Origin of the sequence: Paenibacillus sp. IHB B 3415 (assembly GCF_000802655.2) — a bacterium.
In the GTDB taxonomy this organism is placed as follows: Bacteria; Bacillota; Bacilli; order Paenibacillales; family Paenibacillaceae; genus Paenibacillus_AQ; species Paenibacillus_AQ phytohabitans.
Window position 1 is genome coordinate 1 of record NZ_JUEI01000011.1, and the last position, 56753, is coordinate 56753.

59 protein-coding genes (1 of these 59 running past the window's edge) are annotated in these 56753 nt (G+C 52.7%); 20 read left to right on the forward strand and 39 right to left on the reverse strand.

What is annotated here, in order from left to right; all coding sequences use genetic code 11:
- Window positions 1–89 precede the first annotated feature (89 nt).
- Window positions 90–1016: an AEC family transporter gene (locus QW71_RS06160; RefSeq protein WP_039294905.1), complete on the reverse strand. Its 927-nt coding sequence runs from the start codon at window positions 1014–1016 to the stop codon at window positions 90–92.
- A 207-nt stretch (window positions 1017–1223) separates the two neighbouring features.
- Between QW71_RS06160 and QW71_RS06165 the strand changes: the two genes are divergently transcribed.
- Complete coding sequence (locus tag QW71_RS06165) at window positions 1224–1562, forward strand: helix-turn-helix domain-containing protein (protein WP_039294909.1); 339 nt, start codon at window positions 1224–1226, stop codon at window positions 1560–1562.
- A gap of 149 nt (window positions 1563–1711) precedes the next feature.
- On the forward strand, window positions 1712–2431 hold the full coding sequence (locus QW71_RS06170) for an SDR family oxidoreductase (protein ID WP_039294911.1): 720 nt from the start codon (window positions 1712–1714) through the stop codon (window positions 2429–2431).
- 116 nt (window positions 2432–2547) lie between these two features.
- On the opposite strand, the gene greA is transcribed toward QW71_RS06170, so the two are convergent.
- The gene (gene greA, locus QW71_RS06175) at window positions 2548–3030 is read right to left on the reverse strand and encodes a transcription elongation factor GreA (RefSeq protein WP_039294914.1); all 483 of its coding nucleotides are present in this window, start codon (window positions 3028–3030) and stop codon (window positions 2548–2550) included.
- Window positions 3031–3209: 179 nt separating this feature from the next.
- Here greA and QW71_RS06180 point away from each other — a divergent pair, with 179 nt between their 5' ends.
- Entirely contained in the window at window positions 3210–4649 is a 1440-nt protein-coding gene (locus QW71_RS06180; RefSeq protein ID WP_047013655.1) for an FAD-dependent oxidoreductase, read from the forward strand.
- A 96-nt stretch (window positions 4650–4745) separates the two neighbouring features.
- Here the strand turns inward: QW71_RS06180 and QW71_RS06185 are convergent, their stop codons facing one another.
- Window positions 4746–6230: a DHA2 family efflux MFS transporter permease subunit gene (locus tag QW71_RS06185; protein WP_047013656.1), complete on the reverse strand. Its 1485-nt coding sequence runs from the start codon at window positions 6228–6230 to the stop codon at window positions 4746–4748.
- Window positions 6231–6488: 258 nt separating this feature from the next.
- Here QW71_RS06185 and QW71_RS06190 point away from each other — a divergent pair, with 258 nt between their 5' ends.
- The 3 genes from QW71_RS06190 (at window position 6489) to QW71_RS06200 (ending at window position 8948) form a co-directional block, all read left to right on the forward strand.
- Window positions 6489–6926: a MarR family winged helix-turn-helix transcriptional regulator gene (locus QW71_RS06190; protein ID WP_039294917.1), complete on the forward strand. Its 438-nt coding sequence runs from the start codon at window positions 6489–6491 to the stop codon at window positions 6924–6926.
- A gap of 89 nt (window positions 6927–7015) precedes the next feature.
- Entirely contained in the window at window positions 7016–8185 is a 1170-nt protein-coding gene (locus QW71_RS06195) for an acetyl-CoA carboxylase biotin carboxylase subunit family protein (protein ID WP_039294920.1), read from the forward strand.
- A gap of 13 nt (window positions 8186–8198) precedes the next feature.
- A complete protein-coding gene (locus QW71_RS06200; protein WP_039294924.1) occupies window positions 8199–8948 on the forward strand; it encodes an esterase family protein in 750 nt (249 codons plus the stop codon).
- A gap of 149 nt (window positions 8949–9097) precedes the next feature.
- Here QW71_RS06200 and QW71_RS06205 read toward each other — a convergent pair whose 3' ends face one another.
- From QW71_RS06205 to QW71_RS06240, 8 genes are all read right to left on the reverse strand, one after another.
- Complete coding sequence (locus tag QW71_RS06205; protein WP_039294928.1) at window positions 9098–9385, reverse strand: DUF6509 family protein; 288 nt, start codon at window positions 9383–9385, stop codon at window positions 9098–9100.
- Between the two features lie 111 nt (window positions 9386–9496).
- Window positions 9497–10594, reverse strand: coding sequence for a 23S rRNA (adenine(2503)-C(2))-methyltransferase RlmN (rlmN, locus tag QW71_RS06210; RefSeq protein ID WP_039294932.1), 1098 nt, complete (start codon window positions 10592–10594; stop codon window positions 9497–9499).
- A 192-nt stretch (window positions 10595–10786) separates the two neighbouring features.
- Window positions 10787–12070 (reverse strand): polysaccharide deacetylase family protein, encoded by a 1284-nt coding sequence (locus QW71_RS37805; RefSeq protein ID WP_052769914.1) that lies wholly within the window; start codon window positions 12068–12070, stop codon window positions 10787–10789.
- A 5-nt stretch (window positions 12071–12075) separates the two neighbouring features.
- A complete protein-coding gene (locus tag QW71_RS06220) occupies window positions 12076–12798 on the reverse strand; it encodes a hypothetical protein (protein WP_039294935.1) in 723 nt (240 codons plus the stop codon).
- 474 nt (window positions 12799–13272) lie between these two features.
- On the reverse strand, window positions 13273–13629 hold the full coding sequence (locus QW71_RS06225; protein WP_197073008.1) for a nucleotide excision repair endonuclease: 357 nt from the start codon (window positions 13627–13629) through the stop codon (window positions 13273–13275).
- Between the two features lie 89 nt (window positions 13630–13718).
- Window positions 13719–14705 carry an NAD-dependent epimerase/dehydratase family protein gene (locus QW71_RS06230; RefSeq protein ID WP_039294942.1) on the reverse strand — a complete coding sequence of 329 codons (987 nt, stop codon included), beginning with the start codon at window positions 14703–14705 and terminating at the stop codon, window positions 13719–13721.
- Window positions 14706–15299: 594 nt separating this feature from the next.
- On the reverse strand, window positions 15300–15848 hold the full coding sequence (locus QW71_RS06235) for a TetR/AcrR family transcriptional regulator (RefSeq protein WP_039294944.1): 549 nt from the start codon (window positions 15846–15848) through the stop codon (window positions 15300–15302).
- Window positions 15849–16272: 424 nt separating this feature from the next.
- On the reverse strand, window positions 16273–17532 hold the full coding sequence (locus QW71_RS06240; RefSeq protein WP_039294947.1) for a nitric oxide synthase oxygenase: 1260 nt from the start codon (window positions 17530–17532) through the stop codon (window positions 16273–16275).
- Window positions 17533–17613: 81 nt separating this feature from the next.
- On the opposite strand from QW71_RS06240, the gene QW71_RS06245 reads away from it, so the two are divergent.
- Complete coding sequence (locus QW71_RS06245; protein ID WP_039294950.1) at window positions 17614–17937, forward strand: putative quinol monooxygenase; 324 nt, start codon at window positions 17614–17616, stop codon at window positions 17935–17937.
- Window positions 17938–18077: 140 nt separating this feature from the next.
- On the opposite strand, the gene QW71_RS06250 is transcribed toward QW71_RS06245, so the two are convergent.
- The 7 genes from QW71_RS06250 to QW71_RS06280 form a co-directional block, all read right to left on the reverse strand.
- Window positions 18078–18920, reverse strand: a complete 843-nt coding sequence (locus QW71_RS06250; protein WP_039294952.1) for an EcsC family protein — start codon at window positions 18918–18920, stop codon at window positions 18078–18080.
- Window positions 18921–19262: 342 nt separating this feature from the next.
- Window positions 19263–19544, reverse strand: coding sequence for a hypothetical protein (locus QW71_RS06255; protein WP_039294955.1), 282 nt, complete (start codon window positions 19542–19544; stop codon window positions 19263–19265).
- A gap of 509 nt (window positions 19545–20053) precedes the next feature.
- Complete coding sequence (locus QW71_RS06260) at window positions 20054–21475, reverse strand: hypothetical protein (protein WP_039294957.1); 1422 nt, start codon at window positions 21473–21475, stop codon at window positions 20054–20056.
- Window positions 21476–21647: 172 nt separating this feature from the next.
- On the reverse strand, window positions 21648–22196 hold the full coding sequence (locus QW71_RS06265) for a hypothetical protein (protein WP_039294961.1): 549 nt from the start codon (window positions 22194–22196) through the stop codon (window positions 21648–21650).
- A 74-nt stretch (window positions 22197–22270) separates the two neighbouring features.
- Entirely contained in the window at window positions 22271–24262 is a 1992-nt protein-coding gene (locus tag QW71_RS06270; RefSeq protein WP_039294963.1) for an FAD-binding protein, read from the reverse strand.
- A 121-nt stretch (window positions 24263–24383) separates the two neighbouring features.
- Complete coding sequence (locus tag QW71_RS06275) at window positions 24384–25226, reverse strand: MerR family transcriptional regulator (RefSeq protein ID WP_039294966.1); 843 nt, start codon at window positions 25224–25226, stop codon at window positions 24384–24386.
- A gap of 93 nt (window positions 25227–25319) precedes the next feature.
- Complete coding sequence (locus QW71_RS06280; protein WP_039294968.1) at window positions 25320–25769, reverse strand: YdeI/OmpD-associated family protein; 450 nt, start codon at window positions 25767–25769, stop codon at window positions 25320–25322.
- Between the two features lie 140 nt (window positions 25770–25909).
- Here QW71_RS06280 and QW71_RS06285 point away from each other — a divergent pair, with 140 nt between their 5' ends.
- Window positions 25910–27001: a GIY-YIG nuclease family protein gene (locus tag QW71_RS06285; RefSeq protein WP_039294971.1), complete on the forward strand. Its 1092-nt coding sequence runs from the start codon at window positions 25910–25912 to the stop codon at window positions 26999–27001.
- Between the two features lie 188 nt (window positions 27002–27189).
- Here QW71_RS06285 and QW71_RS06290 read toward each other — a convergent pair whose 3' ends face one another.
- On the reverse strand, window positions 27190–27924 hold the full coding sequence (locus QW71_RS06290; RefSeq protein ID WP_039294974.1) for an SDR family oxidoreductase: 735 nt from the start codon (window positions 27922–27924) through the stop codon (window positions 27190–27192).
- Between the two features lie 156 nt (window positions 27925–28080).
- Between QW71_RS06290 and QW71_RS06295 the strand changes: the two genes are divergently transcribed.
- Entirely contained in the window at window positions 28081–29007 is a 927-nt protein-coding gene (locus QW71_RS06295; protein ID WP_039294978.1) for an AraC family transcriptional regulator, read from the forward strand.
- A gap of 301 nt (window positions 29008–29308) precedes the next feature.
- Here the strand turns inward: QW71_RS06295 and QW71_RS06300 are convergent, their stop codons facing one another.
- Entirely contained in the window at window positions 29309–30178 is an 870-nt protein-coding gene (locus QW71_RS06300) for an AraC family transcriptional regulator (RefSeq protein WP_039294980.1), read from the reverse strand.
- Between the two features lie 224 nt (window positions 30179–30402).
- Here QW71_RS06300 and QW71_RS06305 point away from each other — a divergent pair, with 224 nt between their 5' ends.
- Both QW71_RS06305 and QW71_RS06310 read left to right on the forward strand, forming a co-directional pair.
- Window positions 30403–31005: an RNA polymerase sigma factor gene (locus tag QW71_RS06305; RefSeq protein ID WP_235441406.1), complete on the forward strand. Its 603-nt coding sequence runs from the start codon at window positions 30403–30405 to the stop codon at window positions 31003–31005.
- Complete coding sequence (locus QW71_RS06310; protein WP_039294987.1) at window positions 30962–31900, forward strand: hypothetical protein; 939 nt, start codon at window positions 30962–30964, stop codon at window positions 31898–31900. The genes QW71_RS06305 and QW71_RS06310 overlap by 44 nt, the downstream gene beginning before the upstream one ends.
- Window positions 31901–32109: 209 nt before the next feature.
- On the opposite strand, the gene QW71_RS06315 is transcribed toward QW71_RS06310, so the two are convergent.
- The 3 genes from QW71_RS06315 to QW71_RS41220 all read right to left on the reverse strand — a co-directional run bounded on the left by QW71_RS06315 (window position 32110) and on the right by QW71_RS41220 (window position 34189).
- Complete coding sequence (locus QW71_RS06315) at window positions 32110–33345, reverse strand: dienelactone hydrolase family protein (RefSeq protein WP_052769915.1); 1236 nt, start codon at window positions 33343–33345, stop codon at window positions 32110–32112.
- Between the two features lie 141 nt (window positions 33346–33486).
- A complete protein-coding gene (locus QW71_RS06320) occupies window positions 33487–33921 on the reverse strand; it encodes a DUF3021 family protein (protein WP_039294990.1) in 435 nt (144 codons plus the stop codon).
- Between the two features lie 16 nt (window positions 33922–33937).
- Window positions 33938–34189 (reverse strand): LytTR family DNA-binding domain-containing protein, encoded by a 252-nt coding sequence (locus QW71_RS41220; RefSeq protein WP_231575254.1) that lies wholly within the window; start codon window positions 34187–34189, stop codon window positions 33938–33940.
- Here QW71_RS41220 and QW71_RS41225 point away from each other — a divergent pair.
- A complete protein-coding gene (locus QW71_RS41225) occupies window positions 34148–34513 on the forward strand; it encodes a hypothetical protein (protein ID WP_235441407.1) in 366 nt (121 codons plus the stop codon). The two genes, QW71_RS41220 and QW71_RS41225, sit on opposite strands and share 42 nt — an antisense overlap.
- Before the next feature lie 36 nt (window positions 34514–34549).
- Here QW71_RS41225 and QW71_RS06330 read toward each other — a convergent pair whose 3' ends face one another.
- The 5 genes from QW71_RS06330 to QW71_RS06350 all read right to left on the reverse strand — a co-directional run bounded on the left by QW71_RS06330 (window position 34550) and on the right by QW71_RS06350 (window position 39893).
- Entirely contained in the window at window positions 34550–35368 is an 819-nt protein-coding gene (locus QW71_RS06330; protein ID WP_039294995.1) for an ABC transporter ATP-binding protein, read from the reverse strand.
- Window positions 35368–36399: an iron chelate uptake ABC transporter family permease subunit gene (locus QW71_RS06335; protein WP_039294998.1), complete on the reverse strand. Its 1032-nt coding sequence runs from the start codon at window positions 36397–36399 to the stop codon at window positions 35368–35370. The genes QW71_RS06330 and QW71_RS06335 overlap by 1 nt, the downstream gene beginning before the upstream one ends.
- Window positions 36396–37436 (reverse strand): iron ABC transporter permease, encoded by a 1041-nt coding sequence (locus tag QW71_RS06340; RefSeq protein ID WP_039295001.1) that lies wholly within the window; start codon window positions 37434–37436, stop codon window positions 36396–36398. The genes QW71_RS06335 and QW71_RS06340 overlap by 4 nt, the downstream gene beginning before the upstream one ends.
- Complete coding sequence (locus QW71_RS06345; protein WP_039295004.1) at window positions 37429–38523, reverse strand: iron-siderophore ABC transporter substrate-binding protein; 1095 nt, start codon at window positions 38521–38523, stop codon at window positions 37429–37431. The genes QW71_RS06340 and QW71_RS06345 overlap by 8 nt, the downstream gene beginning before the upstream one ends.
- 515 nt (window positions 38524–39038) lie before the next feature.
- On the reverse strand, window positions 39039–39893 hold the full coding sequence (locus QW71_RS06350) for an SDR family oxidoreductase (protein WP_039295007.1): 855 nt from the start codon (window positions 39891–39893) through the stop codon (window positions 39039–39041).
- 229 nt (window positions 39894–40122) lie between these two features.
- Here QW71_RS06350 and nudC point away from each other — a divergent pair, with 229 nt between their 5' ends.
- Entirely contained in the window at window positions 40123–40995 is an 873-nt protein-coding gene (gene nudC, locus QW71_RS06355) for an NAD(+) diphosphatase (RefSeq protein ID WP_039295009.1), read from the forward strand.
- Between the two features lie 12 nt (window positions 40996–41007).
- Here the strand turns inward: nudC and QW71_RS06360 are convergent, their stop codons facing one another.
- Complete coding sequence (locus QW71_RS06360; RefSeq protein WP_039295012.1) at window positions 41008–41592, reverse strand: NAD(P)H-dependent oxidoreductase; 585 nt, start codon at window positions 41590–41592, stop codon at window positions 41008–41010.
- A gap of 120 nt (window positions 41593–41712) precedes the next feature.
- Here QW71_RS06360 and QW71_RS06365 point away from each other — a divergent pair, with 120 nt between their 5' ends.
- Complete coding sequence (locus QW71_RS06365) at window positions 41713–42141, forward strand: MarR family winged helix-turn-helix transcriptional regulator (RefSeq protein WP_039295016.1); 429 nt, start codon at window positions 41713–41715, stop codon at window positions 42139–42141.
- Window positions 42142–42174: 33 nt separating this feature from the next.
- On the opposite strand, the gene QW71_RS06370 is transcribed toward QW71_RS06365, so the two are convergent.
- The 4 genes from QW71_RS06370 to QW71_RS37810 all read right to left on the reverse strand — a co-directional run bounded on the left by QW71_RS06370 (window position 42175) and on the right by QW71_RS37810 (window position 46075).
- Window positions 42175–43593, reverse strand: coding sequence for a DHA2 family efflux MFS transporter permease subunit (locus tag QW71_RS06370; RefSeq protein WP_039295019.1), 1419 nt, complete (start codon window positions 43591–43593; stop codon window positions 42175–42177).
- A gap of 52 nt (window positions 43594–43645) precedes the next feature.
- Window positions 43646–44395, reverse strand: coding sequence for an ABC transporter permease (locus QW71_RS06375; protein ID WP_052769916.1), 750 nt, complete (start codon window positions 44393–44395; stop codon window positions 43646–43648).
- Window positions 44392–45318, reverse strand: coding sequence for an ABC transporter ATP-binding protein (locus tag QW71_RS06380; protein ID WP_039295022.1), 927 nt, complete (start codon window positions 45316–45318; stop codon window positions 44392–44394). The genes QW71_RS06375 and QW71_RS06380 overlap by 4 nt, the downstream gene beginning before the upstream one ends.
- A gap of 70 nt (window positions 45319–45388) precedes the next feature.
- Complete coding sequence (locus tag QW71_RS37810) at window positions 45389–46075, reverse strand: TetR/AcrR family transcriptional regulator (protein ID WP_052769917.1); 687 nt, start codon at window positions 46073–46075, stop codon at window positions 45389–45391.
- Between the two features lie 174 nt (window positions 46076–46249).
- Here QW71_RS37810 and QW71_RS06390 point away from each other — a divergent pair, with 174 nt between their 5' ends.
- Window positions 46250–47284, forward strand: a complete 1035-nt coding sequence (locus QW71_RS06390) for a stalk domain-containing protein (RefSeq protein WP_039295024.1) — start codon at window positions 46250–46252, stop codon at window positions 47282–47284.
- A gap of 47 nt (window positions 47285–47331) precedes the next feature.
- Window positions 47332–47529: a hypothetical protein gene (locus tag QW71_RS06395; protein WP_039295027.1), complete on the forward strand. Its 198-nt coding sequence runs from the start codon at window positions 47332–47334 to the stop codon at window positions 47527–47529.
- Between the two features lie 24 nt (window positions 47530–47553).
- Here the strand turns inward: QW71_RS06395 and QW71_RS06400 are convergent, their stop codons facing one another.
- Complete coding sequence (locus QW71_RS06400) at window positions 47554–47895, reverse strand: zinc ribbon domain-containing protein YjdM (protein ID WP_039295098.1); 342 nt, start codon at window positions 47893–47895, stop codon at window positions 47554–47556.
- Window positions 47896–48189: 294 nt separating this feature from the next.
- Here QW71_RS06400 and QW71_RS06405 point away from each other — a divergent pair, with 294 nt between their 5' ends.
- The 3 genes from QW71_RS06405 to QW71_RS06415 all read left to right on the forward strand — a co-directional run bounded on the left by QW71_RS06405 (window position 48190) and on the right by QW71_RS06415 (window position 50588).
- Window positions 48190–48516, forward strand: a complete 327-nt coding sequence (locus QW71_RS06405; RefSeq protein WP_160311782.1) for an N-acetyltransferase — start codon at window positions 48190–48192, stop codon at window positions 48514–48516.
- 80 nt (window positions 48517–48596) lie between these two features.
- Window positions 48597–49556 (forward strand): catalase family peroxidase, encoded by a 960-nt coding sequence (locus tag QW71_RS06410; protein ID WP_047013658.1) that lies wholly within the window; start codon window positions 48597–48599, stop codon window positions 49554–49556.
- Between the two features lie 144 nt (window positions 49557–49700).
- Window positions 49701–50588 carry a diacylglycerol kinase family protein gene (locus tag QW71_RS06415; RefSeq protein WP_039295032.1) on the forward strand — a complete coding sequence of 296 codons (888 nt, stop codon included), beginning with the start codon at window positions 49701–49703 and terminating at the stop codon, window positions 50586–50588.
- 12 nt (window positions 50589–50600) lie between these two features.
- Here the strand turns inward: QW71_RS06415 and QW71_RS06420 are convergent, their stop codons facing one another.
- The 3 genes from QW71_RS06420 to QW71_RS06430 form a co-directional block, all read right to left on the reverse strand.
- A complete protein-coding gene (locus QW71_RS06420; RefSeq protein ID WP_039295034.1) occupies window positions 50601–51482 on the reverse strand; it encodes a phosphotransferase family protein in 882 nt (293 codons plus the stop codon).
- Between the two features lie 245 nt (window positions 51483–51727).
- Complete coding sequence (locus QW71_RS06425; protein WP_039295037.1) at window positions 51728–52204, reverse strand: DinB family protein; 477 nt, start codon at window positions 52202–52204, stop codon at window positions 51728–51730.
- 110 nt (window positions 52205–52314) lie between these two features.
- The gene (locus QW71_RS06430) at window positions 52315–52860 is read right to left on the reverse strand and encodes a hypothetical protein (RefSeq protein ID WP_039295040.1); all 546 of its coding nucleotides are present in this window, start codon (window positions 52858–52860) and stop codon (window positions 52315–52317) included.
- Window positions 52861–53249: 389 nt separating this feature from the next.
- Here QW71_RS06430 and QW71_RS06435 point away from each other — a divergent pair, with 389 nt between their 5' ends.
- Window positions 53250–54164: a phosphatidate cytidylyltransferase gene (locus tag QW71_RS06435; RefSeq protein WP_039295043.1), complete on the forward strand. Its 915-nt coding sequence runs from the start codon at window positions 53250–53252 to the stop codon at window positions 54162–54164.
- A 101-nt stretch (window positions 54165–54265) separates the two neighbouring features.
- On the opposite strand, the gene QW71_RS06440 is transcribed toward QW71_RS06435, so the two are convergent.
- Both QW71_RS06440 and QW71_RS06445 read right to left on the reverse strand, forming a co-directional pair.
- On the reverse strand, window positions 54266–56497 hold the full coding sequence (locus tag QW71_RS06440) for a carbohydrate-binding domain-containing protein (protein WP_039295046.1): 2232 nt from the start codon (window positions 56495–56497) through the stop codon (window positions 54266–54268).
- 27 nt (window positions 56498–56524) lie between these two features.
- Window positions 56525–56753: the 3' portion of a DUF4956 domain-containing protein gene (locus QW71_RS06445; protein ID WP_039295048.1), read on the reverse strand. It continues 455 nt past the right edge of the window; only the last 229 of its 684 coding nucleotides appear in the window; its start codon lies beyond the right edge, outside the window; the stop codon is at window positions 56525–56527.

A 56753-nucleotide genomic window follows, 5' to 3' on the forward strand; every position in this document is an offset into this window, starting at 1 on the left:
TCTTTACTCTTTACTCTTTACTCTTTACTCTTTACTCTTTACTCTTACTCCTTGCCCCGTTTTCCCTTTCGTTGCCTGTCTCTGCAGCTCTACCCGCCCACCATAGCAATAAGCACCGGGAGAGCCAGAAAGGACGCCAGCGTAGTCCAGACAATACAGCGCGAGACCAGCGAAGGCGAGCTGCCGAAGCGTTCGGCCAGCACCACGGAATTGACGGCTACCGGCATCGAGGCCAGAATCAGCAGCACCGAGAATAAGGTGCCCGTAATGTTCAGCGCGAGCAGCACCAGCGCGGCCAGCAGCGGAGCCAGCAGCAGCCGGACGGTCAGCCCCGTCCAGAATGCAAGCTGCACGTTGCGCTCCGTATGCGCCGCCCGGACCTTCACCATCTGCGCGCCGAGAATCGCCAGCACTACCGGCGAATAGGCTCCTGCGGCCATCGATACGCCAGAAGCCAGCTCATGCGGCATATGCAGGCCGAGCGCCCGCAGCAGCAGGGCCAGAATCGCCGCATAGATGGCCGGCAGCGAGAAGACCGACTTCACGGCGCTGCGCACCGAGAACTGTGATCTGGCGGCAAAATACACGCCGATCGTATTCACAATCACCATCTGGGCGATGACATAGACCGATGCCTTGTCCAGGCCCAGCTGGCCGAAGGCCAGCAGCACCAGCGGCAGACCGTAATTGACGCTGTTCGTGAAGGTGGAGATGAGCGTCAGGCCGGCGGCTTCCGGCGGAGCCAGCTTCAGTATTTTGCCGATCAGGGTAGCCAGCCCCCATAAGAGAAACAGATTCAGCAGCGAGAATGCGAGCGTCTTATAGACATCATCGAAGGAGATTTCCGCCGTAGCAAGCGTATCCAGGATAATCGCCGGACTGAGAAAATACAGGTACAGCGTCAGCAGGGGCTTCGTGTCGAGATTCTTATAACGTCCGAGCAGCGCCCCGGCGGCCACCGGAATGGACAGCGGCACAATAACCTCTACAAGTGTCGATAGTACAGTCTGAATCACAAGCCAGGACCCCTCTGTTCTTTAGTTACTCCCTACTATAACCTTTGGGGCAAGGAGCGTCTAAGACCCGGAATCAATATCCTTAATAGAAACTGCCTATGGTCCCCGCTCCGACTCATTTATTTAATTATCAGCCATAACTTCCCTAAGGATAGTATTGTGCTATGATAGGTGACAATCGTTATTTCCACAGGAGGCTGACTTAGCATGGACATTCTGGAACCTCTTACACTGACCCGCGGCACCCCCGGCGAACCTTGCCCTATTGCCAAAACCCTGGAACTTATTGGAAGTAAATGGACATTCCTGATTATCCGCGATCTGCTGATTGGGGGCACCTTGCGCTTCAGCGATTTGCTCCGTTCCCTTGAAGGGATCAGTCCGAAGACCCTCGCGCTGCGGCTCAGGGAACTGGAATCTCATGACATCCTGGAACGTACCGTGTACCCTGAAGTCCCGCCACGGGTGGAATATACGCTGACGGAGAAGGGACTCAAGCTGGAGGGTATTTTTATCGAACTCAAAAGGTACGGGCTCGCGCTCTAAAAATATCTTTAGGCTCCAGCCCGCCCTCTATAAGATACTATCCTTCCGGTAACTATATGTCGGCAATGTAACTACTTCCCTAAGGGAAGTTTATAGAGCTATACTCTCCTCATAAAGCTTCAACAAGATATTTTCGAGGAGGAAATTATATGTTAACCGGACAGAAGATCGTTATTATCGGAGGGAGTTCAGGAATTGGCCTTGAAACGGCAAAACTTGCTGCTGGCGAAGGCGCTGAGATCATCATCGCCAGCCGTTCCGCCCATAAGCTGGAGCAGGCGAGAGCGAAGCTTGGTACTGAAGCTAAGGTGAGCACCTATACGCTGGATATCACAGATGAGGCTCAGGTGCAGGCATTCTTCGCAGAGCTGGATGACATTGATCATCTGGTCGTGACTGCGGCCGAGACCAGCGGAGGCGCTTTCCTGTCTACAGCAACAAGCGCCGCCCGTCAGCTGATGGACAATAAATTCTGGGGCCAGTATTATGCCGCCAAATATGCTGCCCCGAAGCTTCGTCCTGCCGGATCGGTCACGCTGTTCTCCGGGATCGTTGCCTTCAAATCCATGACCGGCTCCTCCATGCTGGGTGCGGTCAATGCCGCCGTCGCCAATCTGGCCCGGACGCTGGCTCTTGAGCTGGCTCCGCTGCGGGTAAATGCCGTCTCGCCCGGCATCATCGACACCCCTTCCCGCGCCGGGATGGCGGAAGAGGCGCGGACCAGCTTCTATAGCGGCTTAGCTGCCAAGCTGCCGGCACAGCGCGTAGGAACAGCTGCGGATGTCGCCCAGGGAGTACTTTATCTCATGCATAACAGCTTCGTCACTGGTACAGTACTCCATATAGAAGGGGGCCACGGCCTTATCTAAGCCACTGCAAGTAGAAACGTGAAATAGTAGCATAAATAAATTCTTATCTTTAAACAAAAAATCCTGCACCCTTATTAAAGCAGGGTACAGGATTTAAGAATTACAGGATTTTAGAATTACAGCATTTTAATCTCAAGCAGCTCATATTTGATGACGCCCATCGGGGCATTGACGCTGATAATGTCGCCCACTTTTTTGCCGATCAGCTCTTTGCCGAGCGGACTTTCGTAAGAAATCTTGTTGTCCAGCACATCAGCCTCTGCGGGACCAACCACTCTATATTCAATCTTTTCGGAGTATTCCACATCATTCAGAATGACGATGCAGCCCACGCTGACTGTGCTCAGATCCATATTGCTGGAATCCACAATCTGCGCCTTGATCAGCATCTTCTCCAGAATCATGATCCGTGTCTCCATGAAGGATTGATCTTCCTTCGCAGAGTGGTATTCGCTGTTCTCCTTCAAATCGCCGTAGCTGATCGCCAGCTTAAGCCGGGCTGCAAGCTCCTTGCGCCCTGCTCCCTTAAGTTCTCTCAGCTCATCCTCGAGCTTGGCTAACCCTTCTTTCGTCAAAAACACTTCTTCATTGTTGGACATGTATACAACTCCTATTATTTGCTCGCTTTATTGTATTCTAACTCATATTCGCCCAACATGCGAAGAGAAAGCGCTACAGCGGCAAATCGCCACAATTCCAGCACAGCAAAAATAACCCATTATCATTTATAATAGGGACAGATTCCAAATCCAACCACAGTCAGGAGTACTTAGAATTGATGTTCATGCAATCCTCTAAATTATACCGCTTTACAATCTGCCTGGCCGCCGCACTGATTCTGCTCTCGGGTTCGAGCCTGTCCATTGCAGCTGCAGCAAAGCCATCGTCCTCTTCACCAGCGGCTCCAAGCTATGATGTCGTTGTTATCGGAAGTGAAATTCAAGGTGTACTGCTCGCCAAGGAAGCCGTTAAGGCGGGTCTGAAGGTGCTGATGCTTGATCCCCGCAGCAAACCGGGCGGTGAATTGATCCAAGGACAAATGTTCTTCCTCGATGACGTGAACGACAATAAGCAGCGAAGTCTTGTGCAAGGCGAAATCAAGAACCTGTTCAACGGATACAAAGCCGGAACCATCCGCAAGGCAGCGGATTTCCAGACGTATTTTGACAAGGTCATTCAAGGAATTCCGCTGAAAAGCGGGGTAGTTCTGGATCATGTAGACACTAAGACAGCAGGCAGCGGCAAAACACTTAGCTCGCTTACATACCACGGCAAGGACGGCAACAAAGTTACAATTCAGTCCCGTTACTGGGTGGAGAATACGGATTACAACGCCCTAAGCAGTCAGCTGAAGGAAGCCCGGATTCCGGGAATGGAAACTATATATAACGGTAAGAAACCGGATTATATGGCCGCTACCTATATGCTCAATTTCAAAAATGTAGATTGGAATCTGCTGCACCAGCGTATTCTGGAGGACTATCCGCTTACGAATGTGCGCAAGAAATATGGCCCCAATACCTATGTGGACTGGCATTTCGCTACCGGGTTCAGCAATATTACCAATACCTACATCACTAAGGATAAGCAGCTGAGGCTACGAGGGTTGAATGCCACCTACCAAAAAAACGGACAGGTAATCATCAACGGGCTGCTGATTTACGATGTAAACCCCTCAGACCCCAAATCCGTAGCGTCCGCAGTTCAGAGGGGGCAAGCCGAAGCACCTTTCATTCTAAGCTTCTTGCGCAAGAATATTCCCGGCTTCGCCAAAGCAGAGCTAAATGGCTTTCCGGAGTACCTCTATATCCGTGACTATAACCGGTATGAGACTAAATATGTCCTGGATTACCCGGATCTGATGAATAGTCGGATGTTCTGGGATAATGTAAGTATCGGCGGCTACTCCATAGATTTGCAGGGGACCCGGGCGATTCCGACCGGTATTGGCTACGGCAAGCCGGACCGTTATGGACTGCCGCTGCGCTCCTTCGAGTTGAAGTCTTATGACAATGTGCTGGTGACCGGAAAAAATGTCGGCGCCAGCATCAAGGCCTACGGCAGTGCGCGAATCATGCCCACCACCGCACTGGCAGCACAGACCATCGGCATCATTCTTGGGCGGGAACGCAACAAGCCGCTGGCTAACCTTACGGAGGCCGATTTCAAGCGGATTCGAGTCTACATGAAACAAGATTATCAGATTGTCCTACAGTAGAAACTTTCTATCTATATTATGTATATACAGCAAACCGCCACCCTGATCCACGGGAATCTGGAGTGGCGGTTGTTTGTATATCCAGCGGCAGCCCTTTTAGCTCTTCGCCCTCTGCTTCCCGGCCCCGGCCTGCAGCACAGGAGCTGCCGCAGCCTTGCCGTTTCCGCTTCTCAGCAGCAAGGTCAGCGGAATCGCCAGCAGTCCAACCACCGTAGCGATCAGGAAAATATCCTGTACGCCCAGGGTCATTCCCTGCGCCTTGATCAGCGCACCTGCCGCAGAAGCTCCGCCGCTGAGTTCCTGCTGATGGGCGAGTGATCTGGAGGCGAGCAAGGAGCTGAACACCGCAATGGACAACGCGCCTGTAGCCTGGCGGACCCAGTTCGTCACAGAAGAAGCATGCCCCGTGATCTGCTTGGGTACGGCTGACATCCCGGCATTCGTCACCGGCATGAAGGCCAGGGCAATGCCAACATTGCGCAGGGCCATCAGCATCGCCACACGGGTATGTGTAACGGCCAGCGTAATATGGCTAAGCTCCCAGGTTGAAGCGCTCAGCAGCAGAATACCGCTGAGAATGAGCCAGAACGGGCCGATCCGGGAATACAGCTTGCCGACGACCGGCGACATGACCGCCATCACGATTGAGCCCGGCAGCAGCACCAGCGCCGTCTTCAGCGGAGTGGACTGCTGGATATCCTGCAGGAAGACCGGAATTAGGAAGGTTCCCGAGTATAACGCAACAGTAATAATACAGTTGATGATCAGACTGTAGGTGAACCGGTTCTGCTTGAACACCTTAAGGTTCAGCAGCGGCTCCTGCAGCGACAGCTCCCGGCGGATGAAGTAGGTTAAGGCCGCAGCGCCAATCAGCAGCAGGGATAAGGTCTTCCATGAGGTCCAGCCCCAGGCATTCCCCTTATTGAACGCCAGAATAATAAAGGCGCTGCTCAGAATCACGGTTACGAATCCCGGCAGATCGAAGCTTCTGCTGCTGGCGGTTTGACGCTGGAACGGCAGGCATTTCAGCGCTACCACGATCGCGATGATGCCGATCGGCAGATTGATCATGAACAGCGATTTCCAGCCGAAGTACCCGGTGAGCCAGCCGCCGAGCGTTGGCCCGAAGGCAGGAGCCAGCATGGAGGACAGGCTCCAGAGGCTCATGGCGAAAGCCTGCTTTTCTTTCTCGATAAACTGATAAATCATCGTCATCGTCGTCGGGATAATCAGCCCGCCGAATATTCCCTGCACAATCCGGAAAATAATCAGGGAATGAATACTCCAGGCCACGGTACACAGCCCCGAGAACAAGGTGAAGCCCGACAGGGCAAACACATAGAGATATTTATAGCTCCACTTGTCGCCGAAATATCCTACGACCGGAGCAATTACGCCGGTAGCCAGCAGATAACCCGTAATCATCCATTGCACCGTGCTGATCTCGGCATGGAAGTCTTTCAGAAATACCGGGAACGCAACGTTAATCGTTGTTGTACTGAGAATGGCCATGAAATTACCGAAAAAGATGGCCAGAATAATAAGCCAGAATGATGAATTTTTTGCCGTCTGATTACCCAAGTATGCTCTCTCCTCTGTACTGCCACCACTATAAACATTAGCTTCACACTAATATAGGTGTATGATACAATCATTTCAATATATGTGTATTATACAACTATATTCTTGGAAGTCAATATGACTTATTTCATTAGAGTTTAATTACACTTTCATAAATAACCGGCAGCTTTCGCTTAGGGCTGTATTATCACTTATAATATGGAGACATATAAGGCTGGACCTTAAGAATTACTCAATCATAAAGGACGGATACTAACTATGGCTGATGAACAGACTGATAAAAACCTCGAAACCCTGAACCATGAGCTCATTACGCTAATCCGCCTAGGCTCGCTGGATAAAAAACATGGCGGACTGGACCGCTCCTCCTACACCCTGCTCCACCATCTGTCGAACCACGATAAGGTAGGCGTTAAAGCGCTCGCCGAAGAATTCGGCCTCGATACCTCTACCATCAGCAGGCAGACGAGCGTCCTTGAGGCGAAGGATTATGTAGTAAAGGTGCCTGATCCGCAGGATGGAAGATCAAGCTATTTTCAGATTACCGCGCTGGGTGCACAGACGTTTGCCGAGGCCCGGGACATCCGGCTGCAGCGCTATGAGCAGATTTTTGAAGACTGGTCTCCCGGGGACTGCCAGACCTTCAGCGGACTGCTGGCCAGGCTCAACCGGAAACTGCAGCAAAAGCCAGACTAAGGATTGACGAATAATGACGAAACTGGTAGATTGAATTAATCATACAATTTAACTCGGAATTATATTATAGCCAAAGGGGCTGGTTCTGCATGAATTTTATCTTCTTTTCCCCGCATTTCCCCAAGAACAGCGCTGATTTCTGTACCCAGCTGCAGCAGCAGGGGGCGACGGTGCTCGGGATTGGCGATGCCGAATATGACCAGCTGGAGGACAAGCTGAAGTCGGCACTGACGGAGTATTATAAGGTAAGCAATCTGGAGAGCTACGAGGAGATTCTGCGGGCCGTTGCCTTTTTCACCTATAAATACGGTAAGATTGACCGCTTCGAGTCGCTGAACGAATACTGGCTGGAGCAGGATGCCGCTATCCGCACGGATTTCAACATTCACGGCACCAAGTCCGATTTCGTCTCCAACCTGAAGCAGAAGTCCAAGATGAAAGAATTCTTCCATAAAAGCGGTGTAAGCACCGTTCAGTTCTCCACCGGGACTACGCGCGAAAGCGTGGAGAGCTTCATCCAAAGCGCCGGCTTCCCGCTGGTGGTTAAGCCCGATCTCGGCTCCGGTGCCAGCAATACGTACAAGATTAATAACGAAGAGGAACTGCAGCACTTTTTTGACACCAAGCCGGAGGATGTAGCCTTTATTATTGAGGAATTCATCGATGGAGTCATCCTCACCTATGATGGGCTGGTGGATATTGACGGTAATGTGCGGTTCGCGGTCAGCCACCTGTTCGAGAATAGTGTCATGGAGGTTGTCAACACGGATAACCACCTCTATTATTTCTGTCTGAGAGATGTCAGCCCCGAGGTAGAAGAGGCCGGGAAGAGTATTCTGAAGGCTTTTGACATCCGGGAACGGTTCTTCCATATCGAGCTGTTCAAATCACACAAGGATGGCCGGATCATTGCCCTGGAAGTGAATATGCGTCCCCCGGGCGCCTGGATGACCGATGCCATTAACTTCGCATACGATGTGGATGTCTATAAAGAATGGGCCAGCATGATCGTACACAATGAGGTCGGCGGTCCTTACGAAGGCAAATATTACGCTGGCTATGCCAGCCGCAAAAGTCATAAGCATTACGCTCACAGCCATGAGGACATCTACCGCACGTTCGGCGGGCAGATTGTGAACTATGCCGAGATCGAAGAGGTATTCAGCAGAGCGATGGGTAACAGCGCTTATCAGTTCCGTTCTCCCGAGCTTTCGGAGGTCAGGGACATCAGAGGTTATATTCACCAAGAAGAGGGATAGGATGTGTTAACGGATGAGGATAAGCTACCATAAGGAGTACAGCCACAACCTGGGCAGAGACATGGAATATAAAATATACGGCCACGCCGGCAAACCGATGCTCGTCTTCCCCACGTCGCTTGGACGCTTTTATCAATATGAGGATTCGGGCATGATTGACACGCTCTCCTCCTTCATTGAAGCGGGCAAGCTGCAGATATGGGCCTGCGACAGTATTGATGAAGAGACCTTCTTCTCCACTCACTGGAATAATGAGGACCGGGTGCACCGTCATGAGCAGTATGATAAATATATCGCATATGAGCTGATTCCCGGCATCCTCCACCAGAGCAAGCAGAACAACGGCGGGACCGATCAGCGCATTCTGATCTCAGGCTGCTCTATGGGCGCTTATTACAGTGCCAGCTTCTTTTTCCGTTATCCGCAATATTTCGATACCTTAATCGCCCTGAGCGGCGTCTATTCCACCTATTATTTCTTCGGCGACTATATGAGTGAGCAGATCTACCTGAATTCACCGCTGCATTATCTGCCGGGACTGACGGATGATTATTATCTGAACCAGTACCGCAGCAGCAACATCATCGTCTGCGTCGGACAAGGCGCGTATGAGGATGAAATGCTTCATGAGACCCGTCTGCTTCAGGATGTGCTGGGGCGCAAAGGCATTCCGGCGCGGATCGACTACTGGGGGCATGATGCCGGTCATGACTGGCCGTGGTGGAACAAGCAGATTCATTATTATGTGGAAGGCTGCTTGTAGCACGTTTATAGAAAAAAGAACGGGACTGTCCAGTCATCATTGCAGATGACTGCGGCAGTCCCGTTTTTGGCATGCGTTCACCCGGTTCACGGCATAAAAAAGGAAACCGCCAGGTTCAGCAGTTTCCTTCCAGCACTTACAGCCGAGTCTTATTCAGGCAAATGCTCTGAACAGAACAGAACCAGTGCTGCTTCCTCGTCTTCTTCCATATCGAAATCGAGAACCTTGCCTGACGATGTTTCCTGCAGATCGTAGCTGACAATGCTTGTCTGCTCTTCTTCCACTTTCACAATTACGCGGGCCGAAACACCGTTCTCTACGTATAGCTCATCATCTTCCGGCACATCCAGGTTAATGACGAACTCATATCGCTTGCCGCTTAGTATTCCAAAAGGATCTCTTACGTTCTCCACGGTGTAGCTTGTAAATGTCAACACGTCGCATTCCTCATTTCTCAAATCACTGCCAGATTATTGTAACACAAGTAGAAACGCCTTTGCTGTCCTTTTAGACAGCATCGTACTTATGATGACAAACTGCTGCCTAATTTATCCGGGAAACTGCGCTGCCGGCACCTCTGCCTTGCCTTTGGTCTTCTTGATCTGCTTGCTGCGCAGCTGTCCGCAGGCCGCATCAATATCGACTCCGTGCTCCAGCCGGGTGCTGACGCTGACACCCTGTTTCTTCAGCGTATCGAAGAACGCCCGCACGGATTCCCGCTCGCTCCGCTGGTACTGGCTATGCTCATCTACCGGATTATACGGGATCAGATTCACATTCGCCAGCTGGCGCCGGTCTCCGATTAACTCCGCCAGCTCCAGGGCATGCTCCTCACGGTCATTGATATCCTTCAGCAGGATATACTCCAGGGTAATTCTCCGGTTGGTCTTCTCCAGATAATAATCAATCGCCGGCATTAACTTCTCTATAGGAATGGCACGGTTGATCTTCATGATCTGTGTCCGCAGCTCATTATTCGGCGCATGCAGGGAGATCGCCAGATTGACCTGCATATTGGCGTCGGCGAATTCTCTGATTTTGTCAGCCAGACCGCTGGTGGATACGGTAATGCCTTTGCCGGCAATGGCCAGACCCTTGTGATCCTTGATCGTAATCAGGAAATTCAGCAGATGCCGGAAATTATCGAACGGCTCACCAATGCCCATTACGACTACATGGCTGACCTTTTGCCCAAGACCGGCCTGATCCAGATCAAGCTGGACCTTCATAATCTGCTCGACAATCTCGCCGCTGGTGAGATCGCGGCTCTTCGCCAGCAGCCCGCTTGCGCAGAAGCTGCAGCCGATATTGCAGCCGACCTGAGTGGTGACGCAGACGGACAGACCGTACTTTTGCCGCATAAGCACCGTTTCAATCAGGTTGCCGTCTTGTAAGCGGAACAGGAATTTGACAGTGCCGTCAGCCGATTCCTGCTTCACATGCTCTTCCATCGTTTGAAAGACATAATGCTCTTCCAGCAGCTGTACACAGTCCGGGTTCATCCCCGTCATTTCTGCAAAGCTGGTAACCCTCTTGCGGTATAGCCATTCCCAGACAGCGGATGCACGGGATTTCTTGTGCCCATGCTCCAGCAGCCAGGCGGTCAGTTGTTCCAAAGTCAATCCATAAATGGATTCTTTATTCATTTCATATCCTCTTTTCAAAACTTTAAAGTTCAATCAATCTATTCTACCTTGCGGGGGACATTAGCAACAACAATAACTTATTGTCTCAAATTTTGTTTATTAAAACAAGGGGAAACGCTGCCGATTCCGGGTCTTTTCCGTGCACATACGCAGAAAAGCGCACCCCGCGATCCGGGATACGCTTCCTGCTTTTTATTTGAAGACGGCGAACTTTAGTCCCTGTGCCTGAAGATACTCAATGATCTCAGGAAGCGCCTGGACCGTAACTGCTTTTTCGTGCAGCAGATAGATGCCGCCGGACGGGTCCGTTATATGGAAATAACGGAGGACCTGCGGGGCATTATCGGCTTTCCAATCCTCGGGGTCCCGGTTCCAGAGCAGCAGCTTCATATGCTGCCGCTTCGCCTCAGCGGCCAGCTCATCATTGACTGCACCATAAGGCGGGCGGAAGATAGTTACCGCCGAGTTCATATTCGACTCCAATTCCCGGCTGGCCCGCTCCAGATTCTTGCGGTTCTCCTCAGGGCTGTTCCGTGTCATATCACTGTGATCCCAGGAGTGGCTGCCTACTGGCATGCCATGCTCATTAGCATAGCGGACCTCTGCCGGGCGGCTGCTGGCATTCTGTCCAATAAACAAGAAGTTCGCCGCCACACCATACTCGTCCAGAATATCTACGATCTGCCTTGTATACTGCGAGGGCCCATCGTCGAAGGATAAGGCCACATAACCCTGAGGCAGGCTGTATTCATAGCTGTTCCCGTCCAGTTCAATCTCTTCAACCGCAGTCTCCGGAGCAGCTGCTGGGGTATCTTCCGGAGCCTCTTCCGGGACTGCCGGGACTTCACTGCTCTGGTAAGCCGCCGTCTGGATCACCGGTATAATATTAATAAGGGGACTGCTGCTGACGTCCGCAGCTACGGCTGCCTGCAACGGGTCCTCATGGGCTTCTGCGCTGTTGCTGAACAGCTTGCCGTCCATGCGCAGCAGGAACAATGCGATGAGGCAACTGAACAGAATACCGCGCAGCAGTATGGCCCGGGCAGGCCGCAGGCTGCGGCTGCGCTTCAGATGTCCAGGTCTGTGCTGCGGCAATTCAAGTGACGGTACATGAGCAGCAGGCTCAGGCTCGGCTGGACGTTCTTCCTCCTGCCGCGCCTTCACAAGCTGCGAGGCATACTCCTCAGAGCAGGCATAATACAGCGTTTCGCTAAACGTCTGGTTCATTTTGATCAGGGAGCTGAAAAAGCTGTGGCGGAAGGGGTCCCATTTGGGATAGAGAGACAGACGCACACGCTGACCCGCGAAGGGGCCAAGCATACTCAATTGCACATATGTATATTCATCGATGATTAGTATTTGGCGGGCGGAACCGCTGCTGTGGGTTAAACCTACCTCCATCTGATAGACGCCCTGCCTCTGCTCAAGGGACAGCAGCTCTACCATCCGAGCAGCGTTCGCCGGGTGTACTGGCATAAGTCCTATGTATCTCCGTTGCTGTCGTTACGCTCTGCCGGCGGAGTGCTTCCGCCAAAGGGTACGGTCATGCGGTTGGTGAAATCGCTGATCATGCTGGAGAGGTAGGTTTTCTCCTGCCGGACCGTATCGTATTTCTGTTTCAGGTGACTGTTCTCTGTCTCCAGGCGCCCGATCTTCTCTTCGAGCTCATTCATCCGCTTCAGCTTCTCGGAGATGGCATCATTATGTTTTTGTACAAGATTGGCATATTTCTGCTGCTCCAGATCAATGGTGCTCTTGAGCTCATCCATTTCTCCTGACAGGGTCGTGTGCAACTCACGGTAGTCCTCCAGTACCTGGTCCACCTTCAGATTCTTCTCCACCAGCTTATGCTCTAGCTCCAGGATGCTCTTCTCCCGCTCTTCAATTACCTTGTTCAGGTTCTTGAGATCCCGTCCCAGCCTCTCCACATGACTGCTGGAATGATTCAGCCGGTCCTGCAGCTCATGGTTGTTCGTTTCAGCATGCGCTCTGGCCTGAATCATCTGCTCTACTGCAAAGACCAGGTCCAGCGACTTTTTATCCAGCTGCGCTTTGCCGACGGACACGAGGCCGGGAGCACTTTCAGCCTTCTCATAATTATCGCTATCTTCGGGCGGAAGTTCAGCCAGTTGAACCTTTTGAACCATACCCGGTTTGGCCGGTTTGTCCACAGCTTCTTTCTTCTTAAAAAACGGAGCCGCCATCTATATAATCACCTCATTATAAATGTCAAAATATGTCGAGCATGTACGAGTTTATTATAGTTGATTTAGCGGATGCGTTAGTGAGCCTTAGTATCTAACTTTACTAAATGTATCCAAAGGCCTAAGTTGCGCCTGCCAGCTGCTGTCCGGATCATTTCAGGATGAATCACCCCTGCCATTTGTACTGGTCTTTCCCGAAAAAAAAGGACCACACCGCGCCTGAAAATCCCGGATTATTCCTGCGTGTTGTCATAGCATCCTAAGGCCAGAGTAATACATCTCCCGGTTCAAATCCGGGATTTAACGCTTAACTGTACAGCAAACAGGCACCATCCTGACCGGACGGCACCTGCATGCATCATTATCCAAGTTACAGCGGGAACCCCGCCTGCAAATGGTCAAACAGCATAATTTCCTGAACAACAAAAAAACGCAGTCCGCAGGAAGCAGGGACCACGCTTTTCATCCAAACCATTATTTATACAGTACCTTCTCCACATTGTATTTCGCCTTAAGCTTGTTCACAATGTAAGTCTCATAAATTTCTCTGTCGACCGGGTCTTCCACGATGCAGACTTCAATCTTGGTAACTTCGTCACGGTGTGGCTTCATGACCGATACGTTATCTTCGAAGTGCTTCTTGATCCGCGGTCTCAGCTTGCGTGCCTTGCCTACAAACAGCAGCTCATCCTTGTCATTGTAGAACATGAAGATGCCGCCGGCTTCACGGGTGATCAGGTGAAAATCCGTAAATCCGTAAATATGGCTGAGCACAGGGTTCTCCTGCTTAAAAATAGTAACTTCCGGTGCCGGAATGGTAATGCTGATCATTAAGCTCACTTCCTCATTGTATATAGAAATAAATAGTATCACAGATTGGGAAACCTGACTATTTCTATCTTCTGCAGATTACTCCTGTTTTATGAGGGGATTTGCACATTTTCAGCTGCACGGTTCTGGAGGGAATGGATCGTTGCTGTTATCCCCTGTTCAAAAGGCGTGGCCGGAGCCGGCCCGGCTACCCGCTCGTACTTCGCACCGCTGAGCCGCAGCGGCTCCTTCGTCAGATACAGCATCTCGACAATCTCTTTCATTACCGGTACAAACAGGCCGAGCAGTGACAAACCTGCTGCGCCTAAAGGGATAACCAGTTTTGACCTTCCGGCGGCTTCGCGGGCAATCCGGACGATCTCTTTGCCGGAGATGACACCGGCTCCAGGAATGTTCCAGTTCTGCCCGTAGGCCTCCTCGCGGAGGGCAAGCTCCACCATCATCACTGCCGCATCCGGCAGATAGACGTATTCGCGCGGAACATTCATATTGCCGATGAACATCGCAGGTCTACCGGCAGCTATGGCTTCCAGCGTCGATCCGAGGTAAGAGGCTTCATTGGCCGTGGGGCCGTAATAATCCGGCAGGCGGACAATCATTCCCTTCGTGCCGCTCCAGCGTGGGCTGAAGAACATCCGCTCGAATTCCAGCTTTATTTTCCCCTTGCGGGTATGCGGATTCTTCGGATAGTTCTCGTCAATCGGCTGCTCATCCACTCTTTTGCCATACGGATAAATCCCGTCCACAGCCACTACCTTCACCCCCAGCCGGTTCGCGGCCTCCATCACAGCTTCACCCATCGGCAGCAGCTTCGCGGCCATTTCGTGATAAGGCACCGATGCACTGTGAAAAATAACATCAGCCCCACGCGCGGCCTTAAATACATCATCCGCACGGAACACATCTCCGGTCTGCAGGCTCAGCCCTGCTGGATTCCCGAGCTTGGCCGCGAGCTGTTCCAGCTTCGGCATGGAGCGCCCAAAGGCTACAGTCTTGATCCCTCTTCGAAGCAGCTCGGCAATAATCACCGTTCCTGTCCCTCCGGTTGCTCCCAGTACCATCGCTTTATTTATCATTTGAAATTCCTCCTGGTATAATGAATTGTTATTTATTATTATTTATTATTAGTGATTGATCACTAACTAAATAATAAAAATAAATGGTATATAGCTGAACTAAATTTAAGCTGTTAACTGAAATCCTGCACGAAATACAACATTCCACCCATGAAATCGGGCTAAATTGAAAATTGTTGTATAAAAGGCAGCATTCCATCTGATTCAGGCGGCTAAGCGGAACAATTCATGTATTTCGTACAACAATAATTACGAATCCCTCCATATCCATGAGCTCAAGTTGTAATACGTACAACATTATCTTATTCGTGGCTACTTCCCTACGCTCAGAATGAAAATGGTGGGCACGTACCACTATTTAGTTGCGTTCAAGCTTTGCTTGTTCTTTGCTTGTTCTTTGCTAGTTATCCATTGCATTATTAAGTTATTGATCAGTCACTACCTAAACTTAAAAAAATGATGATCCAGATGGATCGGGGATTAGGCGGCTGACTCTTACCTTTCGTGCTTACCTGTTGCTCTGAATATTGCTTAATCCACCTACTACGCTCGATGCACCGTTACTTCCGATCATCCTCCTGCCCGCGCCTATGCTTACAGATGCTTCGGCTTCAGCTCCGGCATTCCCAGCGTGAGGGCGATATTGCAGAGCATACCGTTAGCCATGAAGGTGCTCACCTCCACCTCAGGATGCGCAAACCCTGCTGCCGAGAACTTGCTCTCCATCAGACGGGTTACCTCCAGGATTCCAGCCTGCATCGACTGGCGGATAGCTTCATCCCGGATGCCGATCGCCTGCACCTGCAGAATAATCTCATCCGGATGGGTCTTCATCAGTTGCTCGTATACCTGAATGGCTTCTGCAAGTAACTGGTCTGCAGGAGCCTGAAGCCCTGAGAAGGTGCGGAGAATCCGTTCAAAAGCCCGCTCCAGCGCAGCAATGAACAGCTCCTCCTTATTCTTAAACAGCTTGAAGATATACGGCTGGGATATCCCCACCTTCTCGGCCACCTGCGCGGTTGTAGCCCGGTAATATCCATGTTCTGCAAACACAACCACAGCCGACTCCAGAATCTGCTCCCTGCGGTTTACGGGAACGGTCTCCTCTCCTTTGGAACGGATAGTGCCCGATTGCTTGTTCATATAGGTCTCCCTTTCTGCCGGAATGATAGGTGATCGTTTGGCTGTCTTTAGGTTATTGATCAATCACTTCCTTGTTTAGCAGTATATACTTCAATCTTTAAATAATCAACCCTGCTGCCGGAAAAATAAATATTAAACAAAGTCTCCCGGAGAGCAATCAGCACCTCACAAAGGTTAATTAAGACCCTCACCTCACTCACCGTTTCCGGCTAAATTCGCCTTTGTATTAGCAGCTGCAAAAATGAAAACAAAAGCAACTATTGCCTACCGACATACAGCCAAGCCCTTTCGCCTTGACAGCCGTGCAGCCTGAATCGAATCGCGCATCGCCGCACCAGCCCCCCTTTCAACCGCGTGCAGGGAGATTGCACGCGGCGCTAAGCCAATTATTTCCCATATAATTATTTATTTTGCCGGACCGGAGTTAGTGAGGGTGATGGAAAGGACATGTCATTGCTTCGGCGGCGCCCTGTTGTTCAGACTCCGCTGCCGGTTCATCCGTCTCCGCATGCAACGAGGCAGAGCCGCCAGCTTCACTGGATGGACCGGCTGCTACATCTAACTTGTCCGCGTACGCCTTCTTCTGGTACATGAAGCGCGGACTTAGATACAAATCTCTCATGGTGTTATCGTTCCAGATCGGTGTGGACGAAGGCGACATCGGGGGAATCAGCCAGCCCCATTTGCCTGATACTTCACGCCCCTCCCGCTTCTCCTGTTCCTGGAAGCGGACGAACTGATCTGCCGCTGTATGGTGATCTACAATACTGACCCCGGCCTGCTTGAAGGAATGCAGTACCGCGCGGTTCAGCTCCAACAGCGCACGGTCTTTCCACAGCGAGGTATTAGTCGAACGGTCCAGGCCCAGCAGATCAGCCACTGCCGGCAGGCGGTTATAACGTTCTGTATCCCCCAGATTCCGGGAGCCGATCTCCGTTTCCATATACCAGCCGTTGAAGGGCGCCGCCGGGTAACGGATGCCGCCGATCTCCAGGCACATATCCGAGACAACCGGAACGGGGTACCAGCGCAGGCCCAGCTCTGGGAACCGTCCGATCTCCGGATGAGTGAGCGGAATCTCCTGCACAAGTCCCGGCGGGACGGGGAACCAGCGGGGTTCCTCCCCGCCGATGCTGATGACAAGCGGCAGAATATCGAAGTCCCCGCCTGCCCCTTGCCAGCCCAGCTTCCGGCAGACCGCAGTGAACTCATCTGAAGCCGGATCACCGGCACGCGGCTGCTCCCCGTCCCCCGGATAGCCGGCATAACGGATCAGCTGATGATTCCAGATCCGGATAGCTCTATCCGGCTGCTCTCCGCTGCGGAATACGGTTATGACCGGCCGGATCCTGCCACCGTTATCCGCATGCTCCACATGCCGTAATAGCGCCTCGGCCACTTCCTCCACAGTCTCTGCCCCGCGCGCGTCAATCACTGCAAGTGAATGCCAGAACAGTCTTCCGATACAGCGGCTGTTATGACGCCAGGCCATACTCGCCCCATGGGTCAGTTCTTCCTCCGTATGTATATAGGTGCCCGTAAGAATCACCTCTTCATGTATATCTGCAAGACGCCGCTCCCGCTCACTCTCGGACTTGTCCAGCTCCTGGTAACATGCAGTGATGAAGGCTTCCGCCTGCCCGATTAATTCATCAATGTTAGGCTGCTGATCTATTCGATTCATTCTTTCACTCCTTGTTTCTGGTAAAATAATGTTGATCAACTCCGCTATTGGAGCGGATAACTACATGCTGGGGTGATGAGGTTGAGCAAATTCGGAATGTACGCGAAATTCACCGCTAAACCGGGTGAACGGGAGGCATTGGCTGCCATTCTGCTGGAAGCCGCAGCGGCGGCTGAGCCTGTCCAAGAGTGCGAGCTGTATATCGTGAACCTCTCGGAATCAGAGGCGGATATCCTCTGGGTCACAGAAGTATGGAGCAGTGCGGAAGCGCATGCTGCTTCCCTTGCCCTGGAGGCCACCCGTGCCACGATCCAGCGGGCCATGCCGCTGATTGCCGGAGTCGAGCCGGTCAAGCTAATACCTGTGGGCGGAAAAGGGCTGGCGTTCGGTTCAACTGCCCCATAGGCGGCTGAACCCTTATACCTTCCCTGAGATAGAGGCAAGGATTACTGCCTAGGGCTGCATTCCTTGCCTCTATTTCATGATGCCCGCCTTGCTGACAGCCCCGCTGCCATCCATACGCAGTTCCGCTTCAATCAGAGCACTTATTTCAGCTCCAGCTCAGCCAGCCTGGCGATAATCCGTCTTTTGCGGTATAGCATACGGGCAGCCTCCGTCACATCCTCCAGCGTCTTCCGGTTGAGATACGCGCCAAAGAACATGCCTGCAACCGGAACAGTCTGGAGCAGCTTTTTCCAGCCCCAATTGTCACGGTAGACCATAACAACCTCTTTCCAGCCCTGAATCTTCGAGACTGCCGCGTTCGTTCCGGCAATGATGTTGCCGTCCCCGCCGGCCTGCAAATTCAGCTCCCGCAGAATCGTCCGCTTGCCGACAATATCGGAGGATGCGAATTGCATCACCTTCACAGTGAATATCCGTTCCGCCTTATCCGTCGGATCGTAGCCATAGCATAGGCCAATCTCCTGGATGGCCTTCAATGAAAGGCCGAGCACAGCCGGAATATCGGCAGCAAGGGTGAAGATTCCGCCGAAGCCGGTAGTTGCCCCTTGGGCAGTTGCCGTATTCCGGCTCCTCTCTGAGAGCCGGAGCGCTGCCGCATCCATCACAGCCAGCGGATACGGCCCGGTGCCGGTACCCCCGGCTGCCACGCTTGCCTCCCCGATCAGCGTGCCTACCTTGCGCCCGGCAACCAGATAGTTGCCGCCATTCTGGATGTAGCTGCCCAGCTCATCCAGCAGCTTGCCTACCTTCTCATGAATAATCTTCGGTGTGATTTTATCAAGCAGCTTGAACGGCAGGCGGGTAATCCGGTCCCAGATCATCAGCTTATTCTGCTCTTTCTCCCACTTGGCAATCCGGGCAAGCTCCGCATGCAGTGTCTCCGGTGTCTCCAGCGGTACCCGTGAATCATTAGCTTCCGGCATATTTATGCCTCCCTTGAATGATGGTCTTGTCATGTTTGTTGCGTCTGCGTCTTAGTGGTATTACTACGTAGCCTTTCCCTGATCCGGTTCACGTAAATTATAGATGTGCCTGATACCTTATAACCTTATTCACTCCGAATGATTGCACAAGTTTGCATAAGCTGGCCCCTAATTAGATAAATAGCAAACAGGCATTCCCGGAGTAAATCCGGAAATGCCTGTTGCAGCAGTAACGCAGGTGCTTAATAGCCTGCCGAATTCAGGCCAGCTTCAGACTCGGTGCAGATCACGCTGGCTATTGCTCAGGCTTTAGCTCTGGCTTTAGCTGCGGGCTTGCGGGCTTTAGCTACGGGCCTTGCCGCCAGGTTCGTCCAGTGAAGCGAGTCTGCGTTTCTCTTCGGCCAGCCTGTCTTCAGTCAAGTCTACACCGTGTCCGCCGACTGATCCTTCGGGAGCATGGCGAACAGCTTCCTCCGCATGCTCCAGGCTATTCTCCGCCTGGCCCTTCATCTGTTCCGTCGGATGGCTTAACGCCTGAGTTACAGCGTTATGCAGCTTGGTCACAGAATCCTGCGCCTGATCCACTGTGCTGTTCGTCCGCAGACTGGATTCGTAATGCTTCATAAGTATACTTCCCCCTCAATCACGGTTTCTGTTCTTCTCTAGGATGGATTGGGGGCGTGAATCTTATGCAGGAATCCTGACAGCCGGTCAGCTTAGGGCTGATATTTGCAGGGTTGTGCTGAACAGTAACGGCAACTTATCGTGAGTGAAATCCTGGCTTAACCGGTAGCGTTCATTGTCCCCTTGTAGCTCAGTTCATTTCCTTACGGACCGTAGAGACGTTATTACCCTCGTAACGCTGACTTTCCCCTCCATGCGGACTGGAGGGACCTTATTCCTGCATAAGGAGGGCCAAGCAACTCCCGATGCACTCAATAACGGCGCTGGTGTCCACAACACCGCCAGAACATATGAGATTACCTAAATAACGTCCCTGGTGTCCATAAGCGCATACGGCGGCGGACTGTGATATGAGGCTTATAACATAAATTAGCAGCGAGAGCTTGACTCCCGGGCAGGCGGCATTATCCGGGGCTTTGCGTGCAGCCGCCGCGAACCTTGAGCGGCGGCTACACCAGAAACATGGCGGTTAGAGTCATCGCCGCCAGACCCAGCAGGACCGGCTTCAGATTGCGCCGGGCCAGCTCGAAGGGGCTGACGCCGCAGATCGCCGCGGCGGGAATGAGCGCCCACGGGATCAGGGTGCCGCCGCCGACCCAGATGGCGGCTACCTGCCCAAGGGCGGTCAGGGTCGCCGCGCCGGAATGGATCGCGGCGGCGAACAGCCCGGCAATCGAGCCGGCCAGCGAGATGCCGGAGAAGCCGGAGCCGTCGAGACCGGTGATCGCGCCGATCACCGTCAGCGTCACGGCTCCCACGGCGCCATTAAGCGGCACGTGATCCGCCAGGGCAACGCCCAGGTCGTTCACGATGCCGTGCGAGCCGTCCGGCAGCACCTGGCCGAACAGCCCGGTGAAGGCCGAGTCGCCAAGATAGAAGAAGGCGGCGATCGGGATGACCGGTCCGAAGACCTTGAAGCCGAATATGAATCCTTCAATGAGATAAGCCGTGATTTTCTCCAGCCCCTGGCCTTGGCCGCGGTGGGCCAGCAGGGTAACGACAATCAGGATCAGCACGGCGGTTCCGCCGACCAGAGCTGTAGCATCACCGCCCTGCAGGTGCAGCATGAACATGGCTATCACATCCAGGAGGAAGAGCAGCGGGATGGCGATGGCCAGCGCTTTTCGAAGCCCGGCGCTCATGAGTACCGGCCCGTCATCGCCCGTCCCGGCTGCAGACAACGGCCCTGCTGTGCCTTGGGCAGTGACCAGGCCGTCTCTCCACGTTCCATTCTTCTGGTCTCTGCGCATCATCCAGAAGGCAGTGACAGTAGTTACAACCCCCATCACGATAACCAGCGGAATACTTGCCTGCATGACGCTGGATACCGGAAGACCGGCAGCATCCGCAGTCAGCTTCGGCGCTCCCTGGATAATATAGTCGCCGGAGAGGGCGATCCCGTGCCCGAACAGATTCATTGCCACCGCTGCACCAAGTGCAGGCAGGCCGACCCGGACAGCGACAGGCAGCAGGACTGCACCGACCAGTGCCACCGCAGGGGAAGGCCAGAAGAAGAAAGAGGTCACCATCATGATCAGCCCGATCCCCCAATAGGCCATCGCTGGTGTGCGCAGAAACCGGGTGAGCGGGGATACCATCGTCTCGTTGATGCCTGTAATAATCAGAATCCTGCTCATCGCCACAATAATGGAGATAATCATAATGGTGCCGAGCAGCTCTTTGGTAGCATATACGAAGGAGTTGAAGATTCCCGACACCGATCCGCTGAGTGTAGCCGTTGCCAGCAGACCCAGCGCAAAAATCCCGGTCACGCAGATCATTGTCGTATCACGCCGCCGGATCAGCAGGGCCAGAATGAACACAATAAACACTAAGTACACCCAATGAATCGCCGTAAGCTGGATACCCATTATCCTGCGCGCCCCCTTTCCACTTCCTTATAGCAAGCTCAGTGCTATATGCTATGCAGGGGCATAGGCTGGTGTTCGTACAACCGGGCACGGCTGCGCCATCCTTATAAAAAAAGACCCCGGAATCCACGCAAAACGCGGATTCTGAGATCAATATATAGGTGTTTCTCTATTAAGACTGCCGGTTTGCCCTCCGCGCCCGGATGAAGGCCAGCTGCTGCAGCCGGTCCTGGGTGGAGCTTCCGCTCCACAGGCCAGGCTGACCGGCAGGGCCCCCGCTGCTCTTCCCTGCTTTTTCCGGTGAAGGGGCAGTAAGGGACAGGGTACAAGTACCATCCCTGTAGATGATCAGGCTATGATCAGCAGAGAGGTGATCTTTGGCGACATACTCATCGATGTAGCCGTATATTTTTCTTAAGGTCACCGGATCTTTGCTCATCTGCTGCAGGATATTCGGGGCAATCACAATCTCCCGCACATCATCCCGGGCTCCCTTGCCGGCACTGTCCGCACCCTTGCTCCCGTCCTTGGACACCGCTGTGATCCGAACAGACAGGCCGTATTTCTTCCTGATTCTGCGTGCCTGATCTTCAATGGCCGCAGCAACAGCTGCCAAAGTCTCCGAAAAACTAAGAACAGACGACTCTGCCGAAGCATGGGCCTCCTGATGCGGTGAACGGGTCAGCGAAGCGGCTTGAATCCGGGATATGGGAATATACATCGAACATTCCTCTTCTCGATAAAAGTTCAGGACAACTCTTTATCGGTGAAAAGAAGGAGATTGCTTAAACTGTTCTATTCTGTGCCCAGTGCGCCCGCCGCCGCATCCTCGCCGCCAAGCCGCCCGGAGGTGAAGGAATACCCCAGTCCGACGCCATTCCCTACATAAGTATCGTTAAAGAGTACGCCTTCGGACTCCACGCCCACGGCATATAGTCCCTTGATGGGCACACGCTTGTCATTCAGCACCTGGAACTTGGTATTTACAAGCAGGCCGCCCACCGAGCAGAGATTGTTGATCTCGGAAATAATTGCATAATACGGGCCGCTCTCACCCATCGGAAGCAGATATTCCTTCTTTTTGCCGAACTCGGTATCGATGCCGGTCTTCGCCGCTTCCTGATACAGCTTAAAGTCAGCAGCGAATACCGCAACGTCCATACCCGCATTCTTCGCCAGCTCCTCCAGGGTACTGCCTTTGAAGCCGTCACCGTTGGCAACCATGGACTCGAATACTTTATCCGCATCCTTCCAGGGCTGGTCCAGCGTGAATTTATCGGCAAAAGAAGCATAGAATTCCGGCGGCATTCCCGGCAGTCCGGGTGCCTTCAAGCCATTCATCCCCTTGGCCTTGAGGGCATCAATCTGCGCCTGCGAGAGGATGACCAGATGATAGGCTCCGTTAAAAGCACTCGTGTTCGCCGCTGCTACTGCGGTAAGTGTTGCCGCTTCATCTCGGAATCTCGCACCGGAAGGGCCGACATTCATCAGCGTTGGCAGGTAGGAGAGCATCAGCGGATAGCTGGCTTCGAACGGCTCATACTCCGCCTTCAGCTTGTCCGTTGCTCTGGCCAAGGTCTGGTGAAGCATTTGTCCCCCGAAGTTATCGGGAACCTTCGCCCCAATATCCCAGGACATTTGCAGCCCTTCGCCGATATTCTGTCCAAGTCCGCCATTGACGCCTTCGAAGCCGAAGGCTTCCTTGACCATCTCTTTATTGCCGGCATAACCGCCGGTAGCCATGACAATGCTTTTGCCGGTGATCTCAAGCACAGTTCCATCCGCCTTCCCGGCAACCACTCCGGTAACCTCACCATTGCTGCCTGTAATCAGCTTCTGGGCTGTTGTTTCGGTGATTACCTGTCCGCCGCCCTTTTCCACGGATTCTGCAAGCATCGCCTTCAGCAGATCCTGGCGGGTGTCATAGGCCGGTAACATATGCAGCTGTTCTCCGCCAAAGTTAAGGAAGGTAGTGGTGTAGCCCTTGCCAGTCAGCCAGTCATAGGTTTCACCCGACTTGGTCACGTACTGGCGGATTGCCGCTGCGTCTACTCTCCAGTGATTATTAACGATCCAGTCGCCAATCTCCTTCTCTACTTCCACTTTAAGTCCGCTGCTGACAGCGGCTGAAGAGTTGTAGAACTTACCTGCCCAGGACAGATTGCTTGCTCCGCCAATCGTAGCTGTTTTCTCAATAAGAATGACCTTTGCGCCTTTATCGGCTGCAGAGACTGCTGCAGATACGCCGGATGCGCCTGCACCCACGACAACGACATCCGCAGACAGCTGCTCCGTCTTGCCTTCTCCCGATTTCACTACGGCTCTCGATTTAAAAGCCTCCACGTTGCCGCCCGCCTGCTTCACCGCATCTTCAACGGCTGTCAGGATCGCCGTGCTCGACTCCGAAGCACCGCTGACTGCATCTATGGCCAGGGTCTGGCCGTCAATAATCTCTTCCTTAATCTTATTAATGGCCTCCACGCCGATGCCGGCCGTTTCGTTCTGGCTGACCACCTGGATATCCGTGATTACGGATTCGGCGTCGAGTGTAACCTCAACCTGAATCTTGCCGTCTTTGCCGTCAGCTTCCGCTTTATAGGTTCCCGCTTTAAAAGCTTCCGGTACCGCACTTGTATCCGCCGGCTGCGTAGCCTCCGGTGATGCTGAAGGCTGCTCCGATGCTGCCGGTCCGGCTGAATTATTGCCGCTGCAGCCGCTGATGAGCGACAGAACCAGGATCAGACATACGCTTACTTTTAACAACGGCCGTACTGCTTGCTTATGCATTATTTCTCCCCCTGTGTGGTTAGTGCAGCCCCGCTTCTTTCTCTATAAGAACTGCTGACTACGCACAGAGTGTAAACCTTGGTACAGCACCAAGGTCAATGAAATATATGTGAAATATTTCTCAAAGTATAAAGGCGGGCGGTTCCGTTTCTGCTTGTTTTGCCGGAATATTGATCTCCAGATAGGTTTTGTTGCAGCTGTTCGTGCGCTCTGTAAACAGGATTTTACCGCTGATATCCCCGCTGACCGTATACTTCTGCGCCTTCGCATAATCCAGCATGAATCCGAAGGACTCCCGTTCGAGGTATTCCTCATAGGTGCTGACAATCACTGCAGAGATGCAGGTTGCCGGCTCCAGATACTCCACACTGTCATTCAGGCAGACCTCAAGCTTCTGCTGATCCTCTTCCAGCAGGGCAAGCCCCCAGCTGTAATCCAGCTCTTCGGTTCCATAGATGCATTCTGTATTCTCAATACGGAAGGAATAGAAGGTGAACGGCAGCAGCTCCATCCAGGCCTGGACGGTTCTTTTGAGGCCATCCTTCTGCAGCAAATGGTTCTTGTTCGTCTGCTGAATCCGGTACATACCCGGCACTTGCTTGATTTTGCAGGTATAAAAGGATTCGCTGATCCCCCCAAGCTCGGCATGGATCTCCTGAATCTTATTCAGCAGCAGCGTGCTGCGGCGTATCTCTTCTTCCAGCTGCATTCCGGCAGCCGCTATCGACTCCACCACTTGCTCGGAAGGTGCGTCTTTAATCAGACCGGCCACATCCTGAAGCGGAATCTGCATACTCCGGTACCATCTGCTCGACAGTAAATTGCGCGCGTCCAGATCATTGAAATACCGGTAATTGTTATGCTGATCCTTCATCGGCCGGACAATATCATGTTTCTCATATAAGCGCAGTGTATCTGCCGTCACCCCTAGAATTGACGCGAATTCACCGATAGAATATTTCATCAGCAGCCCCCCAGCTTACTTGATCCCATTCTTTCATCAATTCAATGATAGAGGGTTTAGCCGGGAGACTTTGTGGATTATGTCACACGGGTGCTACTGCGCCTTGCCTTCGCTCAGGCTCGCCATCGTCTTATTGAGCCGCCGCTGCCGCGTTTCTGCCGTCTTGGCATCCTCAATCGAGAGGACAAACCGCCGTTTGTTCGTGTAGGATAATCCGTCCCAGAACTGCTTCGCTCCGGCATGCTGCTCCAGCTCCGCAGCCAGATCAGCCGGCACTTCCACTTCACGCGGCTGGGTATCCAGCGCAAGCTCGACTTCGATCTCATCACCGGCACTGACACCGGCGCCCTTGCGGTGCTCCGCACTGAGCGGAATCATGAACTGCCCGCCCATCGTCGCCACCGTGCTGGAATAGCTATATTCCCCGATCGTTACCTTCACCGCCGGCTTCTTGCTTGTCCCGAGCTCTTCCACCGCCCCGTCAGGAACCGGTATTCCCGTTGCCGTCTTGCCGCCCAGTATAACGGTTGTCCGGAATTTCATATTTATTACCTCCTGGATAGGCGCTTAGCCATTTTTATCCCCATTGTAGTGCAGGGAATGGAGCTTTTCCAGTCGCCGGTGACGGCGGCATGGTTTATACTTAAAGGTACTGAAGAATGTGACGAACGGAGGCGGCCGCCATGCCCGCGAATCTAACAGAAAAGGTAGCAGACCTCCCTTTATCGCCTGGCGTGTATCTGATGAAGGACAGTCTGGGCCATATCATCTATGTCGGCAAAGCGAAGCAGCTGAAGAAGCGGGTCCAGTCCTATTTCTACAATAACAAAGGACACTCGCCCAAGGTGAAGCAGCTCGTCAAGCATATCCGCGATCTCGAATACAGGCTGACCGATACGGAATTCGAAGCCTTCATGCTGGAATGCCAGCTGATCAAAGAGATCAAGCCGATGTACAACCGCAAAATGAAAAATCCGCTCGCCTACAGCTATATTTCCATCGTGGGCACTGCGCCGTACCGGCAGATCGAAATCGGCTATGAGCCCAGCACACAGGCAAATAGTCTCTCCTATGGTCCTTACACCAGCCGCAGCACCGTGGAGCGGGCTGTACAGGGCATTAAGGAATCGCAGAGAATCCTCTGCAGCAGTTCCCATTCCCGGACTACCCGCTGTCTCAACCATTCGCTAGGCTTATGCATCGGCATGTGCGGGGGCGGTGAGGCTCTGAAGCGGTATGAGGAGATTCTCGGGCAGATCATTTCACTGCTGAACGGGGGCGGCAATTCAATCATAAGCGGACTGGAAGCCCGGATGGAGGAGGCTGCGCTGCGGTTTGATTTCGAAGCAGCTGCCAAGTACCGGGATTACCTCGGGGCGGTCCACTCGCTGCTGCACAAGGAGCAGGTGATCGGCTTCACCGGAGAGAACAAGAATATTATCGTGCTGGAGCCGGTGGACGAGCAGTCCCACAAGCTGATTCTCATCAAGGGCAGCGTGATTCTCTACCGTACCCGGCTGGCGACTGAAGCGCTGGACAGCGGACAGCTTACTAAGATGATTACCTCTGCCGCATTGGAGCATTTCCGCAGCAGCAGCCTGATTGCGGCTACAGAAGAAATGAGCCGCCATAAGATCGATGAGGCCCAGATCATCTACAGCTATCTTAAGAGCAGCTCCGGCAATTACCTTCTGGTCCCGCAGGAATGGCTGGAGGATAAGGATACCGCCGGGCTGGAGGAAGGGATTAACGGGCTGATCGGGAGCGCATTATAACCAGCGCTGATACCGGCTCTCCAGGTGATACAGGAATAGACCGTTAACCTACTCGCTGCAACAATAAATCTCTGCAACAATAACCCGGGACCTCTGCACGCAAGCAGCGGTCCTGGTTTCTAATATAGATGAACATACGGCTGCAGCCTTCCTCTGCTTGAGGGCCACAGGCAGTCCTGACTAATAGGTTACACTTGCGCAGTAGGACGGATCACGATCTCGTTCACATCGATATCATCCGGCTGTTCAATCGCGTAGGCAATGGCACGCGCTACTGCATCCGGTGTCATCGCCAGCTTATCGCGGACGGCGGCAAGCTGATCTCTCACTGCCGGGTCTGTCACACTCTCCGTGAAGCCGGTCTTGACGATACCCGGTGAAATGATGGTGACGCGCAGCTTGTCGCCCGCCTCCTGGCGCAGCCCCTCCGAGATGGCGCGCACGGCGAACTTCGTTCCGGAGTAGACGGACTGGTTAGGAACCGTCTTGTGTCCCGCTGTAGACGCGGTGTTCACGAAATGTCCGTAGCCCTGCTCACGGAAGACCGGCAGCGCTGCGGCAATACCATACAGAACACCTTTGATATTAACGTCAATCATGTCCTCCCAATCCTCGACGCGCAGATCGTCGAGCGGGGAAATAGGCATCACTCCGGCATTGCTGACGAGCACATCTATCTTCCCGTACCGCTCACAGGCAAGTGCAACGAGTCTGCTTAGATCCTCCCGCTGTCTCACGTCCGTGCTTGCATAAACGGCTTCGCCGCCATTGTTCACAATGCGTGCCGCCAGCGCCGCCAGGCGGTCCGCTCCGCGCGCTCCAAGCACTACCTTTGCCCCGCGCTCCGCAAGGAGCAGCGCTGCCGCTTCCCCAATCCCGCTGCTCGCACCCGTAATGACGACAACTTTATTCCCAATGCTCATACTGCATCCTTCTCTCTACGGTCTAATGGCCTTGCCTGTTCATTGTAAGTAAACAGCAGCCCAATCAGGTAGACAGATCGCCTCCGATTCTTGCCTAATCCTCTCCGGTGCGGATATAATTAGCCATTAGACCTTCGCGGAAAGGAGCAGTGAAGCATGAACGACATCTCCTCCCTCTCTACTCTCCCTGCCCATTTACAAGAACTGATTCTGCTTATTCAGCGTCATGCGCCTTCAGAAGGAACACATGCTTCATCCGTGCCGGAGCTATGCTTCAGACGCGCAAGCCAGGTGTCCGAGCCGAGACATTCGGTCAATACGCCTTCGTTATACGTGATTGTACAAGGCTCCAAGACAGCTTCGCTGGCGGGAGATACTTACATATGCAGTCCGGGCAGCTACATGGTCAGTCCGGTGCATCTGCCTGTAGTCGGGATGATTACGGAAGCCTCGCCGGAGCTTCCCTATCTGAGCCTGCAGTTATCTATTCGTCCGGAGGTCATACTGGACATCAGCCACAGCAGCGGTCCGCAGCGGGAAGCAAAGACAGAACGCGGTATCCTGCTGGGCCAATCCGATACACCGCTGCTGGAGGGGCTGGTCCGCCTGGTCCGTCTTCTGGATACCCCTGAGGATATTAAGTTCCTCACGCCGATGATGATCCGCGAGATTCTGTACCGTGTGATGAAAGGGGATCAAGGGGCTATCATCAGCCAATTCTCCATTGCCGGCAGCTATTCGTATAACATTTCCAAAGCTATACATCTAATTAACCGCGATTACTCCAAGCCCCTTGTGATTGAAGAATTGGCGAAGGGAGCCAATATGAGCCCTTCCTCCTTGCATAAGCATTTCAAAAAGGTCACAGCAATCAGCCCCCTGCAGTATCAGAAGGCCATCCGGCTGCAGAACGCACGCCGTTTGCTGCTGTCAGAGGGATTAGAAGCCGCTGACGCGGGCTTTCGCGTGGGCTATGAGAGTCCTTCCCAGTTTAGCCGGGAGTATGTCCGCATGTTCGGGCGTCCTCCCATGAACGATGTTAAGCATCTGCGCAATACCTTAAGTGTTCACGTGGATGAATGAATAGATAAACTGGGAGCTATCTGGCATCGGTTATTCAGATACACATTATTTCAGCAGATTGTTCAAGAAATATGAGGGCTTGAGTAACCCTATTACGGTATATGCTGTATGCTTAATTGCACTTTGTACAACTAAATCTTCTGATTTATAACCGATTATCTGTTTAGTTGTATTTCGTACAATTAAACTGCCATTTTAACCCTGGTCATCCCCTTTAGGGCAGATTTAGTTGTACAGACTGCAGTTATAAGAGGCAAGCAACCCTTTTCGCTGTTTTTAATTGTACAAAATACAACTATCATTAAGCGGACTTTTTAACAACGGGAATCCAGACTTCCATTTCATACATGTTATTGCCCCGGTCATACGTCATTTCAAACTCAGGACCCTCTGTGGCTTCATAATTCGAGCCCGGGAACCATTCCCCCCAAATACGCTTCCATAAATCATGAATATCGCTTTCACCATCAGGATAAACGCCGGTCGTGAAAATTGCGTAGGTTTGCGGAGGGATTTGCAGCTGTTCGAAGCCTTCCGGCAAGCCGCTTTCGGGTACAAAATATCCGATCATGTATGAAGATTTCTCACCCTGCTTGTTATACATTACCGCATGAATTTGGCCGTTCTCCCCCAGTCCTGCGGCAGCCCGAATCCGGTCCACATCTCCGCCAGCAATACACCGGGTCCAAAAGGCAGGGATTTCAATAAACGGATTCTCGCCATCGGCATTAATTACAGTAGATACGCCAAACATTTCAACAGCTTGTTTTTCTTCGATTTTATAGTTCACTTCTACATCTCCCCGAATTGAAAGTTGAAAGGATAACCGGGGATAAGCCTTAAGTGAGACGCCCTTGTCGCGCGCTGACATTGGCATTACACCATGCATTTTTTTGAACGCTCTGGAGAAGGCTTCGGGAGATTCGTAACCATACTTCATAGCGATGTCGATAATCCGGGTTCCGCCTTGCTGCAGTTCAAAGGCTGCAAGGGTCATCCTTCTGCGCCTGATATACTCTGAGAGCGGCACATCAGTTATGAACGAGAACATCCGCTGAAAATGGTACGTTGAGCAGCAGGCAATCCTGGCCGCCTGATTGAAATCAATCACATCAGCCAGATGTTTTTCTACATATTCCATTGCGTTATTCATGCGGTCCAGCCACTCCATACCGGTCCCTCCTTTCAAGTCTGATTATAGGGGAGGATGAGACAGGAAACCTTGCAATCCATGCACCGAAATATCATGTTCGATACTGCTTCTATAGAATCCTCTAACCGGGACGTTTATTCCAGCCGCAAAGGCTAGGGAGTTATTTGTCGTATCTCTTTCAAAAATTTAGCCGGCAATGTCACAATATGAACAGATGGTTCGTTGTACAGAGCATAAAGGGGGTGAGAAGCTTGGAGAACGCCGATCTGCAGGAACGGATTTCAGCCGTGCTGGCAGGGGATATCCAGAAATTCGAGGGCATTATGCAGGCTTATCAGCGGCCGATTTTCTTCTATTGCTATCATATGCTGGGCCAATATAACGAGGCGGAGGACTGCGGACAGGAAGTGTTCCTGAAGGCATACCGCTCTTTGGGACAATATGATCCTAATCTCCCCTTCGGCGCCTGGCTGTACACCATTGCCTATAACCAGTGTATTGATGTGATCCGCAAGCGCAAGCTGACGAAATACTTGAGTCTGTTCTACCGTGATGACCAGGAGAACCGGCCGGTCGATCAGCATATGGAGGCTAATTACCCGGACGCTGCGGTGCAGCAGGCGATGGCTATGTTAACGGCTGAGGAGCGTAACTTACTGCTGCTGCGCACCGTGGAGGAGCTGAGCTATCAGGAAATCAGCCGGATGCTTCACCAGAATACCGCGCGGCTGCGCAAACGATATGAACGTTCGGCCAAGAAATTCAGGAAGTATTACGCTCAGGCGAAAGGAGTGAAGCATTATGGATACGGACAAGGATCAGGAGCTGAAGGAACTTCTTCATAACCCGCGATTTTCCCATCCGGATATATCCGGGGAAGTGATGAAGAGGTTATACGCAGGACATCAAGTGAAGGGGGCCTTCTGGATGAAACATAAAATTAACCTATTGGTGGTTGCGGGCATGCTGCTCACAGCTTCCACCGGATTTGCAGCCGTTCAATATCATTCGCTGAAGAACAAGCAGGGTGAGGTCGTATATCAGGTCAAGCCCGCGAAGGCGTTCCCTGCCTATGAGGAGGAAGAGCTGCAGCGCTTGAACCTCAGCCATGAATTAGGCGAAGCTTTGCTTGAGAAGGGTACCGCTGCTATCTTCTACGTCTTGGACCATAACCCGGACGGGAAGCTGGATACGGAGTACAAACCGTTAGTCTATACCGACCTGTCTTCGCTCCGTAATAAGTTATCGGCTCAATCTTTGACCGTTGCCGACAAGCTTCCGGGAGGTTATGAATTCCAGACAGCCACCGCTTACTTCAAACCGGTCACCCTGCTCCACCCGCCTACCCCGGACGAAGAAAAGGCTATAGCTGATCAGCTGCGCAAGCAGGCCGAGGCAGCGGGCAGAAACTACGGGATAATGCCGGTAGAGCTGTCGGACCAAATCCTCCATTTAACTGCGGTCTATAAGCAGGGAGAACAGGAAATTAAGGTGACAACAACAAGAAGCGAAGGCGAATTCACGGCTTATGTAGATGAACAAGTGGATTTCACCGCAGAAAAAGCAGTCGTCAACGGTACTGAAATGATCTTCACCAAGTATAAAGGCGGCAATAGCCTAACGTGGTCAGCCGCGGTTCCGGGAAGTAGGGACACCTATCAGTACCAGATTGATGAGATGAGCGGACAATTCTTAAGCAAAGAAGCACTGATCGCCATCGCGAAGCCGCTTCTGCATTGAAAAGAATACGAATTCTTTTCCCGGATGTACCTCCAGGTTCAGCAAACTATATTCAGATATTTCTTAGCTTACGATTTGAACATAGCCCGGCTTGAGGTCTGGGAATTAAATACCCGCGCAGCCGGGCTATACAGATCCTTGGGATTCACCGAGGTGGAGCAACGGACCATGTTCCCGGGGATCACCTTATAGCCGCCGCTGCATTGCTATCAATACACCGCCTGCGGCTCAAAGCGGCCGGTACCTTTTAACGTATAGTCAAAAAACTGCAGAATCAGCGCATTCATCGTCTCTATGCAGTAATACTTATCAATATCTGCTTGCCCGCGCTGCAGCTTATTCGCAAGGATAGGCGAGAACAGCGGAAGATCGGTCAGGCTTAAGTGCTTGGCGCCTTGAAAATGAACGGTATACGCATCCTTAAAGTTTGGATTATCGGTCTCATTCGCCGCGTAAGCCGAGTTCCTCCCGAGCTGTTTCCATACATCGTCCGTATAAATGTTCAGCAGCGGTACGTGATAAGGTTCATTTTTTGCCGCCAACTCATTCATCTCAGGGTCATACACAAGCTCGCTGAAGAACGGGGCATCGAGATTCACCACAGCATCCACATCGCTGCGCTCCCGGCCGAGCGCCACGCTTGCCGCACCGCCCATGGAGTGGCCGAACACGCCAATTTGCTCAGTGTCGATCAGCTGATATACGGGGTCCTGGTCACTTACTGCCTTCTCCAGGATCGTATCGATCACCAAATTCATATCCCCGGTCCGCAGCTTCATCCATTTTTGCGTAAGTCCGTACAGCTCTTCCATCGTGTAGATGCCATCTTTGTTGGAATCGTTATGCTCCCGCAGATAATCTGCATTAACCATAGTGATCTTCCCGTCCACGCTCTGTGTATAAAAGGAATGGTAAGGATGATCGATAGAAACTACTACATAGCCGTGACTGGCCAGCTCCGTAAACGTTGAAGTGTTGCTTTCCCTGATTCCGTATGCCCCATGAGAAAAGACCACCAGCGGATAGGTACCCCCGGCATTGCCCGGATACCAGAATTCCACATTCACAAACCGGTTCTCCCCGGTATCCGTAAATTCTTCAATCCGGTTAGGGTCAGTATACGTGTAAACAGCCGTTCTGACCTCATATTCCCCGGTCACTTCAGGTGCCCGGTACTGCGGGAATAGAATGGGCGGTATAAGTGCGATTAGCAGTGCCACAGCGGTTATAATGATTTTCCACACCCTGGATGAACGTTTGGGCGTACGGGGCTTCGCCTTACTTCGGATAAGATCAATTGAACCCTTCAGCGCAAAAATGAACAGCAGTGCTGCCAGCAGTACCCAGCTGAAGCTCCAATCGATAACAGGGGACAGTGTCAGAATAACGAATACGATAAACAGGGTAATTCTAATCCAGCTTTTGAGCTTGCCAAGGCTGTGCATAGGGGGATTCTCCTCTTCCAGTTAAGTTATGACCTCATCATAAAAAACTGCGAAAAGGGTGTATATAGATTTACGGTAAGCTGTAGCTACAGGGCAATAAGATGCAGAATAACCCCACAAAGTGGGGCACTGGCTTCGGGATTAATCGTGAATTTCTTGCTTAACAGCCTTAAGTCTCTCGTTAATTTGCTCTGCTTCCTTCTTATCCTTCCCATAGGACAGCACCCGGACTACGGCATATACCACGGCAATTTGGAGTGCAAGAAGGAGTGCGCCGGGCACACCAGTCACAACTCCGATCAGGCTGGCAAGGGAGATCAACAGAATCTCCAGGGTGAGAAAATGAACAACGATTCTAACACGCATGGCCCGCTCGCTTATCTCATGTGGAGTGTACCAGATGATTCCCGTTAATGCCCCAAGCAGGGAAAAGCCCATAATCGTATAGATCGATATCAGGTCAAATGCGAGCTCCGGGATATAAATCTGCCGCAGCACTGTAATGATAATCATGATGGATGCGAAGATGATCAGAAAATCGCGGATGATGTCTTTGACAAAATCAGATAACTTCATGCTGTGATCCCTCCCCCTATAATCCAAGTCTTTGTTTGAGTGCCGGCACATACTGTCTTGATATCACTACACGTTCCCCGTTATCAAGCAAAGCTGTGAACCGGCCGCTGAGGGACGGACGCACACTGGCAATCTTGGCGATGTTCAGAATCGTGGATTTGGAGGCGCGGAAGCAGTTCTTGTCTCTGCATAGCTCCTCCAGCTCATACAGCTTCTGCTTCACTTCATGGACCTGATTCTCGCTGTAGACAAATACTTTGCCGTCCACGGCTTCAAAATAATAGACATCACTGAGCTTGATACGGCTGAGCCGATCCTCCTGATATCCCAGGATGATCAGGGTTTCTGTCTTCAGCTTATTTACGATTTCAGAGATCTCTTCATCGACTTCATGGCACCGGATGCGGATCTCCTCTTCTTGCTCCCTGCTGATTTGCTCGATGGAAATTTTGATAGGATCACCTGCAATAGTTCAGATTCAATTCCCGCTGCCTGTTTCATTCTCATGATAAGGGAACGGTCTGATAGCTACAAGGGGAAGGATACACAAAAAGCTGTCCTCCGGTTTGACCGGTCGGACAGCTTGGTATGAAACGGGGCCTGCCAGGGATGTGATGCCTGCCAGTGCTTACTTTAGAGCATTCGCCTGCCTATCATGATACCGTCCTCTGGGTACGACCAGCGGAGAGCCCGAGACCGGATCAGCGATTACCGTGCAATCCAGCCCGAAGATCTCTTTGACCCGCGTGCCTGTAATCACCTCTGCAGGCGTACCGGCAGCGACAAGCTTACCCGTGTGAAGCGCAAAAATATAGTCGGCATACCGCGCAGACAGGTTGATATCATGCAGCACCATTACAATCGTCGTTCCGTGCTTGCGGTTCAGATCGGTGAGCAGATCGAGAATCTCGACCTGATAGGTAATATCCAGGAAGGTCGTCGGCTCATCGAGAAACAGGATGTCCGTCTGCTGGGCCAGCGCCATGGCGATCCAGACACGCTGCTGCTGGCCGCCCGAGAGCTCATCGATGTTATGATTGGCAAATTCGGTGATATTCATAATCTCCATCGCTTCGGCAACAGCCTCATAATCCTTCCTGGACCATCCGCCAAGCAGGGACTGATGCGGAAATCTGCCCCGTCCCACCAAGTCGGCGACAGAGATTCCTTCCGGAACAATCGGAGACTGCGGCAGGAGCCCAATTACGCGGGCCAATGGTTTGGCGGGCATTTTGGAGATCGGCTTGCCGTCGAGGGTAACCTTACCCGAGGTTGGCTTGATAAGTCTGGCCATTGTTTTGAGCAGCGTGGACTTGCCGCAGCCGTTCGAGCCGATAATTACACTGATTTTATGATCAGGAATCACCAGGTCTACACCGTGGATAACCGTCTTATTCTCATAGCCCGCTACGAGCTGCTCGGCCCCGAAATGATGTGTCTTGTTCATTATAACTCTCCCTTTCGATTCATCCGGATTAACAGGAAGATCAGATATGGCGCTCCGAGTAATCCGGTAATGATGCCTACAGGGAATCTGTACTCAAAAGCAAATTGTCCGATCAGATCGGACGCCAGAACCAAATTAACTCCGACAAGACCCGCCGGAAGGATATTCGAGGCACCTGTTCCAACGAGTCTCTTCGCGATCGGCCCCGACAGGAAGGAGACAAAGGCAATCGGTCCTGTAGTAGCCGTAGCAATCGCAACCATACAGACAGAACTGACAATCAGCGCAATTCTTGTCTTATCTGTGCTTACGCCGAGCGAGGTGGCCGATTGTTCTCCAAGCTCAAGTATACTCAGATGCTTGCCCAGCAGGATGATGATTGGCGTACAGATGATTACGATGATCACCAGCGGCGGAAGCTCGCGCATTTGTGAGCCGTTGAGACTGCCGGTCAGCCATCTGATGGCTGAGGGAACATCTTTCTCGGAGCTAATCAGCAGCAGATAGGAGATTACAGCATCCAGCATAGCCTGCAAGCCGATCCCGATCAGGATTAACCGCCCGATGGAGAAGGTCTTCCCTCTGGATAGTACATAAATCAGCAGCACCGTGGCCAGACCGGCAATTACCGAAGCAAGGGAGATAACCGCTCCGCTTGCCTGAAGTATGACGATGCAGTACACCGCCGCCGCGCTTGAGCCGGACGTAATGCCAATCACATTCGGGTTCGCAAGCGGGTTACGCAGCATCGTCTGGAAGGTGTATCCCGCTATGCCAAAGGCAAATCCGGCGAACAGTCCCGCCAGCATCCGCGGCAGCCGGATAATATTCACCGCGAAAGAGACTCCCTTGAGCTCCTCTCCGGAGAGCGCCCGGATGACATCTGTCACCGGATAGATCGTATTCCCGAGCAGAAGCATCGCGCAGCACAGAATAAGTGCAAGGACTGCGAGGAGGCTGGTCACCAGTATGCCCCGGCGGTGTCTGCGGCGTCTGCCTGCAATAATATATTCAATCGCCTGATTTGTCATAATGACCGCACTTTCGATTTCATCGCTAATAGAATTAAGATCGGCGCCCCTACAAACGCTGTAACTACACCGACTTCAAGCTCCCCGGGGCTTCCAATAAGCCTGCCGCCTACATCCGATATCGTCAGAATAATGGCTCCGGTAACCGCTGACATAGGGATAACGAAACGCAGGTCTGATCCAAGGATAAGACGTATGACGTGAGTTGATAACAAGCCGATGAAGCCGATCGGCCCGGCCAGGGCGGTAACGGCACCGCATAACAGAACACCTGCAAGCGCCGCAATGAGCCGCAGTGTGCCTGTCCGCACACCCAGACCCGTCGCCACATCATCGCCCAGTGCCAGCGCATTCAGGGCCGGAGCCGTAATGAACGCGATCAGCATACCGGCGAGCAGGAACGGGATAAAGGTCGTAATGCTGCTCCAGGTTCCCGAGCCGACGCTCCCCACCTGCCAGAACCGGAACTGGTCCATAACATAAGAACGCGGAATCATGATGGCTGTGACCAGAGAAGATAAGGCAGCGCTTATGGCAGCACCCGCCAGAATGAGCTTAATGGGCGTGGCTCCGCCACGTCCCATTGAGCCGATTCCGAATACGAATACAGCAGTAATCGCAGCTCCGGCCAGAGCTAACCATATATATTGGTTCGCGGAGCTTATGTTCAAGAACGCAATTCCGCAAACCACAAACAAGGATGCTCCCGTGTTCACTCCCAGTATGCTCGGGTCGGCAATCGGATTGCGGGTAACCGCCTGCATCAGTGCTCCCGATACTCCGAGTGCCCCGCCGCACATTAAACTGAATACCGTCCGGGAAATCCGCTTGCGGACTACGTTTGCCCCGTAGCTGTCCACCTCCGGATGAAATAAACCATCGATCAGTTCATTCCACCCCACGTGACGCGCTCCCAGTACAAGGGAGGCTATCACGCATAAGACAAGCAATACCAGGCAACTCATCAGCACCAGGGTAAAGTTCTTCGGGATATGCAATTTTAGCTGTTTATCGTCCGAAAGCGGTGAACTATTCATTTATTTTATCAATAGCTCCTCCAATTAAGGCAAGGTATTCATCAATCGTGTATGCAATGGACAGCGGGTTAGGCGTACCAGCTGCTACCAGCGGTGTATCACTGTCGATGAAGGCAACCGAACCTCTTTCAATGGCAGGGATTTTGCCCAGCAGCGAATCCTCCTGAAGTGTCTTGAGCAATTCGTCATTCCCATAACCAACGATAAGATCAGCATCGTACAGGGCTTCCACATTCTCTGCGCTTAAGCTCAAAGAGTAGCTGGTAGGGTCAGTGATCTGGGAGGTAATACTTTCCGGGTACACCATTCCAAGCTCATACAGGAACGAGACACGGGAATCCACAGGCGTATAAATATGCAGTTTGGACAGATCCTCAGCGGAGAAGTTAACCCAAACCACTTTTTTACCGTTAATCTGCGGATATTTGCCCGCCTTTTCGTTAACCAGGACTTCGGTGTCCTTGATCAGCAGCTCCCCTTCTGCCTTCATGCCCATCCCTTCTGCATTTAACAGGACCTGCTCGCGCCAGGTGGTTGCCCAAGGAGCCGTCGGATAAGCGACTACCGGAGCGATCTGGCTAAGCGTATCATAGTCTTCCTGTGTAATTCCGGAGTATGCGGCCAGAATGACATCCGGGTCTGCATCCGAGATGGCCTCGAAATCAAGACCGTCGGTATCCTGGAACACATTCGGATCAGTTACATTAAGCTCCTTCAGCTTATCTGCTGTCCAGGGCAACAGTCCGCTGTCATCCTGAACGCCGAAGTTCGCTGCCGAGAAGCCTACAGGTACAACGCCAAGCGCGAGAGCCACATCATGGTTCGCCCATTGAATGGTCACTACGCGTTCAGGCTTGCTCTCAAGTACAGCTTCGCCAAGCGCGTGCTTGATGGTAATCGGATACTGCGTAGCATCCTGGGAGGCTGGTGCTTCTGTAGCAGCCGCTTCAGTAGATGCCGCAGCAGTTGCAGCCGGAGATGGTGAAGCGGCTGAATTAGACTCCTGATTTGAGCATCCAACCAGCGCTATAGTTAGTGCAAATGGAATTAATAATGTTTTCAAAGAGAACTTTCTTGTTGTGTTCATGCGTGGACCCTTCCTTATCTTATAATGTATTTTTTTGTTTTGCTGCTGACTAAACGGCGGAGTGACCCCTCATCCCAAAAAATATTGTGCAACTTTATACGATAATGAGAATCATTATCGATAAATATATAGTTGCCTGGACAGGTTGTCAATGTAAAAAATGGATTTCGCACGAAAAAAACCGCAAGCGTAACACCTAAGCGGCGCCTGCTTGCGGGTAATTTTACGGGTAGGCAGATGGACGAATTGCCTTACCTTACAACCTTTTAGTCAGCGTAATGGAATGATCGGCTTGCACCCGCCATTGTCGGCATCAACAAGGTCATGCTTAACATGGGAATGATCCATTTCTTCATTGTCATCTCGCTTCACTCCTTAGGTTAGTGTTATGAGTGTTACGCGGACGGTTCAGGTATGGATCACCCATAGATCAATAAAAATCCCCACACGCTAGATTTAGCAAGTGGGGATACTTTGAAAGTAGGCATCATAGGACGCTATGCCGGGATAGGAAATTAGGCCAAAAGCTGGCGTACACCTTCACTAAGCGGTGTAAGCGGACGGTTCAGCAGCTTCTCCAGGTCACCGCTCTCGATATTCAGTGCACCGTCGCGGATCGCGCCTTGGATGGCAACTACAATCGGCAGCGCAGCTTCCGGTACACCTGCACCGGCCATGATCTTCGCATAAGTAGCGTCATCTACTTGCTGTACGTTAACCTCTTGCCCCAGTACCTCACCAACCACGGCTGCCAGCTCTGCCTGGGTGAGCGGTGTGCCGGACAATTCGTAGATGACATTCTCACGGCCTTCACCGGCCAGAACCGCGGCAGCCGCCTGGGCATAATCGCTGCGTGTGGCCCAGCCGACCTTGCCGTCTTCTGCTGAGGTCAGCCAAGGAGCGCCGGCTTGGACTGCCTGAATGGAGCCAGCTTCATTCTCCAGATACCAGTTATTGCGCAGGAAGGCATACGGAATGCCGGATTCGCGGATGAACTCTTCGGTAGCACGGTGTACCGGTGCCAGGAACAGGGAGCTGTTATCGGCATCGCCTACGCTGGTATAGACGATGAAGCCTACACCCGCACGGACAGCGGCATCCACAGCGGCCTTATGCTGGCGGATACGTGTATCATTGTCACCGTCTGCCGAGACAATCAGCAGACGCTCTACTCCGGCAAAGGCTGCATCCAGAGTCTCCGGCTGATCAAAATCGCCATGACGGACATCGACTCCGCGTGCTTGCAGCTCAGCTGCCTTCTCCGGATTTCTGACACTGGCTACAATATTCTCAGCCGGTACGGTCTTGAGTAATGTCTCTGCTGCGATGGAACCAAATTGACCCGTTGCTCCTGTTAATGCGATTTTCATTTCAATTCCTCCATTATGAGTATCTTTTATTTGAATAGCAGTTGTTATTTCCCGTAAACATAGGTGATTTACTCTCCTGTAACTATTGTAGTTACATGTTGACGGAATGTCAAATGAATTGTTTCATCAGCTGATGACAGGTATGGAATGTGCATAACGCTGAATGGTTAGCATTCCCTTATCATGCTATTCTTAATAGACAAATTCCCTTTCAGAAAGGTTCTGCATAATGGAGAAACAGAGAGAAAGCATCTATACACGCTATGTTCCGGGATTGACTCCGGAGTCTGAATTCAATGGTGAGGCCTGCCAGCTCATCTTCCAATCCGGCAAGCTGCTCGTTACGGAGCCGCCCTCTGCTCCCGGCATCCCTATGGCCCGCTCCCTTGAAGAGCTGGCGGTCAGGTCGCTGCGCATACTCTACCTAGGCACCTTCGCGGGTCTCCCCTGCTATGCCTCAGAAGTAAGCGCGGAAGCTCCCGAACTGCCGGGCCTCGCTTTCCGTCCGCTGCGCTCCTTATATGGGGTGCTGGAGGAAGACCTGTTCCATCTTGCCGGCAAAGCGCTGCAGCTGCTGGTCTGGGACGGCAATCACCGGTTCTGCGGACGTTGCGGAACCGAGACCGCCCACTCTCTGACGGAACGGTCCCGGATCTGCCCGCAGTGCGGGCTGGTTAGTTACCCGCAGCTTGCGCCTGCCGTCATTACAGCAATCCTGAAAGATAATCAGCTTCTGCTCGCCCATGCTCCGCATTTCCAGAATGGGATGTACGGGCTGATTGCCGGCTTTGTCGAGCCGGGTGAGACCCTGGAGGATTGTGTGCGGCGTGAGACTATGGAAGAGGTCGGCCTGAAGGTCAAGAATATAACCTATTTCGGCAGCCAGCAGTGGCCTTTTCCTAATTCTCTGATGGTCGGCTTCCTTGCAGAGTATGAGAGCGGAGAAATAACGGTCGACGGCGAAGAGCTTGATCATGCCGCATGGTTCCCTACAGATCAATTACCCGTTATTCCGCCGCCGGTCAGCATCGCCCGCGAAATCATCGACTGGGTTGTAGAGCAGCACTCTGAGTCAGGTGCAGCTGCGGACAAGGAATTATAGACGGGACCCGATTCAGCCTACCGTCTTGAAATAGCGGTAAATCTGCTCCAGCTTACGGCTCTGCTTGCCCTTCGGACTCTCCATGCTACCGAACTCGAAGAACTTCACCTTGCGGATGCCCACAAAATTAAACAGGGCTTTGCGCATCAGCGCCTTGTGGGAGTTATTCAGCCACAGCAGCGGATAGTGGGCCGGCCCCTTCATGCTGGAGATGCAGATAACGCTCTTCCCCTTGAGCAGCCCTTCCGGCAGAAGTCCGCCCTTATCGCGGTATGCGAAGCCTGAAGCGAACATGCGGTCAATGTACCCCATCAGCATCGCCGGCGGTCTTCCCCACCAGATCGGATAGACCAGCACAACCTGATCGGCCCACAGCAGCTGTTCCCTGTATTCCTCAAGCTCCGGATCACGGTACATATCGCGTCTGCGTTTATTCTCATTAAACACCAGCACCGGATCAAAGCCGGCCTCATACAAATCAAGCACTTTGACTTCGTTAATCTTCGTATTCTCCTTGCTGCCGCGCAGCACTTCCTGCAGAAAAGCATAGCTGAGACTGCGGTGGTTCGGATGTGTATAAATAACGAGTGTGTTCATCAGTGTATTCCCCTTTAGTTATCATTTGATAACAAAAAGATAGCATAGTTTTAATTTAGTTGTCAAATGATAATTGTTTTTTGATAATTAATTTGGTATGTTTTCCTCTGAGGTGATCTTATGGACAACAACCAGCTGTTCCAGAAATTCGTAGCCTTCAGTGCTGCCGTCCATCAAATAACAAACGATATAACCAAAGATGTGAAATCAGAGGCCTTAACGCCGCTGCAATATAAAATTCTCGAATACATCGCCGTCAGCCAGCCGGTAACACTCAGCGAGGTCAGTGATTGTATGCAGATGTCGATGCCCAATACGAGCCGTGAAGTGAAAAAGCTCAGCGAAAAAGGCGTCTGTACCCGGATCACCGACCCGGATGACCGCCGCAAGCAGGGTATCACGCTCTCTGCCGCAGGCGAAGCGCTGATGAACGAAGCCTTCCAGCAGATCGCCGTCCGGTTCGAGCAGCGTATTGCGGGTATAACGGCTGCAGAACGCAAAGAGATCGAGCAGGCGCTCGATCTCTTGCAGCACAAAGTATTTTATTAAGCCTAGACCATCCTATCCCCATTTCACCATTGGTTATTTCACAGCAACGCCCTTCGCCGGAATCTCAGCGGGGGCTTCCTTGCGTTTGATGAAGAAGGCCAGGATCAGCGCAGCTACCGCGGCTCCTGTCGTTACCATAGAAGCCACATTCATCCCGTGAATTAAGCTGTGGACATCTCCCGTTGGTTTCTGGCCGCCGCCGCTATGAGTCATTATGGTGACCAGCAGCGCTGTTCCGATGGAACCGGCGACGGTCCGCAGCGTGGTGTTCACGGGAATCCCATGCCGGATCAGGGCAGGAGGCAGGGAATTCATCCCGCTGGTGATGACCGGCAGCAAGGTCAGGCTGACGCCGGCCATCCGCAGAGAGTAGCCGACCATCAGGAACGTATAAGTCGTATGCTCTGTCAGATTCGAGAACAGCAAGGCAGAGAGGACCGTCAAGCCAAGTCCGGTGATGACCATCGTCCGGGCACCTATTTTATCGAAGAGCCTGCCGGCTATGGGCGACATAATACAGATGAGAATCGCACCGGGGAGCAGCATGAGACCTGATTTGAGCGCGGTATAACCAAGCATGGTCTGCATGTAGATAGGCAGCAGGAGCTGGGCGCTCAGCATGATGATCATCAGAATCATACTGATCACTGTAGCCATCGTAAAAGCAGGACTGGTGAATACCCGCAGCTCCAGCAGAGGATTCTCCATGGTCAATTGCCGCCAGACGAACAGGCCCAGCGCAATGAACCCGATCGCCAGGGAGATCAGCACCTCCGTGCTTCCCCACCCTCTGCTGCCGGATACACTGAATCCGTATAATACGCCGCCGAAGCCAAGCGAGGATAACGTCATGGATAACGCATCCACCTTGCTTTTCACCTGCGGGGTAACATTCTTAACGAGAAAGACTCCAATGACGGTGATCAGCAGCGAGTATGGAGCCAGAATATAGAACAACAAACGCCAGGAATGATCCTCTACCAGCCAGCCGTTCAATACAGGTCCGATGGCCGGGGCGAAATTAATTGCAAGCCCGATCATCCCCATCGTGAACCCCCGTTTAGCAACCGGGATCAGGATGAAGGTTAACGTCTGCACCAGGGGAAGCATGATGCCCACTCCGACGGCCTGCACGATTCTTCCGGTGAGCAGCAGTCCGAAATTCGGCGAGACCGCACACAGGAGCGTTCCCGCAGTCAGCATACCCATGGCAAAGACGAAGACCTGCTTGGTTGTAAACCTCTGAATCAGAAAAGCCGTAATTGGAACCACAATGCCTGTAACCAGTGCAAAAGCCGTTGTCAGCCATTGGGCAGTACTCGTGGACACCTGGAAATCGCCCATAATGTTCGGCAGTGCTGTATTCAGTGAAGATTGATTCAGCAGCCCGAGCATAGTCCCGATAATTAGAATAGCCATGATTAGTACGGTTCCCTTTGGTATCTTCTCCATTTAGTTTCCCTCCATTGATAAATATTGATAACCTTCTAAAAGTCCGCCTGATCTATGTCTGGTCGGCATAACGCCACCAGGCAAGAGTACCTATTACGCCAAAGCCGCCGGTGAGATACGGAAGCATACGGCTAATCGCCTCCAGATGGGAGCTCTCCTCCCCCGAAGCGCCGCTGAACAATCCGGGAACGGCCCATGGAATATATTCCACAATACCGAGCGCCCCGCCGAACTGGGCAACTACAATGGTCAGCAGAACCACGCCGAGCGGAGTCATATAACCACGGCCGATACAAGCCATCCATGCCACAGGTATGCTCAGGCAGATCACCATTAGACTGACTTCCGCGTAACGGCCGAAGCCATGAAGAATGATCTCCAGGCTCCATCCGTCCAGGCCGACAAGCCCCGCTGTTAAGCAGCCGACGATGAACACCAGCAGCGCCAGCCCCATGCTCAGGACAGCGGCAACGAGCAGCTTGGCGGCGGCCACCCCGTATCTGGACAGCGGCAGGGCCAGCAGATCCTTGAGCGTGCGGTCGGAATATTCCCGGCCGAAGATCCAGCTGAACACAAATCCGAATCCGATGAGGCCCCCCATAGAGATCACAATACCCAGCTCCTTCAGGAGTCCCGCCATATTGATCTCACCCTCGAAGCTGCTCTGGGAGCCAATCGTTCCCGAGAAGACCAGCCCGATCATGACCGGCACCATCATACTGGCGGCAAGCGAGATCCAGAACAGCCTGGAACGGCGAAGCTTCAGCACCTCTACCCCCAAGGCTGATATCCATTGACTCATCCTTTCATTCCTCCTTCAGCCTCAATCATTCTTAGAAAATAAGCCTCCAAGTCCTCTTCCTCCACCTGAATCAGCGTGGGCGGCATATCCGCATACACAAGCAGCTTGGAGATGTGGTCCGGGTTCGCGATAGCACGTTCATCCGCAAGCAGCAGCGTTCCCTCTCCGGCTTCCTGCACAGCATATCCGGCCTGAATCAGCCTCTTCCGGGCACTGGCCGTGTCCCGGGTCTGCACAAGCAGGCGCTTGCGGAGCAGATGCTGCAGCTCCTTCACATCCGCCTCCTGCAGCAGCCGGCCCTGATGCACGATGCCAATCCGCGTCGTCAGCCTGGAGACCTCACCGAGAATATGGCTGGAGATAAAAATCGTTACACCGTGCTGAAGTGCAAGCTCCCGGAGCAGCTCCCGCACCTCCACAATCCCGGCCGGATCAAGCCCGTTCGTCGGCTCATCCAGAATCAGCACCTGAGGATGATGCAGCATGGCCTTGGCGAGTCCCAGCCGCTGCCCGTTGCCGAGGGAGAGCGTCCCCGCCTTGCGGTCCCGGTAAGCGGTAAGCTGAAGCTTATCGATGATGCTGTCAATGGCCTTGCGGTCAGGAATACTCCGCAGCCTGCGGATAATCTCCAGATTCTCGCGGACGGTCAGCTCAGGGTAGGAGTAGGGCGTCTCGACCATGTACCCTACATTCGCCCACAGCTTATGGCTGCCCGCATCCACCCGCTGTCCGAATACATAGGAGGACCCCGAATCAGGGCGGATCATGCCCAGCAGCATGCGGATGGTTGTTGTTTTGCCGGCACCGTTCAGTCCCAGGAAGCCGTAGATTTCGCCCTGGTTCACCTCCAGCGACAGTCCATTCACAGCATGATTGCTGCCAAAATGCTTCGTTAATCGTTCCGTCTGAATCATTGCGGTCATAAACATCACTCCTGCTTCTGATTTAAAACTAACTAGTTGTTTATATTTTGTCCAAAAAAACAGCCGCCTCTTACAGCAAAGACGGCTCCATAACGCCATGGATAATAAATTGCACGATCTGCCGGGTGGTCTGTTCTCTAATCTGCGGCGAGTCCAGGCTGCCGAGCAAATGCTCAAACCTTGCAGACGACTGCAGTGTCATTGTAATCACATTCATAATCAGCATCGGAAAGAGCGCCGGGTCCAGATCCTGACGGAGGATTCCGCTCTTCTGGGCGGCCAGAGCAACTTTATGCATCTGAGGGTCATCGTCCGGACGATAGGTGATCTGATTCCAGGTCTTCCAGTCCTCCGCAGCTTCCCAGAACAGGATTCTCAGGTAGCTCCGGTGCTCCAGAAGGAAGGAGACCGCCTGGCGGGTCGTGGACTCCAAGAAGCTTTTGAATGCCGCAGGGTCCGATGCAAGCTTGTCATCCTTCAGCAATTCGCTGATGAACGAGCCTGTAATCTGTTCGCCAATCTGGTCAGCGCGCTTGACTACTTCCGTATATAGGCCCAGCTTGTCGCCATAGTACTGATAGATCAGGCTTTTGTTATACCCGGATGCCTTCGCAATGGCATCAATGCGTGCCGCTGAATAGCCGAGCTCGGCAAATATCTCCTCGGCTGCATCAAGAATAATCCCTCTGGTCCGTGCAGCATCGTAAATTTTGGGGCTTAGTTTCCTTTCTGCGGATGCTATGGTTGACACCTCCATTTATAACTAACTGGTTAGATTCTATGATGAATTCCTGCAGAAGTCAACTGCAGCTCATTTGGGCCTGGCCCAATCACCTTGACCCGGCCCTCCCTTCCAACAATTGGCACAGAACCATTTCGCCCCGGCAACGTCCAATGTATAGAGTTAAATCTATCCAAAAGGTGATAATCTATGACAACTAGAAGAACTGTACTCCTATCCCTGCTCGGGTTGACCCTGTTAGCCCCAGCCTCTGTCCATGCAGATGCAGCAATTGCGCCCAAGCCCATCTCCATCTATCTGGACGGGCAGCAGCTTCAGCCCGAAGCCCGGCCGCTGAATATCAGCGGTACTGTGCTCGTACCCATGCGTAACCTGTTTGAAGCCCAGGGAGCAGAGCTCTCCTGGAATAATACAAGCAAGACCGTGACGGCAACCAAAGGCGGCACTACCCTGACCTACACCCTAGGTTCGGCCACTGCACGGCTGAACGGGCAGCCGTTTGCCCTGAGCGTACCGGGGCAGCTGTCGCAGGGTTACAGCATGATTCCCCTGCGCTTCGTCAGTGAAGCCCTGGGCAGCACTGTCACCTGGGAAGCAGCCACAGGTTCCGTGTTAATCTCTTCAGCCGCAGCCTACAATACCTCGGTTACTTGGGGGGTTAATCTGCGCAGCTCCCCCGGCTCGGAGAGTGAAGCCACCACCCTGGGTCTGTTGCCCGCAGGCAGCAAAGTCCAGGTTATCCGCGAAGTGAATGCCCTTTGGCTGGAGGTGCGGACGGAAGATCATGTGACCGGATATCTGTCCTCCAAGCCGAAATATACGGATTACAGAAGTGCCTCTCTGCTGCAGAAGCAAGGGGAAGCACTGATTGCCTACGGGAAGAAATATCTGAATGCGCCTTATGTATTCGGGGCTTCACCCGATCAGACCGATACGTTCGACTGCTCGTCTTTTGTGAAACGGGTATTTGCGGACACGCTGTCGGTTGAGCTTCCCCGTGTGTCTTATGACCAGGCGCTGGAAGGCACTGAGGTTGGAGTGGACGAGCTGCGCACGGGAGATCTGCTGTTCTTCAGCGCCCGGGGGCTGGATATAGGACATGTGGCTATCTATGCCGGAAATAATCAAATGCTGCATACCTATTCCAAAGAGCTGGGTGTACATATCGAGGCCTTCGGCAGCCAGTGGAAGAAACGTTTCGTTACCGCCCGCAGAATTTTATAACATCAAGTACGTCCTTACTCCTCTACCAAGGCAGGGCGCTGGAATCCATGCAATGCGTGACACGGTTCCGGCCCGTAGCAATACCCAATGTGCTGAATTATATCGGTAAGCCGGAGAAAAGTCTGAATGATCACCTGCTGTTCTTCCTGCTCCCGGAGCGGAAACAGCAATGGAAATGGAAGCATTGCGGGGCGATAATCCATTATCAGCAAGAAATAAAAGGACCGGAATCTGCTGCCCGCTAGGGTTCAGATACCGGTCCTTCTGTTTTATGCTTTGCGGACAAACTCCGACTTCAGCTTCATCGCACCAAACCCGTCGATTTTGCAGTCGATATCATGGTCGCCTTCCACCAGCCGGATGTTCTTCACCTTAGTGCCTATCTTCAGAACGGATGAGCTGCCTTTTACCTTGAGGTCTTTAATCACCGTTATGGTGTCCCCGTCAGCCAGAACATTCCCGTTCGAATCCTTAACCACCTTCTGGTCCACGTTGCTTGCATTCTCTGTGTCCAAAGACCACTCATGTCCGCATTCCGGGCATACCAGAAGCGCTCCGTCCTCATAGGTGTACACGGAACTGCACTGCGGGCAGTTTGGTAATTCATTCATTATTTCTTTTCTCCATTTCTGCTTAAGCACTTTTTTGGGATAATCCTGCTTAATTTTAGCATATAGCTTGATAGCCAGCGACAATTATATTATCATCTAATTAGATATTTATCTAATAGAAAGCTGGTGGTTATCATCATCCAATTAGAAGCAGTTCCTGATCCCCTATCCCCGGAAAGCCTTCAGATTCAAGCCTCAATCCTTAATTCCCAGCCTGCCTTCAACCTCATGGTGGAGCATAAAGCGTACCTCGAACCGCTGGAAATCCGCGAAGACAACAGGAAGAACCTCGAAATGGGAGAAAAGATGCTGTACATCAAGGCCCACAGCGGGTACGCCGGGCTAATTACCTACCTTCCCGATTATGGACAGGATCATCATCCATGGATCGGGCTTCTGGTTATTCACCAGCAGTATAGCCGGCAGGGTATCGGGAAAACTGCCGTCCATGAGCTGGAGCAGATGTTTAAGCAGCAAGGCTTAAACGCGGTCAGGCTGGCGGTTCAGCTGGAGAATAAGGCCGGGGAAGCATTCTGGACTGCGAACGGCTATGTCCGGATCAGAAGTGCCATGGATAACCACAATAATGAAGTGGATGTCTACGAGAAGCAGTTTAAGTAAAAGGCCGGTGTGGTAATAACTATGATCCAGCTGATGCAGCTTGTCCGGGTACAAATGATCTACGAGGAGTGAGTAGGGGCATGAATACATCTGATCGGATCAGCCATCTTCCCGCAAGCGGGGACGAATATTCCAGCCTGGCCGCTGAGGCCGTAGACGCGATCGAGGATCTGTCCGGGGTTCATCCCGGATACCGCCGCGCGCATGCCAAGGGAATCTGCTGCCGTGCTTTCTTCCGGCCAAGCGGCCTGGGCATGGAATTCACCACCGCCGCACATCTTCAGGAGCAGCAGGTGGACGCAGTGGTCCGTTTCTCGGGCAGCTCCACCGATCCGGCGCTGGCGGACCTTCTCTCGCCCGCCAAGGGTATGGCGGTCCAGTTCAGCCTGCCGGGTGGAGGGATTACCAATCTGGTCGGAGTGACGATACCTGTCTTTTTTGCCCGCACCCCTGAGTCTTTCATAGATATTGTCCGTACGGCCCACCGCGCACAGGCTGGCACACTCGGGACCCTGGAGCTGATCAAGGAGATCACGGTTCACTTCAGCGAGAGCAAGACGAGTCTGCTGGCCGTGAAACGGCTGAAGCCGCCTGCCAGCTACGCAGAGAGTCATTATTACTGCATTCATGCTTATTATTTGGTGAATGCAGAGGGAAGGCAGCAGCCCGTGCGGTTCGAGTGGATTCCCGAGACGGGAGTGCGTACCTTATCGGCTGAGGATGCGGCGCAGCAGCCGGAGCATTATCTGGAGGATGAACTTGAGCTTCGCTTCAAAGATGAGTCGGCCATCTTCCAGCTTGTGGCTGTTCTCGGTGAAGAAGGGGACCCGACGGATGACCCTACCCGTGCCTGGCCTGAGGACCGCCGGAGAATCGATCTCGGCCGGCTGCATATCTCGGAGATCATTCCGGAACCGGAGGGGCTGGTAATGGACCCCACCGCAATCACGTCCGGGATACAGCTGTCGGACGATCCGATTCTTAACTTCCGCAGCGCAGCCTATGCCGATTCTCATCATAGACGAAGTGAAGGAAGATAATCCCGGCCGGAGCTGCGGTGAAGGATGTCCGGATACAAATTAAGCGCCAAAGGGACTTTTTGCTGCCCTTTGGCGCTTTTGATTCAATCGCTAGGCCTGGTTGGGTAATGGATAATAATCCAGACACACAGAGAGGAGTGCAGTATGCAGCAGGCTATGATTATCATCAACCCCGCGTCCGGCAAAGCAGACGCGCGGGACTATATCCGCAGTGCGGAAGAGATTCTGCAAAGCACAGGATATCAGGTTACAATTCATGAAACCGCCGGGGAGGGCGATGCAACTGCGTTCTGCGTGCAGGCATGCAGCGGGGGCTATGATCTGGTGGTGGCCATCGGCGGAGACGGCACCCTTCACGAGACCATGAACGGGCTTGTCGATCAGGAGCACCGCCCTACGCTGGGGATCGTGCCCATGGGAACGGTGAATGACTTCGCCCGTGCCCTGCAGATTCCGCTAAGTCCTGCGGATGCCATCCGGACGCTCTCTTCCACCCGTACGCAAAGAGTCGACATGGGCCGGCTGAACGACCGGCTGTTCGTAAATGTGGTTGCTGCGGGCTCACTGGCCGGCTCACTCTCTTCTGTTACCACCGAAGACAAGACCCGGCTGGGTTTCCTGGCCTATCTGAAAGAAGGCATTAAAGAGCTGGCCAGCAACAGCGCACACGCTCTGACCATTACGCATGACGGGGAGAACTGGGAAGGCTCTTCGCCGCTGTTTATCGCAGCGCTTACGAATTCAGTAGGCGGCTTCGAGAAGCTTGCGCCCGGTGCTGCTGTAGATGACGGGCTGCTTCACTGCTTCATCGTCAAGGATCTTAACCTGCTGAACACCGTTACGGTCAGCATCTCATTGCTGCTCGGCAACCTGAGAAATCATAAAGATGTTATCTATTTCACGGCCAGACAAGTCGCGGTGCACTCTCCCAAGCCGGTGAAGACCAATGTCGATGGTGAAGAAGGCCCGCCGCTCCCAATCCGGCTAAGCACGATTCCGCGTCACATCCGGGTTATTGTGCCGGAGCAGTGACTGGCCAGCCGGTTACGGAAGACTACTCCCGTGCAGATCGCTGAAATCCTCATTCAGCGTCCACTCCAGACGCCGTACCCACTCACGCTGCACCTCTTTGGGAGCAATCCGCAGCCGGTGCAGCACATTCCACACTTTATATAGGCTGGATGCCTTCAACTGCTGCGGTGTGAACGACAGCGGATTCCCGGACAGGTAGCTCTGGATGAAGGCTGCATTCAGCTTCTGGGCTTGCCCGGGGTAATGCAGCTTCGTGAACCAGCAGACCCAGGCCACGTCATTGAGCGGACCGCCCCATTCTGCCCATTCCCAATCCAGCACATGAAGTGTACCTTCCGGTTCACAAAGTATATTATGTACCCCGTAATCCCCATGCGTCAGAACCCAAGGCTGGTCCTGGGCATCGGCAGCCGATAGGAGCTGGAGCGAATACCTGCTCAGGGGACCCGGTACGAATTCTAACCTCTTAATCATCTGACTAAGTGCAGACCTGTTGCTGAGGCGTAGCCCTTGCTCTTGCAGTTGGTACTGCTGCGAATGAATCTGGGAAGCCAGCAGCTGGCCCATTCTGCTGTATATTTGCTCCGCTCTTGCCCAGTCTCCTGCATCAAGAACGGATTGTGCACTTACGCCCGGCATGCAGTCCATCACAAGTATCCGCATCCCGTCCATCTCTGACACATCATGTATGGCCGGTGTATCACAGCTTCCCTGCACCAGCTTCATTGCCTGAATCTCATTGAGCGTGTCTTCGTTGGACAGATTCGTTACTTTGGCTACAAGCGGAGGCTCCGCCCCCGCCATCAGATAGGCGAAATTTGTATACCCTCCTGTAAGCCGCTCCAACCGGCAGGCATATCTTATTTCCAGCGCTCTGATGATATTAGCATTCATGATATGAAATCCCTCTCTTTTTCCTTCAGTAGACAATAATCCAAGAATATCACATGCTCCAGTTTATTACAGATTAAGGCGTTCTGCACAAGCAGCCCGGCAGGCAAATTCAGGTATCAAGTTTCAGCGGAAAATCGTGTGCAACATATACATTCTTATCTTTGCAGCATAAACAGACCCGCAAGTAACCTTACGGGTCTGTTCGGGATGCTTCTTATCGTTCCGGCAGTATTTTCGCAGATTGGTTACTGCTGAAGCGTACCGTACAGCTTGTGTAGCACGACCATTTGGCCGATATGGTAGGCATTATGCGTAGCCGCATTGCTGATAATTTCCCACCAGGCAGCCGGTTCAGGGAATCCTTTCACCTGTTCCTCTAGTCCCTCTTCGGACAACAGGGTCTGCCATTGCAGCAAGACCTGCAGCAGGCTTCCCCGCAGTTCGCTAAATGCCGTACCCTCCGGAACCACAAAGCTGCGGTTGTTATCACCAACCGGAGGGACAGCATCCACCCGCCCCGCCCGGTACCTGCTCTGCCAGGTCTCATTCCAGTACAGCAAATGCCCGGTGAGTTCAGCAATACTGTTCAAGCCCGCTCCGGGCTTCCAGAAAGCTTCTTCCTCTGTAACCGCCTCTACCGCCTGAATGAACGGAAGATGCCAGCTGGGGTCATTGGCATTCGCCAATAATTGATTGGCAAGCACATCCTTGGCATGAACCATACTTCCACTCTCCTTTTCTTACTGAAAATACCACAATCCGGACATCATAAGCCAGGTAGGGTTCAACTATAATTAAAGTCCTCTTCCCTTACCGGGAACGAGGACTTTCTCTACATCCCAGAAGGATGATAATCGCTTAACTTACCGTAATAAACCAGCTCCAGCCGGTCGCTCTGCCGGAAATCATCCGGGGTCACGAGTGCAGGCAGCTTATTCCACAGCTTAATTCCTGAGCGCTCCAGAATCTCGGCAACAAACTGCGAGCAGAAGTAGGAGTTGCTGAATTCAACCGGTTCCTTCAGCGCTATGCCGATGACACCGAGAATATTATAGAGATACTTCTGGCGGCTGCGGATGAAGACATGCAGAACCCGCTTCATTTTCTCCACCTCACGGTCTGTAACCTGAAGCCTGTAGATGACGCACGTTGTACCCGGATACTTGCTGTATGTACCTGTACGGATATCCTCCTTCACGAACCCGCCGTTGAGCGGATTAGCCGGATGCTTCCGCCCGAAGCTGTACAGCTCTGACAGCTCCCGGTTAAACGAGATGGAGGCATGATTATACGGAGCCTTCGTGTAGCCCTGGATCAGCTTCGTAAAAAGCGTACCTGTATTGGTGAGCAGAATATAGACCGAAGAATCAGCTGACATTGCAATTTTCCCCTTATAGTCTGGTGTATAGGCCTTATGTGGCAGTGTTCCGTTAACTCTCTAGAATCCTGCACATAATACAACATTTCCCTCATTAAATCGGCTCAAACTCAAAATTGTTGTACAAAAGGCAGCATTTCGCCTTTTCCAAGCAGCTTAGCAGGACTATTCTTGTATTTCATACAACAATTCTTCCGAGCACCCGGCTATCAATGATTCAGAGTTGTAGGACGTACAACATTGTGTCTAAAGTGCGTACTAAGAAGTCGCCAGACTGCCGGAAACGAATCAGATCAATTGTAAGCTTCAAAATAAGCTGGACACTCTGTTTATTCTAACATAAAATTCCTTTATTGAAATTCCACCCCGAGATAAGTTGGTGATTGCTGATGAACCGCTCGTTATTTACGCTCGTACTTATTTTTGCAGCTTTATCGGTTATACACTTATTGTATCTTGCTGTCAGCAGACTGCAGAAGGACAAGGATTATACCGGAATCGGCTTCCGGATCAAAACCTGGTGGGGCATGGTGTTCATCTTCTGCCTGGCCACCCTGTCCAATTCCGTCGTTTCCCTGCTGTCCCTGATGGTACTGGCCTTCTTCGCGCTCAAAGAATATTTCTCCATGATCCGGACAAGAAAAGCGGACCGCAGACTGTTCCTCTGGGCGTACCTGTCCATTCCGCTGCAATTCTACTGGGTCTATATTGAGTGGTACGGGATGTTCATCGTCTTCATTCCGGTCTATGTGTTCCTGCTGCTGCCGCTTCCGCGGCTGATCAACAAAGGAACGCTGGGCTTCCTGCGCAGTGTCAGCGCTACCCAGTGGGGGCTGATGCTGATGGTCTTCGGGCTGAGCCACCTGGCCTACTTCCAGTTTGCGTCGCCGGAGTATGGGGCCGGTCTTGTCCTGTTTCTGGTCGTGCTGACCCAGCTTAATGATGCCGTTCACTATCTGGCCTCGATCTATTTCGGCAAACACAAAATCGTCCCTACCTCCAACCCCTACCTGACCTGGGAAGGATTCTCCTGCGCGTTCGTTGTAACTACAGCGGTGTCCTATCTGATCTATCCGCACCTCACACCGCTGAATCCGGCCTTCGGGTATCTCTCCGGCATGCTGATCAGCCTCAGCGGCTTCTTCGGCAGCCTGACCGTATCTGTGCTCAAGCGCGATCTGCTGATCGGCGATGATGATAAATTCGCTGCGCTGAAGAAAAGCTACCTCAGCCGCATCGACAGCCTTACCTATACCGCTCCGGTATTCTTCCATGTGATCCGATACTTCTTCGACTTCATGTAGTCGCCCGGCAGACCCGCTGCCGCTCCGGAACGCAAAAAACAGAGACTATCCGCCAATGGATAGTCTCTGTTGCCCTGTCAGGCTACAAATGCTCAGCCTGCTTACTTAGTGCTTGCTGCTGCATCCGCAGGAGCTGTTGTGCCTGCATCCGCTGGCTTCGTGGTTCCGGCATCCGCAGGAGCTGTTGTGCCCGCATCCGCTGGCTTGGTGGTTCCTGCATCGGCGGGCTTCGTGGTGCCGGCGTCAGCTGGCGGTGTACCGCCTTGGCCGCCTTGACCGTTGCCTCTGCCGCCAGGGCCGCCCATGCCGCTTGGGGCAGTGGTTATACCCGATTCATTGACCCAGGTTACACTGCTGGTGATATCAAAGGTCACGAATTCGGTACCGCCGCTGTAGTCTCCACCCGTATACAATCCGTCTACGACTGTTCCGGTAGAGCTGCCTCCGGTATAGACAGTGTATGAGCCTTCTTTCAGCTCAGGGGAGCTCACAACTACCGTCTGGAAGCTCTTCGATGGAGTGAAGGTCAGGATCGTATTGCCGTCAGCGTCTTCCAGATGAACCATAGTACCGGCTTGCTGAGTTTCTGTGAAGCTCATGCCTACCGAATACTGGCTGGAGTCTTCACCAGGTGCCTGCGCCATACCGGAGGCACCTGCTGCTACCAGATATCCGCCCGTCATATTGAAGGTTCCATCGTAATCCAGTGCGCCGTTGCCCGAATTCTCAGGTCCATTCACAATTGCGGTTCCGCCTGTCATCGTAATCGACCCGTTCGAATCCAGACCGTCGCCTGCTGCATCCACGCTCAGGGTTCCGCCGCTGATGGTCAGCAGGTTGCTTCCGGTGCCGGTAGTGAATTGATCTTGTGCTTGCGTTCCTTGGGCAGCAGCATTATTATCGTTGCCTCCGGCCACATTCACGCCGTCATCAGTCGCGACTGCATGAATCTCACCGCCGGATACGGTAATGTTTCCTCCTTCAATCCCTTCATAGCTCTTCGTAATGTTGATCGTTCCGCCGGACAGGGAGGTCAGGGAATCGGCATGGATACCGTCATCGCCTGCGGCAATCCTGAATTGTCCATCCGTGATGGAGACATTGCTGTTACTGTGCACTGCGTCATCTGCGGAATCAATCGTGAAGGTCCCGCCGTTCACGGTGAGGTCTCCGCCTGCTTTCAACGCCTTGGCGCTGGTCGATTCAGTCTCCGTGGTGGTAGTGGCATCTGTGCTGGTAGTAGCATCGGTGCTGGCAGTTGCAGCCTGGTCTGTTGTTGCCGCTGTATCCATAGCCGGCGGAGTTCCTCCTGCTGCTGCCTGATCCCCAGAAGTCTCTGTTCCCGGACGTTGACCGCCGAAGCCGCCGCCCATGCCCATTCCGCCTTCGCCAGCCTTCACTTCCGCATTTACACTGCCGCCGCCGGTTACCAGGGAGTAGGTGCCGCCGTCAATCACAGCCGCCGTCTCGGCCTGAATGCCGTCATTGCCTGCGGTAATATCAAAGGTTCCTGCTGCAATGGCGATGAAGCCTTTGTCCGCAGCTTCGTCGCTGGTCGATTTGATGCCATCGCCCTCTGCATTAATGGTAATATTACCGTCCTGTACGGCGATCAGGTCTTTGCCGACGATGCCATCATCTGCTGCCTTCACTTCAATCGTGCCGGACATGATCTTCAGATCGTCTTTGCTTGAAATGCCATCGTTGTAGTTACCGGTTACCGTCAGCTTGCCGGTACCGTTAATGGTCAGATCGGCCTTGCTGAAAATGGCAGCGCTCGGTTCATCGGTAGCCGCATCTGCGAACACATAAGCCGCTCCGTCAGTCACGCTATTCTCTGTGCCTTCCTGCAGGGTAATCACTACTTTACCCGCTTCCTTAATATAGATAGGGGCACTGTCGCTGTCCGTCAGCTGTACACCGTTCATTACCAGCCGTACGTTTCCCTTCGCCTGCTCGTCTACAATAATCTGCCCGTCACTGAGCGTGCCGCTGAGTACATAAGTCCCTGCTTCCGTAATCGTTACTGTTCCGTCCGCAGCTGCGGCACCGGCGCCGTTGACAGCAGCGCCCGTTCCGGCTAGGGTAATCGCGGTCGAATCCGCCTCCGTCCAGGCCGTCTCAGAATCGTCTTCATCAAAAGCTACCAGATCCGTCAGCTTCACACTTGCCAGCTGTACTGCGGCAGACGCACTGCTCTGCTCTGCCGTCACTGCTGTATCTGCGTTGTTACTTGCAGTATTTTGCGTAGCGGCGTTTGCGCTGCAAGCCGACATGACTGCGGCACATAACAGCACCAGTCCTATTTTACTGCCTAAGATTAAGTTCTTCATCTGTCATCTTTCCCTTCTGGTTTAGCATTAATAATCATTCATGACCGGAGCCATGGTCAGTGAGAGGTCAAGGTTACCGTTGCGTGTACGGATAGCGTCAAGTAATTCCTTCTGGCTGGTGTGCTCATCAATCGTTACGGCATAGACCAGTTCATACAGGCTGCCTAGTTCGGTGGTTCTGATCTTCTTGAGCTCGTAAGCCACACCAAACTTGTTGAAGACTTCCGCGAAAGCTTCCTCATACCCCAGATTCTCG

Bases quoted from the DNA above. Each gene is read 5' to 3' on its own strand.
- QW71_RS06170 (WP_039294911.1), top strand. From the start codon at position 1,712: ATGTTAACCGGACAGAAGATCGTTATTATCGGAGGGAGTTCAGGAATT.
- QW71_RS06365 (WP_039295016.1), top strand. From the start codon at position 41,713: ATGGACAACAACCAGCTGTTCCAGAAATTCGTAGCCTTCAGTGCTGCC.
- QW71_RS06235 (WP_039294944.1), bottom strand. From the start codon at position 15,848: ATGAACAAGCAATCGGGCACTATCCGTTCCAAAGGAGAGGAGACCGTT.
- QW71_RS06200 (WP_039294924.1), top strand. From the start codon at position 8,199: ATGAGGATAAGCTACCATAAGGAGTACAGCCACAACCTGGGCAGAGAC.
- QW71_RS06400 (WP_039295098.1), bottom strand. From the start codon at position 47,895: ATGAATGAATTACCAAACTGCCCGCAGTGCAGTTCCGTGTACACCTAT.
- QW71_RS06310 (WP_039294987.1), top strand. From the start codon at position 30,962: ATGGATACGGACAAGGATCAGGAGCTGAAGGAACTTCTTCATAACCCG.
- QW71_RS06345 (WP_039295004.1), bottom strand. From the start codon at position 38,523: ATGAACACAACAAGAAAGTTCTCTTTGAAAACATTATTAATTCCATTT.
- QW71_RS06350 (WP_039295007.1), bottom strand. From the start codon at position 39,893: ATGAAAATCGCATTAACAGGAGCAACGGGTCAATTTGGTTCCATCGCA.
- QW71_RS06320 (WP_039294990.1), bottom strand. From the start codon at position 33,921: ATGAAGTTATCTGATTTTGTCAAAGACATCATCCGCGATTTTCTGATC.
- QW71_RS06270 (WP_039294963.1), bottom strand. From the start codon at position 24,262: ATGCATAAGCAAGCAGTACGGCCGTTGTTAAAAGTAAGCGTATGTCTG.
- greA (WP_039294914.1), bottom strand. From the start codon at position 3,030: ATGTCCAACAATGAAGAAGTGTTTTTGACGAAAGAAGGGTTAGCCAAG.
- QW71_RS06370 (WP_039295019.1), bottom strand. From the start codon at position 43,593: ATGGAGAAGATACCAAAGGGAACCGTACTAATCATGGCTATTCTAATT.
- QW71_RS06405 (WP_160311782.1), top strand. From the start codon at position 48,190: ATGGGAGAAAAGATGCTGTACATCAAGGCCCACAGCGGGTACGCCGGG.
- QW71_RS06275 (WP_039294966.1), bottom strand. From the start codon at position 25,226: ATGAAATATTCTATCGGTGAATTCGCGTCAATTCTAGGGGTGACGGCA.
- rlmN (WP_039294932.1), bottom strand. From the start codon at position 10,594: ATGAATAAAGAATCCATTTATGGATTGACTTTGGAACAACTGACCGCC.
- QW71_RS06360 (WP_039295012.1), bottom strand. From the start codon at position 41,592: ATGAACACACTCGTTATTTATACACATCCGAACCACCGCAGTCTCAGC.
- QW71_RS06260 (WP_039294957.1), bottom strand. From the start codon at position 21,475: ATGGGTATCCAGCTTACGGCGATTCATTGGGTGTACTTAGTGTTTATT.
- QW71_RS06335 (WP_039294998.1), bottom strand. From the start codon at position 36,399: ATGACAAATCAGGCGATTGAATATATTATTGCAGGCAGACGCCGCAGA.
- QW71_RS06285 (WP_039294971.1), top strand. From the start codon at position 25,910: ATGCCCGCGAATCTAACAGAAAAGGTAGCAGACCTCCCTTTATCGCCT.
- QW71_RS06230 (WP_039294942.1), bottom strand. From the start codon at position 14,705: ATGATAAATAAAGCGATGGTACTGGGAGCAACCGGAGGGACAGGAACG.
- QW71_RS06435 (WP_039295043.1), top strand. From the start codon at position 53,250: ATGAACCGCTCGTTATTTACGCTCGTACTTATTTTTGCAGCTTTATCG.
- QW71_RS06225 (WP_197073008.1), bottom strand. From the start codon at position 13,629: ATGATCAGCATTACCATTCCGGCACCGGAAGTTACTATTTTTAAGCAG.
- QW71_RS06410 (WP_047013658.1), top strand. From the start codon at position 48,597: ATGAATACATCTGATCGGATCAGCCATCTTCCCGCAAGCGGGGACGAA.
- QW71_RS06220 (WP_039294935.1), bottom strand. From the start codon at position 12,798: ATGGCGGCTCCGTTTTTTAAGAAGAAAGAAGCTGTGGACAAACCGGCC.
- QW71_RS06425 (WP_039295037.1), bottom strand. From the start codon at position 52,204: ATGGTTCATGCCAAGGATGTGCTTGCCAATCAATTATTGGCGAATGCC.
- QW71_RS06395 (WP_039295027.1), top strand. From the start codon at position 47,332: ATGCAATGCGTGACACGGTTCCGGCCCGTAGCAATACCCAATGTGCTG.
- QW71_RS06295 (WP_039294978.1), top strand. From the start codon at position 28,081: ATGAACGACATCTCCTCCCTCTCTACTCTCCCTGCCCATTTACAAGAA.
- QW71_RS06300 (WP_039294980.1), bottom strand. From the start codon at position 30,178: ATGGAGTGGCTGGACCGCATGAATAACGCAATGGAATATGTAGAAAAA.
- nudC (WP_039295009.1), top strand. From the start codon at position 40,123: ATGGAGAAACAGAGAGAAAGCATCTATACACGCTATGTTCCGGGATTG.
- QW71_RS06430 (WP_039295040.1), bottom strand. From the start codon at position 52,860: ATGTCAGCTGATTCTTCGGTCTATATTCTGCTCACCAATACAGGTACG.
- QW71_RS06180 (WP_047013655.1), top strand. From the start codon at position 3,210: ATGTTCATGCAATCCTCTAAATTATACCGCTTTACAATCTGCCTGGCC.
- QW71_RS06255 (WP_039294955.1), bottom strand. From the start codon at position 19,544: ATGAAGCATTACGAATCCAGTCTGCGGACGAACAGCACAGTGGATCAG.
- QW71_RS41225 (WP_235441407.1), top strand. From the start codon at position 34,148: ATGGACCTGATTCTCGCTGTAGACAAATACTTTGCCGTCCACGGCTTC.
- QW71_RS06240 (WP_039294947.1), bottom strand. From the start codon at position 17,532: ATGAATCGAATAGATCAGCAGCCTAACATTGATGAATTAATCGGGCAG.
- QW71_RS06265 (WP_039294961.1), bottom strand. From the start codon at position 22,196: ATGTATATTCCCATATCCCGGATTCAAGCCGCTTCGCTGACCCGTTCA.
- QW71_RS06375 (WP_052769916.1), bottom strand. From the start codon at position 44,395: ATGAGTCAATGGATATCAGCCTTGGGGGTAGAGGTGCTGAAGCTTCGC.
- QW71_RS06420 (WP_039295034.1), bottom strand. From the start codon at position 51,482: ATGAATGCTAATATCATCAGAGCGCTGGAAATAAGATATGCCTGCCGG.
- QW71_RS06195 (WP_039294920.1), top strand. From the start codon at position 7,016: ATGAATTTTATCTTCTTTTCCCCGCATTTCCCCAAGAACAGCGCTGAT.
- QW71_RS37805 (WP_052769914.1), bottom strand. From the start codon at position 12,070: ATGCCAGTACACCCGGCGAACGCTGCTCGGATGGTAGAGCTGCTGTCC.
- QW71_RS06315 (WP_052769915.1), bottom strand. From the start codon at position 33,345: ATGCACAGCCTTGGCAAGCTCAAAAGCTGGATTAGAATTACCCTGTTT.
- QW71_RS06415 (WP_039295032.1), top strand. From the start codon at position 49,701: ATGCAGCAGGCTATGATTATCATCAACCCCGCGTCCGGCAAAGCAGAC.
- QW71_RS06190 (WP_039294917.1), top strand. From the start codon at position 6,489: ATGGCTGATGAACAGACTGATAAAAACCTCGAAACCCTGAACCATGAG.
- QW71_RS06440 (WP_039295046.1), bottom strand. From the start codon at position 56,497: ATGAAGAACTTAATCTTAGGCAGTAAAATAGGACTGGTGCTGTTATGT.
- QW71_RS06330 (WP_039294995.1), bottom strand. From the start codon at position 35,368: ATGAACAAGACACATCATTTCGGGGCCGAGCAGCTCGTAGCGGGCTAT.
- QW71_RS37810 (WP_052769917.1), bottom strand. From the start codon at position 46,075: ATGGAGGTGTCAACCATAGCATCCGCAGAAAGGAAACTAAGCCCCAAA.
- QW71_RS06340 (WP_039295001.1), bottom strand. From the start codon at position 37,436: ATGAATAGTTCACCGCTTTCGGACGATAAACAGCTAAAATTGCATATC.
- QW71_RS06250 (WP_039294952.1), bottom strand. From the start codon at position 18,920: ATGCCGGAAGCTAATGATTCACGGGTACCGCTGGAGACACCGGAGACA.
- QW71_RS06390 (WP_039295024.1), top strand. From the start codon at position 46,250: ATGACAACTAGAAGAACTGTACTCCTATCCCTGCTCGGGTTGACCCTG.
- QW71_RS06380 (WP_039295022.1), bottom strand. From the start codon at position 45,318: ATGACCGCAATGATTCAGACGGAACGATTAACGAAGCATTTTGGCAGC.
- QW71_RS06280 (WP_039294968.1), bottom strand. From the start codon at position 25,769: ATGAAATTCCGGACAACCGTTATACTGGGCGGCAAGACGGCAACGGGA.
- QW71_RS06165 (WP_039294909.1), top strand. From the start codon at position 1,224: ATGGACATTCTGGAACCTCTTACACTGACCCGCGGCACCCCCGGCGAA.
- QW71_RS06290 (WP_039294974.1), bottom strand. From the start codon at position 27,924: ATGAGCATTGGGAATAAAGTTGTCGTCATTACGGGTGCGAGCAGCGGG.